The organism is Bradyrhizobium sp. USDA3010 (assembly GCF_056429065.1).
Genome location: NZ_JBWJZD010000046.1, coordinates 1 through 42,206, shown reverse-complemented (window position 1 = coordinate 42,206; position 42,206 = coordinate 1). Strand labels below are relative to the sequence as shown.

Genomic DNA, 42,206 nt, shown 5'->3' with positions numbered 1-42,206 from the left:
GGGCCCGCACCCGCTGCAGCGCGGCTTCCGCTGCAAGGCGCTCACCAGCAGTTCCGGCACCCACGAACAACGCCTCGATCTTCCGAAGCTTCTCGCGCAGCTGCGACTCGCTGGTCATTCTGATCCCCGTTGCCCGCTCCGAACCGGGATCAACCCATCACCGCGCGCCGGCGGCGTCAATCATCCCGACCGCGCTATCCAGAGCGGCCACCGTCGCCCACGTCCTGGTCTCCAAATATGCCGATCATCTGCCGCTCTACCGGCAGGCGCAGATTTACGCCCGCCAGGGCATTGAGCTCGATCGTTCGACGCTGGCGGACTGGGTAGGACAAGCTGCCTTCCACCTGCGTCCGCTGCATGACCGTCTGCTCGCCAAGCTCAGGGCAAGGGTCGGGGTCATCTTCCCTCAGCGAACGAAGCCTTTCACTCTTTGCTGGCCTTCTCAACAACTGTGAGTTCCTTGCTTTCGAAGAGCATGATCCTGCCTGCCTTGTATCCGAGGCGGTGGTTCTCGTCTAAAAGTCCGAGTGCTGAAAGCTTCTTGTCGGCCCTGTTTCGACAGAATTTGTTCAGCAACGTTGCAAGCGCTGGCATAGGGCGTTCGAGTAGTCCGAATACAAGCCGGGCGAAGCTTACCAACCCGGCGAGCATCAGGATGCTGTTCCAGATCCAATGCCCGTCGAAATAGCTGGTGAAGAAGTTGATGCCGCCCGCGGTACCAAGCACCAGCAAAACTGCGAGAAAGGCAAACTCGATCCTACTCGCTTGCTTGTTGACGTCGCCAACCACGCCTTTGAGCTGACCCTCTTTTAATGCAAGCGCCTGTGCTTCGCGCATTTGCAGCGTAGCGAGTTGCTCGCTCAATCGCGACACTTCCGAAGAGGCCCTATCCAGCGACTCGGCCGCTGCTCGCCGCTCCGTCGCAAGCTGTGCTTCATGCTTTCCGCGCAATTCCTCGGCAGTGGCTTCCCGCATCACATCGAGGAGATGCTCCGCATTTTCGGAGGTCACGATGTTTTCGTTGTTGAGCGTTTCGTCGGCGAGCTTTTGAACGCTTCGCGCGTCCAGCAGCAGCAAGTTAAGCTGCTCCAAACGCTCGGGTGTCACGAGAGCGAGTTGGTTGGCGAGGGCGTTTCTGACTTCCGGCCTGACCTGCAACACCCTGTCACAGGTCGCAATTAGGTGGCCGCGTGGAATAGTTTCGTCGGCACCAAGTCCTGTCCGCAGCCACGCAGTAGTGGCCAGGTCGCGGGCGTGAATGATTGGACCTTCCTGCAGTGGATTGATTATCCTGCTCTGCAGAGCGTAATTGCGCGCGTGTCCCACAAATCGGGTGTTGCGCGTCACCATCACGAAACGCGTTTTGAAAACGTCGCTATTTTGTTTACCCTCTCGTAGCCGGACCGTCAGCGTAAGACACGTCGCGTCGTGTTCGCGCGCGTTTACATTGTTGCCCCATATGATCGAATTTAAGAAATCGTCGTGCTGCTCTAGTGTGAAGTACCGGTGATTGTGCGGGAAGGTATCCATACCAATTTGCCGCACCGTGATGCCGATATTGTCCAGCGCGCGCTCGGGGTTATTCGCGACAGCTTGGACGAAATCGAGTCCGATCTCCCTCTTGATCATGGCGTTGTGCGTATAGCCCCGTCGCTGCTCGGGCGGCAACGACAGCATGCTCCGCAGATTATGCTGCATTTCGATGCAGCTAATTGGGAATACGATGAACGATGCTCCAATCTTCTTGAGCGCTGCGATGACCGTAGCAATGTCGTCCTTCAGCGCCTTCCCAGAACACCCGAGCAGATCCAACGCGATCGGTGCATCGAGAATGACGGTCAAATCCGTCCGGGTTTCGACGTGCGTAGGCTTGAGAAAATCTTCAACGACTTCGGCTAACAATCCGATGGACGAGAGGCGTGTCAGGTGAGGAACAAACTCCCGTCTGTTCTTCATCAAGTGCTGCACAAATCGGGCGCACATATACCGGTCATTGGGATCGAGCGGTGTACCACCTTCTTCCAGCTTCGCGATGAGCGCGCGAGCCTCCGCCCCTGGCTCCAACTCACCGAGCTGTGGCGCAAAGGCACCCTCGCCGGACGCGTCCATCATCACCAGGAAGCGGATCAGAATGTCCTTTAGCTCTTCCCGGCTTTTCTTGTACGAGAGCAGATCAGTGACCTTCGGCGGGAACTTCTCGAACTCATCAATGATTCGCTCAAATGCCGACAGGATTGCCGGCGGTGCCGCATCGCCCTGAGGGTCGGTAAAATTGACGATCCATACGGTATCCTGACCCGCCTGCGCCCTCTTCTTTAGTATTCCCTTGCGCTCGAAGCGCGGGATCAATGTGGAAGCGATGTCCCCAGTAAAGCGCCAGCGGTACAGCCTGCGTACGCCTGCCGAAAATGTATAGGGATCAAAAACCTTTCCGTTCATCAGTGCCAGAATCGGCTCGAAGAATGGGGTCAGCGCGTCCAGAACGTCGTTTTCATTGCCCTTTAGCTCGGTGAGTGCTGCGTAAACCCGCAGTGCGCGGCGCGTAACATTGCTCATACTCGCTTCCCCAGCTTATGCCCGACTCAGTACAACCGGGGAGAGTGTACCGGAACTCACTTCATACTTTGACCCGATTGAAATGCCCGAGCGGCTGGTAGTGCTCGTCTTTCAAACGCTCAAACAACCGCAAAGCGTGAAGATGCCGAGGAGGGCTTGAAATCCCCGCCGATACTCGTGCTATACCAACCGGCGAAGATCGCTGAGTACCGTGCCAAAAGCGTGCCACGCAACTTACGATCCTTCAGAATAAGGTAGCCCAATCAGCTACTTGCGGGCGTAGTTCAATGGTAGAACGGCAGCTTCCCAAGCTGCATACGAGGGTTCGATTCCCTTCGCCCGCTCCAGCCCCAAAGCTAAATTGCACTGGGCGGTCTTGTCGGCGAGACAATGTATTTCTCGGCAATAGCAGGAGACTCGACGTGAGGTTGCTTGGAGCGCTGCTGTTCGCGCTGGGCGAGCTTTGCATGACGAAGCCCGCATCGGCACAAATGTATGATCCTCGCTACCCCGTCTGCATGCGTGTTTACGGGGAACTGGTCGGCGATCGAATGGATTGTATCTTCATGTCGATGAAGGAGTGCCAGGCCAGCGCTGCCGGGAATCCGGCAACCTGCCTGGTTAATCCTTTTTATGCACCATGACCGGTGCATCGCGGCGGCCCTGAACGATGACCCTTCCGCTCGTATCCGCGAGCGTTCATTTGAGATCGATGTATGGAATGGTGGCTCTACGCGCTGTTCGCGATTGTTCCGATCGGATGCGTATTTGTCGTTCGCGCCCGTCGCGGCAGGAATTCGAGCGGGGATCAGGAACTGAACCGGCGGATTGACGAGCGTGTCGATCGCCTCGATCTCACGCGCCGCAATCGCGATCGGGATTCTTGACCTGACTCGAGGAATGATCCCGGGATATCCCGGCGGTCTGTTCACGCAACGTGCGCGCCTAACGCACTGTACTCGACCTGTTCTTCTCACAACGCGCAGTTATGTTTCCGTAGTTCTCCGCGTTTGAGAACGGAGTTCCGCCGGAACGCGAGAGCGGCCGGCAAGTGGCCGAGGGTGCATCATCGGTCGGGGGTGATCAGCGCCATCCCATGGCGGGCGCGACGTGAGTCAAGATGCTCTCGATCACATGCGCGTTGTAGGCGACGCCGAGTTGATTGGGCACGGTCAGCAGCAGGGTGTCGGTCTCCGCGATCGCCTCGTCTGTCTTGAGCTGCTCGATCAGCTTGTCCGGCTCGGCGGCGTAGCCGCGGCCGAAGATCGCGCGCGTCCGCTCGTCGATGAAGCCGATCTGGTCTTCCTCCTGCCCGTTGCCGAAATAGGCGCGGTCGCGGTCGTCGACCAGCGCGAAAATGCTGCGGCTCACCGAGACCCGCGGCTCGCGGCTGTGGCCCGCTTCCTTCCAGGCGGCGCGGTAGGCCCGGATCTGCGCGGCCTGCTGGATATGGAAGGCCTCTCCGGTCTCGTCGCTCTTCAGCGTCGAGCTCTGCAGGTTCATTCCGAGCTTCGCTGCCCAGACCGCGGTGGCGTTCGAACCGGCGCCCCACCAGATGCGCTCGCGCAAGCCTTCCGAGAGCGGTTCGAGCCGCAACAGGCCGGGCGGATTGGGGAACATCGGCCGCGGATTCGGCTGCGCAAAACCTTGTCCGCGCAGCATATCGAGGAATATCTCGGTATGGCGGCGGCCCATGTCGGCGTCGGTCTCGCCTTCGCCCGGCTGATAGCCGAAATAGCGCCAGCCATCGATCACCTGTTCGGGTGAGCCGCGGCTGATGCCGAGTTGCAAACGTCCCCTCGCGATCAGGTCGGCCGCGCCGGCGTCCTCGATCATGTAGAGCGGATTTTCGTAGCGCATGTCGATCACGGCGGTGCCGATTTCGATCCGGCTGGTCTTCGCGCCAACCGCCGCCAGCAGCGGGAAGGGCGAGGCCAACTGGCGGGCGAAGTGATGGACCCGAAAATACGCGCCGTCCGCGCCGAGCTCTTCGGCGGCGACCGCGAGGTCGATCGATTGCAGCAGCACATCCGAGGCCGAGCGGGCCTGGGATTGCGGGGAGGGCGTCCAGTGCCCGAACGAGAGGAATCCGATTTTCTTCATGTCGGCAATGTAGGCATATCAGGCGCGAATTGCGATCCGTGGCGTGACCCGGCGATGACGGAAAATGTTTACCAACCGGGAAAAATTTGTGCAGCAGGTGTTGCGGGTTTTGCGGACCGCGCCGCTGCGGATGCGCTGCATGCGCGCTGGTCTTGCCGCCTGCGCTGCGGCGCGGCTTGCGATCAGCTCGCGCGCCGCCTAGTTTTCCGCCACCATTTCTCCCGCCACCACGTTCCCGCAGGGCCCGATGTCGCAGCCGTTTCTGTTTCAGCCGATCACGCTTCGCGGCGTGACCTCCCGAAACCGCATCCTGATTTCACCGATGTGCCAGTATTCGGCAACCAACGGCCTCGCCAATGACTGGCACCTCGTGCATCTCGGCAAGTTCGCCCAGGGCGGCGCCGGGCTCGTGATGGTCGAGGCCGCGGCGGTCACCGCCGAAGGACGCATCACCCACGGCGATGTCGGCATCTGGAACGACGAGCAGATCGCGCCGCTCGAGCGCATCGCCGCCTTCCTGAAGGACAACGGCGCGGTGCCCTCGATCCAGCTCGCGCATGCCGGCCGCAAGGCCAGCATGCAGCGCCCCTGGTACGGCAATGCCGCACTCGACGAGGCCGACCGCGCCCGCGGCGATCTGCCGTGGCGCACCGTGGCGCCGAGCGCGATCCCGATGGAGGAAGGCTGGCTGATGCCGCACGCGCTCGATGCGGCCGAGCTCGCCGCATTGCGCGAGCAATGGCGGCGCGCCACCTTGCGTGCGGTGGAGGCCGGCTTCGAATTCGTCGAGGTGCATTGCGCGCATGGCTATCTCCTGCACGAATTCCTGTCGCCATTGTCGAACCGCCGCAGCGACACCTATGGCGGCGACCGCGCCGGGCGGATGCGCTATCCGCTCGAGATCATCGAGACCGTGCGCGCCGCCTGGCCCGCCGAGCGGCCGCTGGCGGTACGCATCTCCTCGGTCGATGGTGTCGATGGCGGTTTGACGCTCGAGGATCAGATCGCATTCGCGCGCGAAGCCAGGGCGCGCGGTGTCGATCTGATCGATTGTTCGTCGGGCGGCCTGCTCGGCTCGGCAACCGCGGCGCGGATTCCGCGCGGCTATGGCTTCCAGGTGACTTATGCGGAGGAAATCCGCCGTGCCGCCGAGGTCGCCACCATCGCGGTCGGCCTGATCCTGCATCCGCAGCAGGCGGAAGATATCCTGGCGGGCGGCCAGGCCGATCTGGTGGCGATTGGCCGCGAGGCGCTGTTCGATCCGAACTGGCCGCTGCATGCCGAGCTTGCGCTAGGCGGCGAGGTGTTCGCGTCCTGGCCAAAGCAGTATGGTTGGTGGCTGGAGCGGCGCGAGCCGGGCCTGCGCAGGCTCGAAGGTCCGCCGCTGCCGTTCCGCAAGGTGTGACGAATCAAGCTGCGACACATCACGAGGGAGGATTTGACATGACGATTTCGGCACAGCGTCCCTATCGCGGCGTCTTCCCGGTGGCGCCGACGATCTTCGACGCCGGCGGCAACCTCGACCTCGACGGACAGCGGCGCTGCGTCGATTTCATGATCGATGCCGGCTCGCACGGCATCTGCATCCTCGCCAACTTCTCCGAGCAGTTCGTGCTGACCGATGCCGAGCGCGAGACCGTGATGCATGCGGTGCTCGAGCACGTCGCGGGTCGCATTCCCGTGATCGTCACCACCACGCATTTCTCCTCGGCGGTGTGCGCCGCGCGCAGCCGCGAGGCGGAGGCCGCCGGCGCCGCGATGGTGATGATCATGCCGCCCTATCACGGCGCGACCTTCCGCGTTGGCGAGCCGGGCATCTACGAGTTTTATCGGGTGGTGTCGGACGCCATCAACATCCCGATCATGATCCAGGATGCGCCGGTCGCGGGCACGCCGCTCTCGGTGGACTTCCTGGCGCGGATGGCGAAAGAGCTCGCCAATGTCAGGTACTTCAAGATCGAGGTGCCGATGGCCGCGGGCAAGCTGCGCAGCCTGATCGAGAAGGGCGGCAGCGTGATCGAGGGACCGTGGGACGGCGAGGAGGCGATCACGCTGATGGCCGATCTCGATGCCGGCGCCACCGGTGCGATGACCGGCGGCGGCTATCCCGACGGCATCCGCCAGATCATGGATCCGTTCTTCGCCGGCCGCCGCGACGAGGCCGTGCAGGCCTATGCCCGCTGGTTGCCGCTGATCAACTACGAGAACCGCCAATGCGGGCTGCAGGCCTGCAAGGTGCTGATGCGCGAGGGCGGCGTCATCAAGTCGGACGCGGTGCGGCACCCGTTGCAACCGCTGCATCCCGCGACGCGCGCCGGGCTGATCGAGATCGCGCGCACGCTCGATCCGGTCGTGCTGCGCTGGGGGCGATAAGAGCGATTACGCGTCCCACGTCACCGGCAAGTCCAGCAGGCCGCGGAATGCCCAGCCGCCGATCCGGGGCGGTTTGTCCGCGATCAGGCGCAGATTGTTCAGCCTGTCGAAGATCGCCGGCAGTGCGACGTCGGCGACCATGGCGCGCGAGGCCCAGGCGCCGGCGCAGAAATGCGGACCGGCGCCGAAGGCGATGCTCTTGCTGGCGTCGCGGCGCACATCGAATGCATCAGGCTTGTCGAAATGCTTCTCGTCGCGGTTCGCCGAGCCGAACATCAGGAACACGCGCTCGTTGGTCTCGAATGCGACGTCCCTGATCGTCCAGGGCTTTGCGATCCGCCGAGGCGACATCCCGATCGGCGAGATCCAGCGCGCATACTCCTCGAACACCTGCAGCCACGGGATCGCGCCGCTGGTCGCCAGCGCCAGCTGATCCGGGTGGGTCAGCAGCGCCCACACCGTGCCGGCGATCGCGTCGCGCGGCTCGTTCTGGCCGCCTGAGATCGCGAGCTTGATGTTGGCGCGCACGCCCTCCATCGGCATGTTGGTCTGCAGCAGCACGCCGAGCAGGCTGAGGTCGGGCGTCTTGCGCAGTCTAGGGACCATGTCGTCGATGGCGGCGTCGATGCCCGAGGTCGCCGCATGGCAGCGCGCCTCGATCGCGGGATCGCCGACATAGTTTGCGATGCCGTCGATCATGCCCTGCGACCAGGCGTTCATGTCCTGGAAGCGCATATTGGTGAGGCCGGTGATCGATTTCAGGCATTCGGCCGCGAACGGCAGCGCGAAGGCCTGCACGAAATCGACGACGCCGTCCGGCGCTAGTTCATCAAGGATGCGCGTCGCGTGTCCGGCGAACTGTGCGGTCCAGTGCGATCTGACGGTCTTCGGCGAGATCGCCGGGAAGATCGCCTTGCGCTCGTTCATGTGCGCATCGCCGTCCTTGCGCATCATGTTGTGGCCCATGAGCTTGTTCATCAGCCCCTCGGGCTGGTGCGAGGAGAACACGTCGATCTGCTTCTCGGAGACGAAGATGTCGTCGCGGTTGCACAGCAGCGTGCTGCCGAGCTGCGGCACGAAGGCGATCGGCGCCTCCTTGCGCATGCGCGCCAGCGTCGGATAGGGATCCTGCCAGAAGGCCGGGACATCGATGTCGAAATGGGGAGCAGTGCTCACGACGTGATCTCAGGTTGGCCTCAGGTTTCGAACCAAGCATAGGCCGGCAGACGCGACCGGTCTGTCCCCACCGTTGGGGACAGAGGTTGCCGCGTAGGCTCCTCAGTTCAGCTGGCGCGCGGATGCCATCAGCCGTAGTGCGATCGCGAACAGCTCGTTCTGCGAGGAGATGCCGAGCTTGTCATAGGCGCGCTTGCGATAGGTGAGGGCGGAGTGCAGCCCGATGCCGAGCTCGGCGGCGATCGCTTCCGAGCTGAGACCCGAAAGGATGCCGAGGCACACCTCCTTCTCGCGGCCGGTCAGTCTGGCGAGCGGTTCGGCGGTCGCAAACAGGGTCGTCAGCCGCGCGATCGGATCGGCATCCGCTGCCGGGTCGCGCTGGAAGTGCCGCGCCACAGCTGCGGTCAACGCGGGCGCGACCGCGGCGAGGCGCGCGATCTGCTCGCGGCTGAAGCGGCCTTGCGCGGTGATCTGGTAGAAATTGACGTAGAAGCAGGTGTCGCCAGTCCAGATCGCCGAGGCGAACTTGTCGACGATGTCGGAATCGTCGAAGAAGATCTTGCGGTAGCCGTCGCTGTACATGCGGCGGGCAAAGGTCGGCAGCACGATCGGCACGGCTTGCGCCTTGCCCTCGAACACCGCGTCGCGGTTCGGGTCAGCCTGATGGAAATGTTCGGAATAGGCGATCCCGAGGTCGCGCCCGGTCGGGATGTTGCCGACGTCGAGCAGGCACGCGGCGGAGCGCGGGCCTGTGAACGAGAACACCATGCAGTGACCGACACCGGCGACGCGGCGCAACGCGCCGATCAGGGCCTGCGGAAAACTGTCGCGGCCGATCGCCAGCAGCGCCGGCGTGATGTCGCTGACGACCGAAGTCTTGAAGGCGTAGTCTGCCTTCATGGTGTCCTCCCGTGTTTCGGGAAGACTAGCAGCGACATTGCCGGCGTGGAAGCGGTGCGCCAGGCGCTAGTCATGGCGTTTCGCACCAAGGAGGCCCATTCCCTCGTCATTCCCCGGTGCGCAATTGCGCACCTGAGGGCCCGACGCTGCGCGTCGCCCCGGAATGACGACCGTGGGAAATCGCGTCAGGCGCCCGGCACCTGGTCGAGGAAGCCGGTGATGCTCCTGATCCGGCCGTCCTTCAGCATGGCGAAGTCGGTGCCCTTGATCGGGCTGTCGGCGCCGTCGGGCCCGAGGCCCCAGGAGAAGCGGACATGGTCGCCGAAGCCGTTCGGCTCGCCGATCAGCTTGAAGGTGAAGTCCGGGAACTTCTGCTGCACGCCCGCGATCAGCGCGTCGACGCCGTCATGGCCGTCGCCGCTCATCATCGGATCGACATAACGCGCATCGGCGGTCCAGTTCTCGCTCAGCATCTCGCGCCGCCGGCTCGGCGTCCGCTCGTTCCAGAGCTCGATATAGCGGCGGGCGATGGTGGTGTGGTCGGTCATGGTGCTCTCCTTCTGATGGCCGGACTGTGCGGCTGTTCCGGACTATCGAAGGTTCGCCTGCGCCGATCGATTACCTCTGACGTCATGCGGCGCGTAACGGATGCGCAAGTCACGGCCTGATGTAAGCCTCCGGATCACCGCGCGCGTGCGCCTCCATCGCATCGAGGAAGCATCGCACCTTGGCTGGGACGAATTGCCGCGCCGGCAGCAGCGCGTGCACGTTGAGCGGCTCGCAGGCATGGTCCGGCAGCAGCCGCCTCAACTCGCCGGCCGCGACCGCGGCGCGGGTGTAGCTCGCAGTGACCCGCAGCACGCCATGCCCGGCGAGCGCCGCCTGCAGGCGGACGTGGGCATTCGAGCTGGTCAGCCGCGCGCGATCCACCGCGAGATGCTCGACCACGCCGCCGGGAGCGGTGATCGCCCATGGCGGATCGCTGGGACCGGTCAACAGCGGCAGCTTTCTCAGTTCGTCCAGCGTGCGCGGCTCGCCGAACTTCTCCAGCAGCGCCGGTGCCGCGAACAGGCCGCGCTCGAGGGTGAAGACGCGGCGGATCACGATGCCGGCCGACGGCAGCGGCGCCTCCAGCATCGCGAACACGATGTCGTAATTTTCGGCGATCGGGTTGACGATGTCGTGCTCGACATCGATCCGGATCGCGAGCTCCGGATAGCGGGCCATCACGGCGCAGGCGACCGGCCCTGCGTGATGCGCGCCGAATTCGTAGGGCGCCTTGATGCGCAGGGTGCCGGCGACCGCGCTGGACATCGCCAGCGCCTCGCTGTGGGTGTCGTGCAGCGCGGCGAACAGCGGGCGGACCTTGCGATAGATGGTCTCGCCGGAGTCGGTCAGCCGCAGATGCCGCGTGGTCCGCTCGATCAGCCGCAGGCCAAGATTGGCCTCGAGACGCTGCACCGCAGCACTGAGGCTCGATTTGGGATGTCCGAGCACACGCGCGGCCGCGGTGAAGCCGCCATGCTCGACAACTTCGCAAAACAGCTCCCAGTCGCGCCACTCCATGGCCGATTGTCCATCCAGCGGTACAGTGTGTCCAGCCAAATCGGACTATCCCGATGACCGGGATCACCTAACCTCATTGCAAGCAATAGTGCATTGGGAGGCTGACATGGCTGACGACGGAATTTTCCTGCGCAACGCCTGGTACGTGGCGGCGCTGAACCACGAGCTGATCGACGGCAAGAAGCTGGCGCGCACCATCCTGGAGCGGCCGATCGTGATCTATCGCGGCGCCAGCGGGAAGGTGGTCGCGCTCGACGACCGTTGCTGCCATCGCGCCGCACCGCTCTCGATGGGGCGCGTCGAGGGTGACGACATCAGGTGCATGTATCACGGCATGAAGTTCGCGGCCGACGGCAAGTGCATCCAGATTCCGGGCCAGGACGCGATCCCGGCCAAGCTCGGCGTGCGCAGCTATCCGGTGGTCGAGCGCTACAACATGATCTTCATCTGGACCGGCGATCCCGAGAAGGCCGATCCGAAGCTGATCCTCGACTATCCGCCGCTAGAGGATCCCAAATGGCGCGGCCTGCCGGGCTACATGCACTACAAGGCCAATTGGCTCCTGATCGTCGATAACCTCAGCGATTTCGCGCATCTCGCCTTCGTGCACACCAACACGCTCGGCGGTTCCGAGGAATACGCCTACAAGACCAAGCCGGTGGCGATTGAGAAGCTGGACGACGGCTTCCGCGTCGAGCGTTGGCACATGGGCGCCGATGCGCCGCCCTACCACAAGAAGGTGATTTCCAACCGCGACGACAAAGTCGATCGTCGCAATATCGGCCGCATGATCGTGCCGGGCATCTTCACGCTCGACACGACATTTGCGCCGGCAGGGCAGGGCGTGGAGAAGGGCGTTCAGGTTCCGGGCACGCGGCAATACCGCAACGCGCAGTTCATGACGCCGGAGACGCGCTCGTCGACGCACTTCTTCTGGAACTATTTGCACGATTTCGACATCGACAATCCGAACATTTCGCTGTCGCTGCGGCATTCCCTCGAGGAGGCCTTCAACGAGGACAAGGATTTCATCGAAGCGCAGCAGAAGGTGCTCGACGTTGATCCGGATTATCAGCTGCTGGCGATCGGGGCGGACGCGCCGCTGACCTATTTCCGCTGGCTGTTTGCGCGCAGGCTCGAGGCGGAAGAGGCTACAGCACGCGCCGCGTAGTCACCGAAACGATGGCCGCCGCTCTGCAGCAAGCCGCGCCGGGATCGCGAGATCGTGACATCCCGGCGTGGCTGCTCCAGCGGGTTCGGCGTAAGCTGAACAACCTGAATTCGCCGGTTCTTGATCAGCGTCAAGGTTTCGATCCTCGCCGGCTTAAGTATCCCGATAGCGATCAACCGGTGAATGAGCTTGCCCGAAGAGGCGGATCCATCAGAGCGAAGTGCGAGCACCAGCTGGGCGGAGCACGCTTGGCTATGGCCGTTTGAAGCCACGCGCTTGGCACTCGATATCTACTCGCGCTGGTATCTCGATCGCGGGCCCGAGCCGACAGATGCGCCGGGCGAGGCGGCGCTGTCGTGGACGACAGCCAATTCGGTCGCGCTGCAATTGCCGTCGATGCGCCTGCTGGACTTCTCGAAAGCGGTCGAAGGCCGGCCGCTGCTGGTCTGCGCGCCCTACGCGCTGCATCGTGCGAAGATAGCGGATTTTGCCCCCGGCCACAGCTTGATGGAAGCGTTACAGCAGGCGGGCATTGCACGTCTCTATCTCACCGATTGGCGCTCGGCGACCCCGGAGATGCGATATTTCTCGATCGACACCTATCTGTCCGATCTCAACGTGGCCGTCGACACGATCGGGCCGCCAGTCGATCTTGCTGGCCTCTGTCAGGGCGGATGGCTGGCGCTGCTCTATGCAGCACGTTTTCCCGGCAAGGTACGGCGGCTCGTGCTTGCAGGCAGCCCGGTCGACGTCTCGGTGCCATCCGAGCTGTCCAAGATGGTCGCCTCGCTTCCGCAGCAAAGCTTCGAGGCAATGGTGCGCCAGGGAGAGGGGATCGTCAGCGGCAAGCACATGCTGCAGATCTGGAGCCTCCCGCTCAGCACGCCTGACGTGGAAGCGGCTCTGCAGCGGCAACTCGACGACAAGTCGGAGGATGCACGGGCGCTGCTCGAACGCTTCACGCGCTGGAACGACGAGACGCTTGATCTGCCGGGCACCTACTACCTGGAAGTGACCGACTGGATCTTTCGCCAGAACCGGATCGCGGCTGGAAATGTCGTCGCGCTTGGTTGCAAAATCGATCTTGATACAGTGAAATTGCCAGTATTCGTGCTCGCGGCGGAGAACGACATCGTCGTTCCACCCGATCAGGCCTTTGCGACAATCGGGCTGTTAGGCACGCCGCCGGCGTGGCTGCAACGCGGCATCGAGCCGTGTGGTCACCTCGGCCTGTTCATGGGCTGCAAGGCTCTGGCTGGTTCGTGGCGTCGGATTGCGCGTTGGCTTCAGTCCGATCTCGGTGAGGCCGCGGCCGAGCGATCGCGGATCAGCGCATGAGGTGCCAATGAAATGCCCCGAACTGCGATTTGCAATCCGGGGCATCTGTCGCGATGACCTGCGTCGCGCCTACTTCGCTGCGACAACCATGATCTCGACATTGTATTGCGGCGCCGCGAGCTTGGCCTCGACGGTGGCGCGGGCCGGGGTGTTACCCTCCGAGACCCAGCCGTCCCACACCGCGTTCATCTCGGGGAACGTCTTCATGTCGGTGATGTAGATGGTCGCGCTGAGCAGCTTCGACTTGTCGGTGCCGGCCTTGGCGAGGTGGCCGTCGATGATCGACAGGATGTCCTTGGTCTGGTCGGTGACGCTGCCGCCGGCGGCCTTGCCGGCGACGACGCCGGCGAGATAGACGGTGTTGCCGTGCACGACGGCCTGGCTCATGCGCGGGCCGGTTTCGAAACGCTGAATGCTCATTTGGGTCTCCACTTGACTGGCGGGCATGTCTATGGCGTTTCCGAGCGAAGTCGCTACCGGTTCGCGTGAAGAAAACGCGTCAAGACAAGAGATCGAGAGGTTGGTTCTGATTTTGATCAGAGCCAGACCTCTAGCGCGTCAGGGCGACCGCCGCCACTGCGCATTTTGCAACCGCGCATCTCACGGAAAGCGCGCAAAGAACGCCCAAATCGTGTCGGCGCCGTCGATGTCGCCGTTTTGGGGACCGAGCAGCGTCGCCGCCAATTTCGTAAAATGCGCGTCCGGGAAGTGGCCGGGCATGCGATGACCGCCGCCATTCACGCGGTAAAGCACGACGTCACGTCCCTGCGGGCAGGCCGAGTCGATCCGCGTGACGGTCGATTGATCGGACGGATTGCGGTCGGGCAGATCGGTGGTTGCGGCGTCCCTGGTCTCACAGCCATCGACGCGTCGCCAGAATTCCAGCGTGCGCTCGGTCGACCAGAACCCGTCGACGGCGAAGTAGCTGGTGCCGCGGCCGCCCTGATAGGGGATCAGCGGGTCGACGGTGCCGTTCATCAGAAGCATCGGGACCGGACGCGTGGGCCGGCAGGCGCGGGCGGATTCATCGGTCAGGTTCATGACGACGCTGGCCGCCGCGGCGAACAGGTCGGCGCGTTCGCAGGCCAGCGTCATGGCCATCGCGCCGCCGTTGGAGATGCCGGTGACATAGATGCGCCTGGGATCGGCGATGCCGTCGCCCACCAGCTTCGCGATCAACTGGGTGATGAAGGCAACGTCGTCGGTGCCCTCCGGCGGCGGATTGCCGGCGCGCCGCTGATCCGGCCGGGAGTCGGCCCAGGCATGGTTCAACCCATCGGGATAGACCGCCGCAAAGCCGTCGCGCCTGGCGATCAACGGCCACGACGTCCGCGTGATCATATCGGCACTGCTTTGGGTCTTGCCGTGCAGCACGATGACGAGCGGCGCCGGCTTCGCGGCCGGAGCCTGCAGCGTGAATGTTCGCGTCGTGCCGCTGATGACAAGCGAATCCGCAGCCGCCGACACACTGCTCAATGCAAGTGCGCCAGCCAAAACCAGTAAGCCGATTGGGCACCGTCGCATCGCCAAAGAAACCCGCCTTGCTGCGGCGATTGCAGCACGCCGGCGAGGCGGGTTCAACCGGTCTGTCCGGAGCCTGGCGTCACGATCAGGTTGGCGTCTTCAGCGCACCGGCCCAGCGCGCGAACAGCGCGATCTGTTCGGCCGGCCAGGCGCCGTCGCACGGCATGGTGCCGGCCTCGAGGCGGGCCAGGATCTGCCGGCAGTGTTTGGCGACATCCGCCTCCTTCCAGAGATCGAAGGCGAACAGCATCGAGTTGCGATCCATCGGCCGGAACAGCGGCCGGATATGCTGCTCGAATTGCACCGGCTCATCTGGACCGGGCAGCGCGACGCTGACCTCGCTCGCGACATGCGCATCGCCCGCGCTGGCCGACGGCCGCGCGGCCGGCGTTGCGTTGCAGACCCACCACCAGCGCGGCACCGGCATGTTCGGCGGCGGTTTTGCGCCGGTGCCGGAATTCTCCACCGCGATCCGCGAGCCCCATTCGATATAGGCGACGAATGCCGCGCGGAATTCCGGATCGGACGGCAGCCCGGCATCGTCGGCGCTCTGCACCATGTAGGTGGCCCACAGCGCGCGCTGCTCCGGCCTGATCTCCTTGCCGATGTGCTGCGACACCATCCGCCGATAGCCGCCATAGCGTTCGGTGTAGAAGCGCGGCCCGCCGAACACCTCGCTGAGCCACGCCGCCACCCGTTCGGGATGATCCGGCGACATCTCGGCGAACAACGGGGAGAGCAGCGGATCTTCCGGCACGTAGCGGCTGTAGAAGATGCGCGTCATGTCGAGTAGCGCCGGATAGCCGCCGGCCCATTCGAACAGCGTCGGCTCGCGCATCGGGTCCGGAACCGGGTCGTGAAACCCGACATTCCAGTGCATGCCGCTGCAAAACGGCTTGTTCAGCGACGAGCCGCATCGGCACAGGCTGACATGTTCCTGCGATGCACCCGCATTCCCCGTGATCGGCGCGCCGTCCTCGTCGACCAGTTCGACCTGGCCGGTGACGCGATAGGGACCATCCTTCGACACTTCGATCTGTGGCGGCCGGTCGATGTCGGACAGGTTGGCATCCCGCGCCGGGCCAATGCCGATGCCGAGCGCGCCCGATGGGCATCTGCGCACCGCATTGATGAGGTCGTCGAGGCGCGCGCCGCTCGGCGCGACGAAAGGCTCCTCGCCGAGACGGAACACCGAGTTGAGCCGGTCGGTGCAGAAGCCGGAATGCGCGCAGGTGCCGCGATTGTCCAACACGTAGGCCTGCTGCCCCGCATAGATTTCGAGCTTGTCGGGCACGCGCCGCGGATCCCTGGCGTCGGTGAAGCCGCGCGTGACGTGGCTGTCGTCACAGAACGGCTTGGTTTGCGATTGCCCGCAACGGCAGAGCCGCACCGGCGCGTCGGCTGCAACGGGCACACCGAGATGATCGACGATCGGAATACCGGGATCGGGTTCGTAAGGCCCGTTGCGCCTGATGATGATGCGCGTGGGCCCGTGATGCTTGTTGTTTGGGCCTCGGGCGGAATTGTTGTCTGTCATGCGTTGCAGTGATCCCTAAGCTCGCCCAACCCGTGCAAAGCGTGCTTAGATGGATCGACGGCGGCGCTCAACGAACCAGATGGAAAGTGCCGCGGGAGGGTTGCGATGATCCGCAAGACCAAGCGCAAATATGGCTGCCCGGTCGAGTTCTCGATCGATCAGCTCAGCGGCAAATGGAAGACTGTGATCCTGAGCCGGCTGAAGGTGCGGCCGATGCGCTATGGCGAACTGCGCCACGACATTCCGCAGCTCAGCGACAAGGTCTTGACCGAGCGCCTGCGCGATCTCTGCAATTCGGGCTTCGTCAAGCAGGAGCGCGGCGGCGGCTCCTCGCGCTATTGCCTGACCAAACGCGGCGAGATGCTGAAGCCGATGCTGCAGGCGCTCTACGATTGGGGCGAGGCCAACGCCGACACGTTCGGCGTGCGGTTTCTCGGTGCGGAGGCGGACTAGTCCCGCTGCGCAAGGGTAGCGATGTGCGGCGGGACCACTTCGTCATTGCGAGCGAAGCGACGCCTAAGTGAATGTCCGGCACGGGCCAAGTTCGGAAATGCTTCGCAGGCCCGACCGGTCAGGCTGGTAGAGCCTGTACGCGCCGCCCGCGACGGTGCGCCCGGTGCAGGGTGTCGCGCGGGATGGCGCAAGGTATCTTTTCAGATTGCGGATCGGTTCTAACCCGCCCAATGCCTCGCTAGGCAAGAATATGTTTCTGCATTCGCGGGCGATACTGCTGTGCGAATACCTGCGCGACGAGTTCGCGCCGGCTGTTGACCCCGACCTTCTCGAAGATGGCTTTGAGGTGCTGCTGGACCGTGAGGTTGGAAATTCCAAGCCTCACTCCGATCGCCGCGGTCGAGACGCCACGCAACACCAGCCCCGCCACCTCGGACTCGCGCCGCGTGAGACCGTAGGCTTGCAGGAGCAGCGGGGCGAGTTCGGCCGGGCGCGCCGGCTCTAGGATCACAGCGGCGTGTCCCGCCGGGTAGCGCCCTAGTAGCCGCGTGGCATGCACCACCAGCCACTGACCTGACGAGGTTTGCACGCGCGCTCGTGGCACGAGGTCACGCGGCGCCTCGCCGTCTCGCTCCAGCGCTGCCAGGCGGCCAACCGTTCCGTAAATGACCGGCGGAAGTTCGCGCCGGCTCGACCGATCGGCGATTTCGGCGAGCCAGCGCTCTCCGGCTGGCGTTGCCGCTACAAGCGACAGATCGTCCGCCAAGACCAGAAGCCCCGGGCCGTCACTGTCGGTCACGTCGACAGCCTGTTCGAGCAACAGCGCCGCGCGCAGCCCCGAGGCCAAATGCGGTGCGAGATCGCGGAGCAGACTTGCTTCCTCGGCCGTGAAATTCGATCCCGTGCGATCTCGGTGCAGGCACATGAAGCCCCAGCACGAGCCGCCCGAGTGTAGGGCCGCTCGCAGCTCGTCGCCAAAGCCGAAAGGTACGCAAATATTGCGATAGCGCGGACTCTGCTCCAGCCGACCGCTGGTGGCGCGGTACAAACTGTTGACCGACGGGCGCCCCGCGGCGAGTTGCGCCCACTTATTGACGTCATTCTCCAGGAACTCGTTTTGGACAAACAGCGGCGTAGCTTGTTCCGGAATCTGCTCGACCAGCGCGCTCGTGAACAGAAGAGTGGCCGGATCTGCGGTCGCAAACCAGAATGAATCGACCGGCAACACCCGGCGCATCCGTCGCATCGTCTCGGTGCGCAGCCTCACCGAATCGAGCCCGCTATGGCACAGATGAGCGACGTCCTGGCGAGCGATCGCTACGGCGTTGGGGCTCAGCATAGGCTTCTCCCGTGCTGATCGCACGAAGGTCGACGTTGCCCCGCCAATCCGCGCAGCCTACCACAATTCTGGTATGGTGCAGCCCCTTCCCTCCCGCCACTTTTGCCGTGCGATGCCGCCCACTGGGCCGACCTTCAGCCGTCGCGGCCCGCGAAGGAGGCGGTGTCAAATCTGAGGAGGTCTTAGCATGGCAGCTGTTCTCAGCGACAATGCGTCACCCCACAACCCGCCGATCACCATCCGCGCCATCCGACCGGTGGACGTCGAAGATTGCGCCCGCGCGGCCTATGCAGCGCATACCACCGTGGCGGCCGCCCACAACATTCCCTGCGAGCATCCCTCGCTCGAATTTTCGGTCGGAATGGTCACCAACAAGGTCAAAGACCCAAATGCTGTGGGCTTCGTGGCCGAGCGCGACCAGCAGATCGTCGGCAGCATCTTTCTCAATACCTTCCCCGACACACCGGTCGCGGCCATCGGGCCGCTGACAGTCGAGCCGGCGACCGAAGGCAGCACCGCCGGCCGGCGGCTGATGCAGGCGGCACTCGACGAGGCGCGTCAGCGTGGCATCGTGCAGGTGCGACTCGTGCAATCGCCGAGCCATCTACGCTCGCTCGCACTCTACATGAAGCTGGGCTTCGAGGTGCGCGAGCCGTTGGTGCTCGTCAGCGGCAAGCCATCGGGACAGGGCACCGCAGGGTGCGATGTGCGTCAGGCGACAATAGATGACATTCCCAGCTGTAACCGGCTGTGCATTGCCACGCACGGTTTCGCCCGCAGCTTCGAGCTGCGCTCGGCGATTGAGCAGAAGGCCGCGCGCGTTGCGGCGCGCGGCAATTACATCAGTGGCTATTCGACCGGCCTGGGTTTCCGCGGCCATGCCGTTGCAGACACGGTCGAGGATTTGAAAGCGCTGATCGGTGGCGCGCCCGTCATCATGGGGCCCGGATTCTTCGTTCCGACGCGAAACGGCGAGCTGCTGCGCTGGCTGCAGGCCGCCGGCTTCCGCGCGAACTGGCCGGCGACCCTCATGACGCGTGGGCCTTACCAGGAGCCTGCCGGAGCCTTCCTGCCCTCCATCGCGTTTTGAGCGGGGCTCGACCCTCGGGATAGCACTCAGGCTCACATGTCGCGTAAGGCCGACGTGGCGCACGAATAAGCGCTCGAGAGTCACGGTAGCGTGCTCTGGCTTAGAATGGCGCGCCACGGCCGATGAAGATGGGCACTACTGCTTCGCGATTCCCCTATGATGTTGCGGCCCGCGATGCGTTCCAATTGGCAAGTCTGCGATGGTCCGCCACAGCCTCCCGGATAGACGCCAAGTGCCAATTGCAGACATGCGCCAACGGCACGATCTTGAGCGGCTGCACCCTCCCGTCACTGATCCAGGCGCCCGACACACGCTGCTCCCGCCGGCAGCGCCGCCTCTGCGGGTAACACAACCTCGTTGATAAACTTCGCGGCCCCTCCGGGAAGGGAGGAGCCGGATGCCAGCGCCATCACGAGGTTACGGTCCGGAAAGTTCAAAATGAGCTGGCTCTGCGAGCCGGAAGCAAAATAGGCCGGCGACCCATCGTGTGTCGGCCTTGTCCACCATAGGTATCCGTAACCGGCGTGGACCGGCTCACCGCCGTCGCTGTGCGCGTGGAGATGAGAGTAAGCCATGGCGGGACATTTGCATTAATTCGGAATAATAGAAATATATCCCTGAGTTGCCCGACGTGTCAAGTTGCTGGTCGAACGCAGGCCACTGCCGGCTACTTTGCATGGGGTTGTTTTCGATATTTTGGCAGCGCCCTGCGACGAACGGATTTCCGGCCGGAACCATCAGCGAGGAAAATGCGTTCACGCGGGGTGTTGGGGGCAATCAACACAAGGAATGCTCATGCGCATCTTTACGGCATCCGTCATCGCTGCGGCGCTCTCGCTTGGAACACCGGCTTGGGCGCAAGTGCAGGGAACGCAACCGAAAACGCCGCCGCAGGCTCAATCTGACGAGTCCACCGTCATCCGGAGCATACAGGTCGTGGACGTCAAGGAACTGCAGCCTGAGGTCCGGTCAAAGGTCGAGGCTGTCGTCGCAAAGGCAAGCGAGGACGACCTGAAGAACCTGCGGGGTTCCATCGACGCGTCCCAGGAAGCCGTATCCGCGCTCAAGGCGAAGGGCATGAGCTCGGCACAAGTTGTCGCCGTCAATCTCAGCAACGGCGTCCTGACGCTTTTCACCAAGACGGCCTGAAGAAACTCGGACTCAACAAGAAGACCCGCCGGTTCACGCCCGGCGGGTCTCGACTAGCCCACCGCCTTCGCCGCCGCACGCCCGGCGTTGCGGCCGGAGAACAGGCAGCCGCCGAGGAATGTTCCCTCCAGCGAGCGATAGCCGTGCACGCCGCCGCCGCCGAAGCCGGCGGCTTCGCCGGCTGCATAGAGTCCGCGGATGATCTGGCGATCATTGCCGAACACGCGCGAATCGAGGTCGGTCTCGAAGCCGCCGAGCGTCTTGCGGGTGAGGATGTTGAGCTTCACCGCGATCAGCGGGCCGTGTTCGGGATCGAGGATGCGGTGCGGCTTCGCGGTGCGGATCAGCCTGTCGCCGATATAGCGCCGCGCGTTGTGCAGGTTCATCACCTGCGCGTCCTTGACGTAAGGGTTGGTGATCTCGCGGTCGCGCGCCTCGATCTGGGTCTTGATGGCGTCGAGCCGCAAGAGGTCGTTGCCGGCGAGCTTGTTCATGGCGCCGACGAGCTCAGTGAGATTGTCGCGCACGATGAAGTCGGCGCCGTGCTGCTTGAAGGCTTCCACCGGTGCCGGCGCGCCCTTGTTGGTGGCGCGCTTGATCGTCATGCGCCAGCTTTTTCCGGTGAGGTCGGGGTTCTGCTCCGAGCCCGACAGCGCGAACTCCTTCTTGATGATACTCTGGGTCAGGATGAACCACGAATAGTCGTAGCCGGTGCTCATGATGTAGTGCAGCTGCCCGAGCGTGTCGGAGCCCGGGAACAGCGGCGCCGGCAGCCGCTTGCCGGTGGCATCGAACCACAGCGACGACGGTCCCGGCAGGATCCGGATGCCGTGGCGCGGCCAGATCGGGTTCCAGTTCTGGATGCCCTCGACGTAATGCCACATCCGGTCGCGATTGATCAGCCGGCCGCCGGCTTGCTCGGTGATCCCGATCATGCGGCCGTCGACATGTTCGGGCACGCCCGAGATCATGAACTTCGGCGGCTCACCGAGCCGCTTCGGCCAATTCTGCCGCACCAGATCGTGATTGCCGCCGATGCCGCCCGAGGCGACGATCACCGCCTGCGCGCGCAGCGAAAAATCACCGACGACGTTGCGCGAGGAGCTCTTGCCGCGCTCGACATCAGATGGTTCCAGGATCGCGCCGCTCACGCCATCGACCGTGCCGTTGCTGATGCTGAGCGCATCGACGCGATGGCGGAACTTGAACACCAGTTGTCCGCTCCTGGCGGCCTCGCGCGCGCGGCGCTCGAACGGCTCGACGATGCCGGGGCCGGTGCCCCAGGTGACATGGAAGCGCGGCACCGAATTGCCGTGGCCCATGGCGTCGTAACCGCCGCGCTCGGCCCAGCCGACCACCGGGAAAATGCGGTGGCCCATCGCGCGCAGCCAGTCACGCTTCTCGCCCGCGGCGAACGCGACATAGGCTTCGGCCCATTTGCGCGGCCAATGATCCTCCTCGCGATCGAAACCGGCGGTGCCCATCCAGTCCTGCAGCGCCAGTTCGACGGAATCCTTGATGCCGAGCCGCCGCTGTTCCGGCGAACCGACCAGGAACAATCCGCCAAACGACCAGAAGGCCTGGCCGCCGATGCTCTGTTCCCCTTCCTGGTCGAGCACGATGACGCGCTTGCCTGCGTCGGCGATCTCGGTTGCGGCGACCAGACCGGCAAGTCCGGCGCCGATCACGATCACATCTGCATCGTCAGCCATTTTGATTTCCCCCGTCCCGCCGGAATTCAAGACCGCGTCGTTGTGCGCGGTCAACGTCAAATGGACCTTGCCTGTGGCGGCGAGGCACCAAATGGTTGTGGCAAGTTGTTCCAGTTTGGGACCTTTTCCACACGCCACTGCAGCGTGCGCGCAACACCCAATTTGAATTTGTTTTGACCGGCTTCCCTCGTCTGGACAAAAATCCGCGGCCGCAACACGCTCACGATTGTCTTGCATCACAGACCAAACAGATTCGGTTTCGACTGGGGCTGGCCAAAATGAAGTTGATGACGGGGTTGCTCGCTGCGGTTCTCCTGCTGGCGGGAATGGGGGCGTCTCAGGCAGTGGTCAGGATCGCCGACGATCGCGGCGGCAAGATCGGCATCTATGTCGACAAGTATCAGGACCTGCGCACATCGGGCGAAACCGTGATCATCGACGGGCTGTGCGCCTCGGCCTGCACCATCGTGCTCGGCAAGGTCCCGCATGACCGGATCTGTGTGACCTCACACGCCAGTCTCGGTTTCCATGCCGCCTGGGATTACGGCGACAACGGCCGTCCGGTCCCCAATCCCGAAGCCACCCATATGCTGTATCTGATGTACCCGCCGGCGGTACGCAGATGGATCGCGGACCGCGGTGGCCTGACCCGGCACATGATCTTCCTGCGCGGCAAGCAACTGCAGGCGCTGTACAAGCCGTGTTACCTCAACGCCCAGGCCTCGGCGCCCAAACCCGCCGAGCCCGCGCGCTGAGCCCGATCTCGGCGAGCGTCCTCTCTCGTCAAAGCCGGCAGACCGGCATCATGAGGTTAGGGCCCAGAATCGCCTCGCTATCATTTGACGGCCTGCGATGGCCATTGCGCTTGCTGCCTGCCGGAACCCGGCTTATCTCAACCGCATGGTTCAGCCGATCTCCACCCGATCCGAGCTTGTGACGGCTCCGCAGGGCCGGGTGGCATCTGCGATCCTGTGGGGCGCTGCTGGGATCGGTGGATTGGCCTTGCTCGCCGCCGCCGCGCTCTGGTTCCACTACGGTACCGCGGTGTTTTTCGAAATGATCACGGGCGGCATCGCCGCCTGCTTCTGACAAGGACGCTCTCGCATCATGCCCCGGACCACGCGCCCATTGGTGATCTTCGCTGCCTTCGCGGGCAGTCTGGCGGTCGGCCTGTTCCTCATGTTGTGGGCGGTCGGCGGCTTGCGCACGGTTGCCGCGCCCGCCGCGATCGGCGGGCCGTTCCAGCTCACCGACCAGTCCGGCCAGACCGTCACCGACAAGAACCTGCAGGGCAAGCCGACGCTGATCTTCTTCGGCTTCACCCATTGCCCGGACATCTGCCCGACCTCGCTGTTCGAGATATCCGAGGTCCTGAAGGCGATGGGCAAGGACGCCGACCGCGTGAATGCCTATTTCGTCTCGGTCGACCCGGAACGCGACACCGCTACGGCGATGAAGGACTACCTTTCGAGCTTCGATCCGCACCTCAAGGGCCTGACCGGCGATCCCGCCGCGATCGCCAAGGTGCTGTCGAGCTACCGGGTCTACGCCAAGAAGGTGCCGCTGAAGGATGGCGACTACACGATGGATCACACCGCGCTGATCTATCTGATGGACCGCGACGGCCATTTCGTCGCGCCGTTCAATCTGAAACGGACGCCGGACGAGGCGGCGACCGATCTCAAACGGTATATCTGATCGCTTTTTCCGGTTCAGAATTAGCCCAATCGGCGCTCGCATCACGCGCCGGATGGTCTATAAGCCGTTCAATTCCCTAAAATTGCCGGTTATGCCAGATTTGTCCGCCCAGCCCTTTGTCGTCCGCTTACGCCAGCTTCGCCTGGCCGTAGGGATGATGGCGGCCGCCCTGCTGGCCTCGGCGGAGCCTGCGCTCGGGCAGACGCCCTCGGCGCCGCAGACACCGCCGGCCAAGCCGGCGCCTGCGCCGGCCCAGCCCGCCAAGCCTGCCCCCGCACAAGCGGCACCAGCGACGCCCCCGGTAGCAACGCCCCCGGCTGCTGCCGCCCCGTCTCCTCCGAACCAGCCGCCCAAGGCCGCCGAAGCCGCGCCGCAGGCGGTGCCGGGCTTCTGGGACCCGCGACGACGGCCGGATCGGCCCGACCTGTCGCGCCTCACCGTGATCCGCTTCCTGACCGAGACCGACTATCCGCCGTTCAACTTCACCGGTCCGGACGGCAATCCCGCCGGCTTCAATGTCGACCTGGCGCGTGCGCTCTGCGACGAGATCAAGGTCACTTGCACCATCCAGATGCGCCGCTTCGAGACCCTGATCGATGCGCTGGCGACCAACCGGGGCGATGCCATCATCGCGTCGATGGCGGTGACGCCGCAGCTGCGCGCCAAGGTCGATTTCACCGATCCCTATTACCGCGCGCCGGCGCGCTTCGTGTCGCGCCGCGACAATGTGATGCCGGAGATCCGCCCGGAATATCTCGAGGGCAAGAAGGTCGGCGTCATCGCCGGCACCTCGCACGAGGCCTACCTCAAGGCGATGTTCACCGACGCCGAGATCCATTCCTATCCGGATAACGACGCGCTGCGCGCGGCGCTGCGCCGCGGCGAGGTCGACTTCATCTTCGGCGATGCGATCTCGCTCGCGTTCTGGATCAACGGCACCGATTCCGCCGAATGCTGCGCCTTCTCCGGCGGCCCCTTTGTCGAAAGCCGCTATTTCGGCGAGGGCGTCGGCATCGCCGTGCGCAAGGGCAACGATCTGCTCCGGCAGTCGCTGAACTGGGCGCTGTTCCGGATCTGGGAAAAAGGCCGCTTCACCGATCTGTGGCTGCGCTATTTCTCGATCAGCCCGTTCTGAATTCGTCATTCCGGGTTCGATGCCCGCATCGCCCCGGACTGACGAAAAACTTTCCGCCGTTTTTGCATTTTGCCGCGAAAGCGTTAGTTTTCGCGGCCTTTTTGGAGAAAGCCTGAAGAATGTCCGTGATTGATCTTGCTGCCAGCCCGAGCGACCTGCGGGCGCTCGCCGAACAATCCAACGCCTGGCCGTTCGAGCAGGCGAAAGCGATTGTGGCGCGGCTGAAGAAAAATCCGAAGGACGAGGTGCTGTTCGAGACCGGCTACGGCCCCTCCGGCTTGCCGCATATCGGCACCTTCGGCGAGGTCGCGCGCACCACGATGGTGCGCCATGCCTTCCGCGTGCTCACCGAGGACAAGATCAAGACGCGCCTGCTCGCCTTCTCCGACGACATGGACGGGCTGCGCAAGGTGCCGGACAACGTGCCGAACAAGGAGCTGCTGGCGCAGCATCTCGGCAAGCCGCTGACCAAGGTGCCCGATCCGTTCGGCACCCATCCGAGCTTCGGCCAGCACAACAATGCGCGGCTGCGCGCCTTCCTCGACCAGTTCGGCTTCGACTACGAGTTCGCGAGCTCGACCGAGTATTACACCTCCGGCCGGTTCGATGCCGCGTTGCTGCGCATGCTGGAGCGGATCGAGAAGGTGATGGCGATCATGCTGCCGTCGCTGCGCGAGGAGCGCGCCGCGAGTTACTCGCCGTTCCTGCCGATCTGTCCGCGCACCGGCCTCGTGCTTTACGTGCCGGTGACGGCGCACGACGCCAAGGCCGGCACCATCTCCTATGAAGATCCCGAGACCAAGGAGAGCGTCACCGTTCCGGTCACCGGCGGCCGCTGCAAGCTGCAATGGAAGCCGGATTGGGCGATGCGCTGGTACGCGCTCGGCGTCGACTATGAAATGGCCGGCAAGGACCTGATCGATTCCGTGAAGCTGTCCGCCAAGATCTGCGCGGCGCTCGGCGGCACGCCGCCCGAAGGCTTCAACTACGAGCTGTTCCTCGACGAGAAGGGCCAGAAGATCTCGAAGTCGAAGGGCAACGGCCTGACGATCGACGAATGGCTGCGCTACGCCTCGCCGGAATCGCTGTCGCTGTTCATGTATCGCGAGCCCAAGGCGGCGAAGCGGCTCTATTTCGACGTCATCCCGCGCAATGTCGACGACTACCAGCAGTTCCTCGACGGCTTCACGCGGCAGGAGGCGCGGCAGCAGCTGCAAAATCCGGTCTGGCACATCCATTCCGGCAAGCCGCCGCAGGCCGACATGCCCGTCACCTTCCAGCTCTTGCTGACGCTGGTGTCGTCGTCGAATGCGGAGAACGCCGAGACGCTGTGGGGCTTCATCGGCCGCTATCGTCCGGGCGTGACGCCGCAGAGCCATCCGAAGCTCGATGCGATGGTCGGCTATGCCATCAACTATTATCGCGACTTCGTGGCGCCGACCAAGCAGTTCCGCGAGCCCACTGAAACTGAGCGCGCCGCGCTGCAGGACCTGCGCGATGCGCTTGCCAACATGCCGGCGGACGCGACCGCGGAAGACATCCAGAACGTGGTCTATGAGATCGGCCGCCGCGAGCCGTTCCTCGACATGGTCAAGAAGGGCAAGGATGGCCGTCCCGGCGTCTCGCTCGACTGGTTTAACATGCTCTACCAGGTGCTGCTCGGCCAGGAGAAGGGCCCGCGGTTCGGGTCCTTCGTCGCGGTCTACGGCGTGCAGAACGCAGTCAACATGATCGACGGCGCGCTGGCGCGGTCGTCGTAGTTTGAGGAACGTGTAGCCCGGATGGAGCGCAGCGAAATCCGGGAAGCGTTCCCAGCGGCCCCAGGTGTCCCGGATTGCGCTGCGCTCCATCTACGGCACCACGGCTGCGGCGTAGCGCCGCAAAATCCGGATGGCTGATCCCCGGCAATTTCAGCCGGGGTTGCGGCCGGCTTGCGCTACACTCCGTCCGACAAAATCAGCACGGCCTCCGCCAAGAGGCCGGCACAGATGGGAGCATGCGCATGCAGTTCAGGGTTTCGCCGACATCGCTGCAGGACAGTTCAAGCGCCGAGGAATGGCAGGCGCGGGTCGACCTCGCGGCCGCGCATCGGCTCGCCTATATCCATGGCTTTTCGGAAGGCATCTTCAACCATCTCACCTTCGTGGTGCCAGGCCGCACCGACCGCTACTACCAGATTCCGTTCGGCATGCATTGGTCGGAAGTCACCGCGTCGTCCTTCATGGAGGTCGGCATCGACGATGCCGAGGTGAAGCGAGGCGAGGGTGAGGTCGAGCGCTCCTGCTATTGCATCCATGCACCGATCCACAAGGCGCTGCCGCAGGCCAAGGCGGTGTTCCACACCCATATGCCGTATGCGAGCGCGCTGACCCGGCTCGAGGATCCGCGCATCAAGGAGATCGGTCAGACCGAGGTCGGGCTGTCGGAAGCGATCGCCTATGACGATCTCTACACCGGCCCTGCGCTGGATCCCGAGGAGGGCGCGCGGCTCGCCAAGGTGATCGGCAACAAGACCATCCTGTTCATGGCCAACCATGGCATCTCGACCGTCGGCGAGACCGTCGCCGATGCCTATGACCGGCTCTATTACATCGAGCGTGCCGCGCAGGTGCAGATCTATGCGATGTGGACCCAGCAGCCGCTCAAGCAATTGCCGCAGCATGTGGTCGAGAAGACCAAGCGCGATTTCCGCGACGACCATCTCTACAACGGCCCGAGCCCGGCGCAGCGGCATTTCGATGCGCTGAAGCGGGTGCTGGACCGCAAGGAGCCGGACTACGCGACGTAGGCGGAGGCAGCGAGGCGCAACCGCAATCTCCGCTGTCGTCCCTGCGAAAGCAGGGACCCCCATAGCCACAGGGTTGGGTTGTTAGAGCAGGCTGCGGCCCAGCCTTCTCCAGCAGGACGTGCGGTGGTTATGGATCCCGGGTTGCGCTTCGCTTGCCCGGGACGACACCGTTGTTGTGGCGTCTTGCGATGCCAATTACTGGCTCGCCCACACCACGCGCGCGATCCACGCGACTTCCTCGGCATCGAGCATGCGGTCGGGATGTTCCGGATTGAGCGATGCGAGTTCCAGTACCTTGCCGGTGCGTCGCTTCAGTTCCTTCACCATCACCTCGCCGCCGGTGGTGCGCACCACGACGCGGTCGCCGCGGCGGATCGCGGTCGCGGGTGACACCACGATGATGTCACCTTCGCGATAGGCCGGCTTCATCGAGTCGCCCTCAATCTCCAGCGCATAGGCGTGCTCGTCGGTGGTCGCCGGCAGCGCCACTTCATCCCAGCCCTTCCCGGCGGGAAAGCCGGAGTCGTCGAAATAGCCGCCGGCGCCGGCCTGCGCGAAGCCGAGCAACGGCACCGACTGGCCGCCGCGCGGGCCATCACCGAGCAACTGTACGAAGGTCTCCATGCTGGCATTGCTCGCGGCCAGCGCCTTGGAGAGCGATTCGGTCGATGGCCAGCGCTCGCGCCCGTCGCCGGTCACGCGCTTGGACTTGTTGAAGGTGGTGGGGTCGAGACCGGACTGCTTGGCAAGGCCGGACGGCGACAGGCCGGCGCGTTCCGCGAGCCGGTCGAGCGCGGCCCAGACCTGCGCGTGGGTCAGCGGTCGGGCGGCTTTGGACTGTTTGGCCATCGAGGACACCCCGGATGGTAGGAATTATTACCTGAAACCTGGCGTTTCCGCAAATCTGCCGTCGGATGTGTCCCCCCACCGCTTGAGTTGCGCCGCTGCCGCCGATACGGTCCCTCGCTCGCCATATGGCGTCTGGGGCATTTCCCCTCAAATCCGGATAAAACCCCAAGAGACTCAAGGACAAAAGGGAAGGCCGGCCCGTGCCCATGATCTACAAAATCACCCCCGCTTCGGCCTGGCGCGAGGCCGAGCGACAGGGCGTCTACCGGGGCAGTGCGGACGACAATCGCGACGGCTTCATCCATTTTTCCACCGCCTCCCAGGTGGCCGAGACCGCGCGCAAGCACTATCGCGGGCAGACCGGCCTGTTCCTGGTCGCGGTCGATGCCGATGCGCTCGGCGACGCCTTGCGCTGGGAGCGCTCGCGCAATGACGAACTGTTCCCGCATCTCTATGGCGAACTCGACCTCGGCGCGGTCACCGAAATCCTCAGCCTGCGCGCGCGCTCCGACGGCGGCCACGACGTTCCGGAGCTGAAGCCGTGATCCGCGCCTTCGACGCCTTCTCGCTGCCGCTGCTGCGCTGGTTCGATCCCGAAGATGCCCATCGCATGGCGATCCAGGGCCTGAAGCTGCTGCCGCCGATCCGGCAGCGGCCGGATGATCCCAAGCTCGCGGTGCGCGCCTTCGGGCTGAACTTTCCGAACCCGATCGGCATGGCGGCGGGCTTCGACAAGAGCGCCGAGGTGCCCGACGCGCTGCTGCGGCTTGGTTTCGGCTTTGTCGAGATCGGCTCGGTGACGCCGAAGCCGCAAGCCGGCAACCCGCGGCCGCGGCTGTTTCGCCTGGAGCGCGACGAGGCCGTCATCAACCGCATGGGCTTCAACAATGACGGCGCGGAAGCCGTGCTGCGCCGGCTCGCCGCGCGCGCCAGCGGCGGCGGCATCATCGGGGTCAATGTCGGGGCCAACAAGGATTCGACCGACCGCGTCGCCGACTATGTGAAGCTGATCGAGACGTTTGCCCCGGTCGCGAGCTATTTCACCGTCAATGTCTCGTCGCCGAATACGCCGGGCCTGCGCAATCTGCAGCAATCGGCGGCGCTCGACGATCTGCTGGCGCGGGTGATCGATACCCGCGAGCGGGTGCGCAAGAATGCCGGCGATTCGCCGGTGCTGCTGAAGATCGCGCCGGATCTCAGCCTCGCCGAACTTGACGATGTCGTTCATATCGCCCGCTCGCGGCGCGTCGACGGCATGATCGTCGCCAACACCACGCTGGCGCGTCCCTCGACCTTGCGCGAGGAGAACCGGGCCAGGGAGCAGGGTGGCCTGTCGGGCCGTCCGCTGTTCCGCCTCTCGACCCGGATGGTCGCGGAGACCTATGTCCGCGTCGAAGGGGCATTTCCGTTGATCGGCGTCGGCGGCATCGACAGCGGCGGCGCCGCGCTGACCAAGATCCGCGCCGGGGCCAGCCTGATCCAGCTCTATTCCTCGCTGGTCTACAAGGGCATCGGCCTGGTCGACGACATCAAGCGCGACCTGTCCTCGACCTTGCTGCGCACCGGCCGCGACTCGCTGTCGGAAATCGTCGGTGCCGATGCCGCGACCATCACCGCCGAGGATTGGCCGGTCAGGTAATTGCCCGTAGCCCGGATGGAGCGAAGCGCAATCCGGGACAGTCTCGCTGCGGCATAGGTCCCCGGATTTCGCTTCGCTCCATCCGGGCTACGCAGCTACGATTTGAACGACTTCCTCAGCAGCGCCGGATAGCGCAGGCCCTGCAGGCCGCCGCGCGCGACGTAGAAGCCGAGCAGCGCGATCCACAGCCCGGTGTTGCCGAATCCGCTGAGCGCCCACCAGGCGGCGAGGAAGATCGCGAGCGAGGCCAGCATCAAATTGCGCATCTCGCGTGCCCAGGTTGCCCCGACATAGATGCCGTCGAAGCCGAAGGCGAACACACCGGGCAGAGGTGCCAGGATCACGAACACCAGAAACTCGCGCGCATAGCGGCGCACGTCCTCGCTGGTCGTCATCAGATTGATCAGCGCCGGTCCGAACAGCGCGAACAGCGCCGACACCACCAGCGCAAAGCCGACACCCCACAGCAGCACCAGCCGGGTCGAATCGGCAAAGCCGCGTGCGTCACGCGCGCCGAAGGCGCGGCCGCACAGCTGCTGGGCGGCGTTGGCGAGGCCGTCGAGGAAGAAGGCGCTCACCAGCAGGAAATTGTTCAGCACCGAATTCGCCGCTAGCGTGACGTCGCCTTCGCGCGCGCCCTTGGCGGTGAAGAACAGGAACACGACGATCAGCGCCGCGGTGCGGACCATGATGTCGCGGTTGACGGACAGCATGCGCATGAGCTTGGCGCGGTCGAAAAGCGTGGCCGCAGGAACCGCAAAGCCTGCTTGCGAGATCCGCCACGCCACGACGATGCCGACGGCGAAACCGGTCGTCTCGGCAAGCACGGCGGCGATCGCGGCACCGGCGATGCCGGCGCCGTAGACCTGCACCAGCAGCACGGTTGCCGCCATGTTGATCAGGTTGATCACGATCTGCAGCGCCAGCGCCAGGTTGGCGCGTGCCTGCCCGACCAGCCAGCCCAGGATGACATAATTGGCGAGCGCCAGCGGCGCCGACCAGATCCGGATCATGAAATAGCTCTTGGCCGCGCGCGTGACGCCGTCGCTGCCGCCCATCAGCTGGAATGTGACCGCGGCCAGCGGCACCTGCAGCGCGATCAGCGCGGCGCCGATCAGGCCGGCGACGATGAAGCCGCGCACCAGGATCGCGGCATATTCCTGCGGCTCGCCCGCGCCCTGCGCCTGCGCGGTGAAGGCCAGCGTGCTCATGCGCAGAAAGGCGAACAGCCAGAACAGGCAGTCGAAGATCACCGAGGCCATCGCCACCCCGCCGAGCAGCGCGGCATCGTCGAGGCGGCCGATCGCCGTGGTCGAGACGATGCCGATCAGCGGCGTGGTCAGGTTGGCGACCATCGCGGGACCGGCGATGGCGAACACCTGGCGGGTCGTGATCTTCGGATGGATGGGTGCGTGCATGGCTACAGTTGCAAGGAATATGCGCTTCTATCGCGACAGCCGTCGCGCGACCATGCCGGAATTGTACTCAGAGCAATGCGGTGGCGGAGGGGCGGGCGACAGGGCATGGGATGGTCAGAACACCACGACCATGCCGTCACTCGCCGCCGTGTAGGGCAGGTCGTCGACGCGGCCGAGCATGTCGTCGCTCATATGGGTCAGCACCACACGCCTGGCGTTGATGGCCGGCAGATGCGCTTCCAGCGTCTTCAGGCTGAGATGGTTTTTGACCATTTTGTCGTAGGTATAGGCCTCAGTGATGAAGAGGTCGGCGTTCTGCGCGGCCGGGATCAGCGCGTCGGTCCACTCGGTGTCGGCGCTGTAGCTGACGACGCGGCCTTCGGCCTCGATGCGATAGGCGAGAAATGGCCCGCCGGATTCGCCATGCACCACAGGATAGGGCGTCACGCTCACCTCGCCGAAGCTGCGCCGCTCCTGCGGTGCGAGCGTGACGACGGACAGATCGAAGCGCTGTGTGGTCTTGGAGGAATGCTCGAACATCACCTCCATCACCTCTGGCAATTTCGTTTCGATTCCTTCGGGTCCGGCGATCACCAGCGGCCGGGTGCGGCGGGAGAATTGCGCGTCGAGCAGCAAGAACGGCAGGCCGGCAAAATGATCGCCGTGGAAATGCGTGATCAGGATCAGGTTGATTGCGTCGCGGTCGATCTCGAGCCGCTTCAGCGCCGGCAGCGAGGAGGCGCCGCAGTCGATCAGGAAATTGACGCGCTCGCCAGTGACATGGAAGCAGGTGTTGAAGCGGCCCCCGGAGCCGAATGCATCGCCGCAGCCGACAAATCGCAATTGCATCGGCTGCGAGCTTTCCCTTGGAGTTTCCCCTGGGATCAGCGGCCGCGCGGCGCGCCGAACAGCCGCGACAACAGCCAGATCGGGATCACGATCACGGCGCCGAGCAGGAAGTAGCGCCAGGCCCAGTTGATCGCGTCGAAGCCGAAATCCCAAATGGTCTGGAACAGCCTGCGGACGCTGTTGAGGATATTCCACGGGTCGAGGCCGATCGCGGCAAGCACGACGCCGACCAGGATCGAGAGCAGGATCAGCCGGAACGCCACCGAGAGCGGCGATCCGCCGAGAAAGCGGTACAGGCCGTCACTCTGGCTCTGGCCGGCCGGCAAGTCCCGGATGTTGTCTGGCATTGCTATCTCCCGCGGAATCGCCCGCATTATAGGTCACGGCGCAGCACATGGGAAACCCGCGAGCCGCGATCAATGGCTGCCATGCCCGTTTCGGGTTTAACTTCCTGTCATGGAGATTAACATCCGTTCAAGCATCTCCAGTCGGTCGGCTTCGCGCGGCGGCTTGTCCCAGCGCAGGCGGCTGATCCGGGGGAAGCGCATCGCGACGCCGGATTTGTGACGTGGCGAGCGTTGCAAGCCCTCGAAGGCGACTTCCAGCACCAGCCCCTGATCCGGCTCGTGCACGACATGCCGCACCGGGCCGAACTTCTCGGTGGTGTTGCGGCGGACGAAGCGATCGATCTGCAACAGTTCCTCGTCGGTGAAGCCGAAATAGGCCTTGCCGACCGGCACCAGCTCGTCGCCGGCATCGCCACGGGTCCAGACCCCGAATGTGTAGTCGGAATAATAGGACGAGCGCTTGCCGTGGCCGCGCTGGGCATACATCAGCACCGCGTCGATGATGTGCGGATCGCGCTTCCACTTCCACCACGGGCCCTTCGGGCGTCCGGGCAGATAGGGCGCGTCGCGCCGCTTCAGCATCACGCCCTCGACTGCGTCGGCATCGTCGCCGGCGCCGGCGCTCTTGGGATCGGCGCGCGCTGCGGCCAGTTCTTCCCAGCTCGCGAACGGAACCGTCGGTGACAGATCGATGCGCGGATCGTTCAGCCTGGCGACGAAAGCTTCGAGATGCGCGCGGCGTTCGATGAAGGGCAGCTCGCGCAGATCGTTTTCGCCGTCGCCGAGCAGGTCGTAGGCGCGCAAGTGAATCGGAAACTCCTTGATCAGCTTCGGCGAAACCACCTTGCGGTTCAGCCGCTGCTGCAACACGTTGAAGGTCTGCACGCGGCCGTTGCGCAGCACCAGCAATTCGCCGTCGATCGCGAATGAAGCATGATGTGGAAAAGTGTGAAGCGGTTTTCGGGAGTCATCAGGCTTCAAATCTAGAGTATCTTGCAGATGCAGCGACGGCACGAGGTCGGGGAAGCTGCCGGTGATATCCTCGCCGGTGCGCGAATAGAGCCGCGCCTGGATGTGGCCGCGCGCGTCGCGGCCGGCGACAGCCTGCACGCGGATGCCGTCCCACTTCCATTCCGCGCTGAAATCAGCGGCGTCGAGATTGGCGAAGTCGCCATCCTCGATCGCATGCGCCAGCATCACCGGGCGGAACGGCGCAGGGTCCCGGTTGAGCGGCTTGTCGCCGCGGCCCTCGAGCCAGGCGAACAATTCGAGATAAGGCGGCGACAGGCCCGGCCACATCAACTCGATCTCGTGCGGGTCCTTCTCGCCGAGCGCCGCCGCCGCGGTCTTCGCCAGCCGCGCCGAGATCCCGATCCGCATCGCGCCGGTGACGAGCTTCAGCAGCGCCCAGCGTCCGGTCTCGTCGAGCTCGTCCAGCCACTGCGCCAGCTGCGCCGGCAAATCGGCCTTGCCGAGCGTGCGTAGCGTGGTGACGACGTCGGTGAGGGTGGGAGGAGGCGGGTTGTTGTGCGTTCGCGGGGTCTCACCAACATCTCGCCCGCGGTACCCCTCTCCCTGCCCCTCCCCCGCAAGGGGGGAGGGAACCCATCGACTGGTGCGTCCCTCACCCACGTCAATCACCTCAATATCGCTGTGAGGTGAGCTCGACGGTTGGGCTCCCTCCCCCCTTGCGGGGGAGGGCTGGGGAGAGGGGTGGCCCAGGAAAGACTCGACGTAATTTGCTCCAGCCTTCGGCCACATCAGCGCGACGGTTTCCGAGAGATCGCCGACGTAATCATAGGAGTAGCCGAACAGCACCGGGTCGGCGCGTTCGGTGATCAGGTCGCGGATCAAGCCCGGCTTGGCGTGCTTGAACGACAGTGCGCCGGTCAGTGCGGCGAGCGCGTAGCCGCGGTCGGGATCCTCGGTCTCGCGGAAATAGGCAACCAGCAGCTTGATCTTGTTGTTGCGGCCCGGCTCGTAGGCGAGCCGGTCGAGCAGCTCGGCAAAGCGGTTCATGCTCTTGCCCCGCCGGTGGGCTCTGCCTCGCCGGTGATCGGTGCCATCTCGCCCTCATCCTCGTCGCCATAACCGACCAGATCGAGCGGCCGCGCGGCAAGGCCCTTGCTCTTGCACCAGTGCACCAGCGCGTCTTCCTGGCCGTGGGTGACCCAGATCTCGCCGGCGCCGGTGGCGGCGATCGTCGCCGTCAGCCCGTCCCAGTCGGCATGATCCGAGATCACCAGCGGCAGCTCGACGCCGCCCTGCCGCGCCCGGGCGCGGACGCGCATCCAGCCCGACGCGAAGGCCGTGACCGGATCGGGGAAACGCCGGGTCCAGACGTCGGAGGTCGCGCTCGGCGGCGCCAGCGTGATGGTGCCGGCCAGCTCGGTCTTCTTCATGCCGCGCGCGGGCTTGAGCTCGCCGAGCGGGATGCCGCGCTCTTGGTAATAATAGGTGATCTTCTCCATCGCGCCGTGCAGGTAGATCGGCGCGTCGTAGCCGGCCTCGCGCAGCAGTGCGATCACGCGCTGCGCCTTGCCGAGCGAATAGGCGCCGACCAGGTGCGCGCGCTCCGGAAATAGCTTGACGGACGCCAGGAGCTTCTTCACCTCATCGGCGGCATCGCCATGGCGAAACACCGGCAGGCCAAAGGTCGCCTCCGTGATGAAGACATCGCAGGGCACGAGCTCGAACGGCGCGCAGGTCGGGTCGCGCGCGTCCTTGTAGTCGCCGGAGGCGACGATCCTTGTATCCTTGCAGGTGACCGATATCTGTGCGGAGCCCAACACGTGCCCGGCAGGATGAAACGTCACCGTGACGTCGCCGAGCCTGATCTCCTCGCCGTAAGCGACCGCCTGCGTCATGCCGGCAAAGTTCTCGCCGTAGCGCAGCCGCATCATGTCGAGCGTTTCCTGGGTCGCGAGCACAGCGCCATGACCTGCCCGCGCATGGTCGGAATGGCCGTGCGTGATCAGCGCCCGTTCGACCGGCCTGACAGGATCGATGTGGAAGCCGCCGGGCTTGCAGCAAAGCCCGGCCGGGACGGGCATCAGGATGTCTTGCGGGCGCATTGTCCCTATATAGGCGATCGATCCGCGATGTTTAGCCGTCATCCGCGGGCTTGACCCGCGCTTCCATCTCCGGAAAAAGTCCGTGCTTTAATGGACGGCCAGACTTGGCCAAGATCGGTTCCCTAAGAGAAAATGGCCCCCCGCCTGTTTCTGTCCTCCGGCGACCTCGTTGCCGACCGCCGCTACGAGTTCGCGCGCGACCTGCAATTGAAGGGCGATCTGCCGGCTGCCGCCGAGCTGCTCGAACAGGCGATCGAGCTGGTACCGAAATTCCCGTCGGCCTGGTACACGCTGGGCAAGATCCGCCTCGAGCTCGGCCAGCGCGATGCGGCGATCGCAGCCTTCCGCGCCGCGCGCGACGCCGATCCCGAAGACCGTCATGGCGCCGGCCTGCATCTGATGCAGCTCGGCGTCGAGGCCATCAGCGCGATGCCGCCGGGCTATTTGCAGACGTTGTTCGATCAATATGCGCCGCGCTTCGAGGCCGCGCTGGTCGGCGATCTCGGCTATCGCGGCCCCGCGCTGTTGTTCAAGGCGGTGCTGTCGGTGCGCGCCTCAGCGAGGAAGCCGGCATTCTTCAAGCGCGCGATCGATCTCGGCTGCGGCACCGGACTGGCGGCCGCAGCATTCGCGCGGCACGTCGATCGATTCATCGGCATCGACCTGTCGCCGCGCATGATCGACAAGTCGCGCGCCACCGGGCTCTATGCCGAGCTCGAGGTCGACGACATGCTGAAGGGCATCTCGGGCAAGCCGGACGCCAGCGCCGAATTGATTCTTGCTGCCGACGCGATGGTCTATGTCGCCGATCTCGCGCCGGTGCTTGCCGAGGCCGCGCGCGTGCTGGTGGCGGGCGGCGTGCTCGCCTTCACCACCGAGACCCATGACGGCGAAGGCGTCATCCTCGGCGAGGGGCTGCGCTACGCCCACAGTGCAGCTTACGTGCGCGCCGCGGTCGCCGCCGCGGGGCTGACGCTGGCTCTGCTCGACGATCTCTCGGCGCGGAATGAGGACAACATTCCGGCGCCCGGGCTTGTCGCCGTCGCCGTCAAGCCGTGACGCACCCGTCTCTTCAAGGCGAAAACTTGAGTCTACACGCTACGCATTTGCCGTGACGCGGCATTGCGCCGCAAAGCGGCGACTTCGCGCTTGCCCGGCGAAGGACGGAATGCGAGAGCTTTTCGCCTCAGGGAGAGAAACAATGAAAAAACATACGCGGCGCGAGTTCGGCGCCACCGCATTGTCCGTGATCGCAGCGTCCGTGCTGCCCGCGCCGTTCGTCCGGGCTGCCGACAAGAAGTACGATCCGGGTGCGAGCGACAGCGAGATCAAGCTCGGCCAGACCGTGCCGCATTCCGGCCCGGGCTCGCTCTATGGCGTGCTGGGCCGCGTCGGCGAGGCCTATTTCCAGATGCTGAACGACAAGGGCGGCATCAACGGCCGCAAGGTGAAATTCCTCACCATGGACGACGCCTACAGCGCGCCGAAATGCGTCGAGGCGACGCGCCGCCTGGTCGAGCAGGAAGAGGTGCTGGCGCTCTACGGCTCGCTCGGCACCGCGCCGCAGACCTCCGTGCACAAGTACCTCAATTCCAAGGGCGTTCCCCAATTGCTGTTGAACACCGGCGCCTCGAAGTGGAACGACCCGAAGAATTTCAAATGGACCATGGCGGGCCTGCCGCTCTATCCGACCGAAGCCCGCATTCTCGCCAAGCACGTCGTCAGCGTAAAGCCGAACGCCAAGGTCGGCATCCTCTACCAGAACGATGATTTCGGCCGCGACTTCCTCGGCACGTTCAAGAAGGTGCTGGCCGATGCCGGCGGCAAGGCACAGGTGATCATGGAGCAGACCTACGATCTCACCGATCCGACGGTCGATTCCCAGCTCATCAATCTCTCGAAGTCAGGCGCCGACGTGTTCTACAACATCACGACAGGCAAGGCGACGTCGCAGTCGATCCGCAAGGTGGCCGAGCTCGGCTGGAAGCCGTTGCAATTGTTGTCGGCGGGCTCGACCGGCCGCTCGATCCTGAGCGCCGCGGGCCTCGAGAACGCCAAGGATATCGTCGCGATCCGCTACAACAAGGAAGTCGGTGTCCCCCGCTACGCGAAGGACGCCGATGTGGTCGCGTTCGAGGAGCTGCGCAAGAAGTATCTACCGAACATCGACCCTGATAACACCATCGCCTTCGCCGGTTACGGCCAGGCGGCCACGATGGGCGAAATCCTGCGCCGCTGCGGCGACGATCTGACCCGCGCCAACGTGCTGAAGCACGCCACCACGCTGGCCGGCTTCCACTCGCCCTATTTCCTCGACGGCATCAATTACAGCTATACGCCCGACGACTATACGCCGATGAAGACGCTCTATATCTCGATCTTCAACGGCAAGGACTGGGACCTCTTGGGCGAGCCGATGACGGAGTAGGGGAGAAGCTCTCTCTTCTCCCTCTCCCCGTTCTTACGGGGAGAGGGTTGGGGTGAGGGGCTCTCTCCACCACGCAGTGTGAGCTGAGACACCTGTACCCCCTCACCCGGATCGCATCTGACGATGCGATCCGACCTCTCCCCGCAGGCGGGGCGAGGTGACTTCCAGGCGATTCGCGGCCCACAGAGCGAGCTGGCGGTACCTGCCACCTGCCGCCATTTTCGTCCGCCCTCGACGAAACCCGCTGAACCACCTACCTCTTGGGCGTGTCGACGCTCGATCTCTTTTCCGTCACGCCGTCGGAAACGGCCGATCTCTTGCCGCGCCGGTTTCGCGACTGGTTCGCGTCGCGCGGCTGGTCGCCGCGCGAGCATCAGCTCGCGCTGCTGGCGAAGGCGCACGAGGCACGCTCCGCGCTGCTGATTGCGCCCACCGGTGCGGGCAAGACGCTGGCGGGGTTCTTGCCGACGCTGGTGGAGTTGAGCGGGGAGGGAAGTGCTGCGAATCCGCAGACCCGCACACGATCGCCACCTCCCCCCTTGCGGGGGAGGTCGACGCCCTCTGACGCGCAATCGCGCGTCGGGGGGCGGCGGGAGAGGGGTATGCCGCTTGCTCCGGACGATCCGGCTTACCCCTCTCCCCAGCCCTCCCCCGCAAGGGGGGAGGGAGCCCTCGCAGCGGGGGCCTCCCAACGTCTCATCTCCACCGGCCGCGGCGTTCGCCGCAGCGGCGGGCTGCATACGCTCTACATCTCGCCACTGAAAGCGCTCGCGGTCGACATCGCGCGCAATCTGGAGACGCCGGTTGCCGAGATGGGGCTGCCGATCAAGATCGAGACCCGTACCGGCGACACGCCGGTGTCGCGGCGGCAGCGGCAGCGGCGCTATCCGCCGGATATTCTGCTCACCACACCGGAACAGCTGGCGCTGCTGCTCGCCTCCGACGACGCGCCTTTCCTGTTCTCCTCGCTAAAACGCATCGTGCTCGACGAGCTGCATGCCCTGGTCACCTCCAAGCGCGGCGATCTGCTGTCGCTCGGGCTTGCGCGGCTCTGGACCATCGCGCCGCAGGCGCGCGCCATCGGCCTCTCGGCGACGGTGGCCGAGCCGGAACAGCTCGCGCGTTTCCTGGTGCCGCAGCCGGGCGGTGAGAGCGTGTCTGCCGACGTCGTGATCGCTGGTGGCGCCGCGCCGCCGGTGGTCGAGATGCTCGACACCCGCGAGCGGCTGCCGTGGTCCGGCCACAGCGCGCGCCATGCGCTGCCCGAGGTGTATGAGCTGATCAAGCGCAACAAGACCACGCTGGTGTTCGTCAACACCCGCAGCCAGGCCGAGATGCTGTTCCAGGATCTCTGGCGCATGAACGACGACGGGCTTGCGATCGCGCTGCATCACGGCTCGCTCGACGTCGCGCAGCGCCGCAAGGTCGAGGATGCGATGGCAGCGGGCCGACTGCGCGGGGTGGTCTGCACCTCATCGCTCGATCTCGGCGTCGACTGGGGCGATGTCGACCTCGTCATCAATATCGGGGCACCAAAAGGCTCATCGCGGCTGATGCAGCGGATCGGCCGTGCCAACCACCGCTTCGACGAGGCCTCGCGCGCCGTGCTGGTGCCGGCCAACCGCTTCGAGGTGCTGGAATGCGCCGTCGCGATCGACGCCATCGCCGAGAATGCGCAGGACACGCCGCCGCTGCGCCTAGGTGCGCTCGACGTGCTGGCCCAGCACGTGCTCGGCTGCGCCTGCGGCAAGCCGTTCCTGTCCGACGAACTTTATGACGAAGTCAGGACCGCAGCGCCCTATGCGTCGCTGGCGCGAACGGATTTCGACGACGTCGTCGACTTCGTCGCGACCGGCGGCTACGCGCTGAAGACGTATGAGCGTTTCGCGCGCATCAAGCAGGACAAGCAGGGCCGCTGGCGCGTCACCAATCCCAAGGTGCGGCAGAGCTACCGCCTCAATGTCGGCACCATCGTCGAGGAGACCATGCTGAAGGTGCGGCTGGTGCGCTCACGCGCCGGCGGAAGCGGGTCGACCGGCGCGATCGCGCGCGGCGGCCGGATGCTCGGCGAGATCGAGGAGGTCTTCATCGAAGGTCTCGTGCCCGCCGACACCTTCGTGTTCGGCGGCGAGGTGGTGCGCTACGAGGCCTTGGTTGAAGACCAGGTCTATGTCTCCCGCGCCAATGATAAGGATGCAAAAGTGCCGTCCTATATGGGCGGCAAGTTTCCGCTGTCGACCTATCTCGCCGAACGCGTGCGGAAACTGCTCGACAACAGCCGGGCCTGGAACGGTTTGCCGGACCAGGTGCACGACTGGCTGTCGCTGCAGCGAAAATTCTCGCGGGTGCCTGCGGTGCGCGAGCTGCTGGTGGAAACCTTTCCGCGCGGCGGCAGCCATTACCTGGTCTGCTATCCCTTTGAGGGCCGGCTCGCGCATCAGACGCTCGGCATGCTGCTGACGCGCCGGCTGGAGCGCGCCCGCGCCCGTCCGCTCGGCTTCGTCGCCAATGAATATGCGCTCGCGGTCTGGGGCGTCGGAGATCTGTCCTTCATGATCCGGCATGGCAGACTCGATCTCAACGCGTTGTTCGACCCCGACATGCTCGGCGACGATCTCGAAGCGTGGCTCGCGGAATCCGCGCTGATGAAGCGGACCTTCCGCAACTGCGCCATCATCTCCGGCCTGATCGCGCGCCGCTTCACCGACGAGGAGAAGTCGCGCCGCCAGGTGCTGTTCTCGACCGATTTGATCTATGACGTGCTGCGCAAGCATCAGGCCGACCACGTGCTGCTGCGCGCCGCGCGCGGCGATGCCGCCACGGGATTGCTCGATCTCCGCCGTCTCAGCGACATGCTTTCGCGCATCCACGGCCGAATCACCCACAAGGATCTCGACCACGTTTCTCCGCTTGCCGTCCCTGCGCTGCTGGAAATTGGCCGCGAGTCAGTTTATGGCGAAGCATCCGACGAGCTTCTGGCCGAGGCGGCCGAGGAACTCGTGCGGGAGGCGACGACATAACGCTGGTATTTTGGGGAACGGCACGTGGCGGCAAGCGCGCTAGCTTTGCGAGACGGTGACGACATGCGCGTTTCGAGGGTCACGGTGGCGGATGTCGGCTTCGTGGCGGATTTCTCCGGCGCGCTGTTCTGGGAAGAGCGGAGCCTACTCGTGGTGTCCGACCTGCATCTGGAAAAAGGCTCGAGCTTTGCCAGCCGTGGCGTGCTGCTGCCGCCTTACGACACGGTCGCCACGTTGAGCCGGCTCGCCGCCGTCATCGCGCGGCACGATCCGCGGCAGGTGATCGCGCTCGGTGACAGCTTTCACGATCGCGATGCGCATGCGCGCTTGTCGGAGCCGGATCGCGAGGCGCTCGCGGCGCTGCAAATGCGGCGCAACTGGATCTGGATCTCGGGCAATCACGATCCGGCGCTGCCGCCCAGTCTCGGCGGCGTGGTCGCGACCGAGGTCGCGATCGGCCCGATCGTGTTCCGCCATGAACCGACCGGCGCTGCCGGCGAGATCGCCGGCCACCTTCACCCCAAGGCACGGGTGCCGACCCGCGGCCGTTCGATCGAGCGCCGTTGCTTTGCGAGCGACGGCGAGCGCGCGGTGATGCCGGCGTTCGGCGCCTACACCGGGGGCCTCAGCATCCGCGACGCGGCGTTCGCACGGATTTTCGGATCGCCCGGCTTCATGGCCCACGTGCTCGGCGACAACCGCGTCCACGCGTTCGTGGCGTCGCGGTGTTATTGAGACATCCAGGCATTTCTATCACCGTCATCCTGAGGTGCGAGCAGAGCGAGCCTCGAAGGATGCACGGCCACCGTCCGGGCCGTTCATCCTTCGAGGCTCGCCGAAGAGGCGAGCACCTCAGCGACTGTGTTCTTGGTCAAGCGGGTTGCCATGGTTTTTGGTCCCTGAGCATGGCGTTGAGGGTTGTAAGGACTTTGCGCGCAACGGCGATGAGGGCGACCATCTTGGGCTTTCCAGCG

Annotated in this window: 38 protein-coding genes, 1 tRNA gene and 2 pseudogenes; 23 read left to right on the top strand and 18 right to left on the bottom strand. The window is 64.7% G+C overall.

Going from position 1 to position 42,206, the window contains the following annotated elements; genetic code table 11:
- Positions 1 to 161 precede the first annotated feature (161 nt).
- A pseudogene (locus tag AC066Y_RS38205) lies at positions 162 to 419 on the top strand (IS66 family transposase); the annotation flags it as partial.
- Positions 420 to 423: 4 nt separating this feature from the next.
- On the opposite strand, the gene AC066Y_RS38200 reads toward AC066Y_RS38205, so the two are convergent.
- A complete protein-coding gene (locus AC066Y_RS38200; protein ID WP_478278364.1) occupies positions 424 to 2,556 on the bottom strand; it encodes a hypothetical protein in 2,133 nt (710 codons plus the stop codon).
- Positions 2,557 to 2,829: 273 nt separating this feature from the next.
- On the opposite strand from AC066Y_RS38200, the gene AC066Y_RS38195 reads away from it, so the two are divergent.
- The 3 genes from AC066Y_RS38195 to AC066Y_RS38185 all read left to right on the top strand — a co-directional run bounded on the left by AC066Y_RS38195 (position 2,830) and on the right by AC066Y_RS38185 (position 3,443).
- Positions 2,830 to 2,903, top strand: a tRNA-Gly gene (locus AC066Y_RS38195).
- Positions 2,904 to 2,978: 75 nt separating this feature from the next.
- The gene (locus AC066Y_RS38190) at positions 2,979 to 3,200 is read left to right on the top strand and encodes a DUF3551 domain-containing protein (protein WP_478278363.1); all 222 of its coding nucleotides are present in this window, start codon (positions 2,979 to 2,981) and stop codon (positions 3,198 to 3,200) included.
- A gap of 72 nt (positions 3,201 to 3,272) precedes the next feature.
- Positions 3,273 to 3,443 (top strand): hypothetical protein, encoded by a 171-nt coding sequence (locus AC066Y_RS38185; protein ID WP_478278362.1) that lies wholly within the window; start codon positions 3,273 to 3,275, stop codon positions 3,441 to 3,443.
- Positions 3,444 to 3,639: 196 nt separating this feature from the next.
- Here the strand turns inward: AC066Y_RS38185 and AC066Y_RS38180 are convergent, their stop codons facing one another.
- Positions 3,640 to 4,659, bottom strand: a complete 1,020-nt coding sequence (locus tag AC066Y_RS38180) for an LLM class flavin-dependent oxidoreductase (protein WP_478278361.1) — start codon at positions 4,657 to 4,659, stop codon at positions 3,640 to 3,642.
- 247 nt (positions 4,660 to 4,906) lie between these two features.
- Here AC066Y_RS38180 and AC066Y_RS38175 point away from each other — a divergent pair, with 247 nt between their 5' ends.
- Together AC066Y_RS38175 and AC066Y_RS38170 are read left to right on the top strand one after the other, a co-directional pair.
- Entirely contained in the window at positions 4,907 to 6,064 is a 1,158-nt protein-coding gene (locus AC066Y_RS38175; RefSeq protein WP_478278360.1) for an NADH:flavin oxidoreductase/NADH oxidase, read from the top strand.
- A 38-nt stretch (positions 6,065 to 6,102) separates the two neighbouring features.
- Positions 6,103 to 7,032: a dihydrodipicolinate synthase family protein gene (locus AC066Y_RS38170; protein WP_478278359.1), complete on the top strand. Its 930-nt coding sequence runs from the start codon at positions 6,103 to 6,105 to the stop codon at positions 7,030 to 7,032.
- 6 nt (positions 7,033 to 7,038) lie between these two features.
- Here the strand turns inward: AC066Y_RS38170 and AC066Y_RS38165 are convergent, their stop codons facing one another.
- From AC066Y_RS38165 to AC066Y_RS38150, 4 genes are all read right to left on the bottom strand, one after another.
- Positions 7,039 to 8,208, bottom strand: coding sequence for a cytochrome P450 (locus AC066Y_RS38165; protein ID WP_478278358.1), 1,170 nt, complete (start codon positions 8,206 to 8,208; stop codon positions 7,039 to 7,041).
- 102 nt (positions 8,209 to 8,310) lie between these two features.
- Entirely contained in the window at positions 8,311 to 9,108 is a 798-nt protein-coding gene (locus AC066Y_RS38160) for a helix-turn-helix transcriptional regulator (RefSeq protein ID WP_478278357.1), read from the bottom strand.
- 185 nt (positions 9,109 to 9,293) lie between these two features.
- Positions 9,294 to 9,656, bottom strand: a complete 363-nt coding sequence (locus AC066Y_RS38155; protein WP_478278356.1) for a nuclear transport factor 2 family protein — start codon at positions 9,654 to 9,656, stop codon at positions 9,294 to 9,296.
- A gap of 109 nt (positions 9,657 to 9,765) precedes the next feature.
- Positions 9,766 to 10,674 carry a LysR family transcriptional regulator gene (locus AC066Y_RS38150; RefSeq protein ID WP_478278355.1) on the bottom strand — a complete coding sequence of 303 codons (909 nt, stop codon included), beginning with the start codon at positions 10,672 to 10,674 and terminating at the stop codon, positions 9,766 to 9,768.
- Between the two features lie 106 nt (positions 10,675 to 10,780).
- Here AC066Y_RS38150 and AC066Y_RS38145 point away from each other — a divergent pair, with 106 nt between their 5' ends.
- On the top strand, positions 10,781 to 11,845 hold the full coding sequence (locus tag AC066Y_RS38145) for an aromatic ring-hydroxylating dioxygenase subunit alpha (RefSeq protein ID WP_478278354.1): 1,065 nt from the start codon (positions 10,781 to 10,783) through the stop codon (positions 11,843 to 11,845).
- A 396-nt stretch (positions 11,846 to 12,241) separates the two neighbouring features.
- The gene (locus AC066Y_RS38140) at positions 12,242 to 13,183 is read left to right on the top strand and encodes an alpha/beta fold hydrolase (RefSeq protein WP_478278353.1); all 942 of its coding nucleotides are present in this window, start codon (positions 12,242 to 12,244) and stop codon (positions 13,181 to 13,183) included.
- A 69-nt stretch (positions 13,184 to 13,252) separates the two neighbouring features.
- On the opposite strand, the gene AC066Y_RS38135 is transcribed toward AC066Y_RS38140, so the two are convergent.
- The 3 genes from AC066Y_RS38135 to AC066Y_RS38125 all read right to left on the bottom strand — a co-directional run bounded on the left by AC066Y_RS38135 (position 13,253) and on the right by AC066Y_RS38125 (position 16,244).
- Entirely contained in the window at positions 13,253 to 13,603 is a 351-nt protein-coding gene (locus AC066Y_RS38135; RefSeq protein WP_028339041.1) for a RidA family protein, read from the bottom strand.
- 180 nt (positions 13,604 to 13,783) lie between these two features.
- A complete protein-coding gene (locus tag AC066Y_RS38130) occupies positions 13,784 to 14,707 on the bottom strand; it encodes a CE1 family esterase (RefSeq protein WP_478278352.1) in 924 nt (307 codons plus the stop codon).
- 85 nt (positions 14,708 to 14,792) lie between these two features.
- Positions 14,793 to 16,244 (bottom strand): CDGSH iron-sulfur domain-containing protein, encoded by a 1,452-nt coding sequence (locus AC066Y_RS38125; RefSeq protein WP_478278351.1) that lies wholly within the window; start codon positions 16,242 to 16,244, stop codon positions 14,793 to 14,795.
- Between the two features lie 105 nt (positions 16,245 to 16,349).
- Between AC066Y_RS38125 and AC066Y_RS38120 the strand changes: the two genes are divergently transcribed.
- Complete coding sequence (locus AC066Y_RS38120) at positions 16,350 to 16,697, top strand: winged helix-turn-helix transcriptional regulator (RefSeq protein ID WP_478278350.1); 348 nt, start codon at positions 16,350 to 16,352, stop codon at positions 16,695 to 16,697.
- A gap of 238 nt (positions 16,698 to 16,935) precedes the next feature.
- Here the strand turns inward: AC066Y_RS38120 and AC066Y_RS38115 are convergent, their stop codons facing one another.
- Positions 16,936 to 18,036, bottom strand: coding sequence for a LuxR C-terminal-related transcriptional regulator (locus tag AC066Y_RS38115; RefSeq protein WP_478278349.1), 1,101 nt, complete (start codon positions 18,034 to 18,036; stop codon positions 16,936 to 16,938).
- A 187-nt stretch (positions 18,037 to 18,223) separates the two neighbouring features.
- Here AC066Y_RS38115 and AC066Y_RS38110 point away from each other — a divergent pair, with 187 nt between their 5' ends.
- Both AC066Y_RS38110 and AC066Y_RS38105 read left to right on the top strand, forming a co-directional pair.
- Entirely contained in the window at positions 18,224 to 19,126 is a 903-nt protein-coding gene (locus AC066Y_RS38110; protein WP_478278348.1) for a GNAT family N-acetyltransferase, read from the top strand.
- A gap of 795 nt (positions 19,127 to 19,921) precedes the next feature.
- Positions 19,922 to 20,275 (top strand): hypothetical protein, encoded by a 354-nt coding sequence (locus tag AC066Y_RS38105; RefSeq protein ID WP_478278347.1) that lies wholly within the window; start codon positions 19,922 to 19,924, stop codon positions 20,273 to 20,275.
- Between the two features lie 53 nt (positions 20,276 to 20,328).
- Here AC066Y_RS38105 and AC066Y_RS38100 read toward each other — a convergent pair whose 3' ends face one another.
- Positions 20,329 to 21,987, bottom strand: coding sequence for an FAD-binding dehydrogenase (locus AC066Y_RS38100; RefSeq protein ID WP_478278346.1), 1,659 nt, complete (start codon positions 21,985 to 21,987; stop codon positions 20,329 to 20,331).
- A 278-nt stretch (positions 21,988 to 22,265) separates the two neighbouring features.
- Here AC066Y_RS38100 and AC066Y_RS38095 point away from each other — a divergent pair, with 278 nt between their 5' ends.
- From AC066Y_RS38095 to AC066Y_RS38070, 6 genes are all read left to right on the top strand, one after another.
- Positions 22,266 to 22,742 carry a hypothetical protein gene (locus tag AC066Y_RS38095; protein WP_212319829.1) on the top strand — a complete coding sequence of 159 codons (477 nt, stop codon included), beginning with the start codon at positions 22,266 to 22,268 and terminating at the stop codon, positions 22,740 to 22,742.
- A gap of 97 nt (positions 22,743 to 22,839) precedes the next feature.
- The gene (locus tag AC066Y_RS38090; protein WP_478278345.1) at positions 22,840 to 23,076 is read left to right on the top strand and encodes a hypothetical protein; all 237 of its coding nucleotides are present in this window, start codon (positions 22,840 to 22,842) and stop codon (positions 23,074 to 23,076) included.
- Between the two features lie 18 nt (positions 23,077 to 23,094).
- The gene (locus tag AC066Y_RS38085; protein ID WP_478278344.1) at positions 23,095 to 23,685 is read left to right on the top strand and encodes an SCO family protein; all 591 of its coding nucleotides are present in this window, start codon (positions 23,095 to 23,097) and stop codon (positions 23,683 to 23,685) included.
- Positions 23,686 to 23,776: 91 nt separating this feature from the next.
- Entirely contained in the window at positions 23,777 to 24,820 is a 1,044-nt protein-coding gene (locus AC066Y_RS38080) for a transporter substrate-binding domain-containing protein (protein WP_478278343.1), read from the top strand.
- Between the two features lie 119 nt (positions 24,821 to 24,939).
- Positions 24,940 to 26,580 (top strand): lysine--tRNA ligase, encoded by a 1,641-nt coding sequence (locus AC066Y_RS38075; protein ID WP_478278342.1) that lies wholly within the window; start codon positions 24,940 to 24,942, stop codon positions 26,578 to 26,580.
- 242 nt (positions 26,581 to 26,822) lie between these two features.
- Positions 26,823 to 27,608: a class II aldolase/adducin family protein gene (locus tag AC066Y_RS38070; RefSeq protein ID WP_478278341.1), complete on the top strand. Its 786-nt coding sequence runs from the start codon at positions 26,823 to 26,825 to the stop codon at positions 27,606 to 27,608.
- Between the two features lie 195 nt (positions 27,609 to 27,803).
- Here the strand turns inward: AC066Y_RS38070 and AC066Y_RS38065 are convergent, their stop codons facing one another.
- Positions 27,804 to 28,457 (bottom strand): S24 family peptidase, encoded by a 654-nt coding sequence (locus AC066Y_RS38065; RefSeq protein ID WP_478278340.1) that lies wholly within the window; start codon positions 28,455 to 28,457, stop codon positions 27,804 to 27,806.
- 200 nt (positions 28,458 to 28,657) lie between these two features.
- Between AC066Y_RS38065 and AC066Y_RS38060 the strand changes: the two genes are divergently transcribed.
- Together AC066Y_RS38060 and AC066Y_RS38055 are read left to right on the top strand one after the other, a co-directional pair.
- Positions 28,658 to 29,002: a DUF952 domain-containing protein gene (locus AC066Y_RS38060; RefSeq protein WP_478278339.1), complete on the top strand. Its 345-nt coding sequence runs from the start codon at positions 28,658 to 28,660 to the stop codon at positions 29,000 to 29,002.
- Positions 28,999 to 30,096, top strand: coding sequence for a quinone-dependent dihydroorotate dehydrogenase (locus AC066Y_RS38055; protein ID WP_478278338.1), 1,098 nt, complete (start codon positions 28,999 to 29,001; stop codon positions 30,094 to 30,096). Before AC066Y_RS38060 ends, AC066Y_RS38055 begins: the two co-directional genes overlap by 4 nt.
- Positions 30,097 to 30,191: 95 nt before the next feature.
- Here the strand turns inward: AC066Y_RS38055 and AC066Y_RS38050 are convergent, their stop codons facing one another.
- The 5 genes from AC066Y_RS38050 to AC066Y_RS38030 all read right to left on the bottom strand — a co-directional run bounded on the left by AC066Y_RS38050 (position 30,192) and on the right by AC066Y_RS38030 (position 35,784).
- On the bottom strand, positions 30,192 to 31,514 hold the full coding sequence (locus tag AC066Y_RS38050; RefSeq protein WP_478278337.1) for an MATE family efflux transporter: 1,323 nt from the start codon (positions 31,512 to 31,514) through the stop codon (positions 30,192 to 30,194).
- A gap of 114 nt (positions 31,515 to 31,628) precedes the next feature.
- On the bottom strand, positions 31,629 to 32,363 hold the full coding sequence (locus AC066Y_RS38045; RefSeq protein WP_478278336.1) for an MBL fold metallo-hydrolase: 735 nt from the start codon (positions 32,361 to 32,363) through the stop codon (positions 31,629 to 31,631).
- Between the two features lie 35 nt (positions 32,364 to 32,398).
- Positions 32,399 to 32,710 (bottom strand): DUF6460 domain-containing protein, encoded by a 312-nt coding sequence (locus tag AC066Y_RS38040; RefSeq protein ID WP_229170652.1) that lies wholly within the window; start codon positions 32,708 to 32,710, stop codon positions 32,399 to 32,401.
- Between the two features lie 96 nt (positions 32,711 to 32,806).
- Positions 32,807 to 34,729, bottom strand: a complete 1,923-nt coding sequence (locus AC066Y_RS38035) for an ATP-dependent DNA ligase (protein ID WP_478278335.1) — start codon at positions 34,727 to 34,729, stop codon at positions 32,807 to 32,809.
- Positions 34,726 to 35,784, bottom strand: a complete 1,059-nt coding sequence (locus AC066Y_RS38030) for a ligase-associated DNA damage response exonuclease (RefSeq protein WP_478278334.1) — start codon at positions 35,782 to 35,784, stop codon at positions 34,726 to 34,728. Before AC066Y_RS38030 ends, AC066Y_RS38035 begins: the two co-directional genes overlap by 4 nt.
- A 132-nt stretch (positions 35,785 to 35,916) precedes the next feature.
- On the opposite strand from AC066Y_RS38030, the gene AC066Y_RS38025 reads away from it, so the two are divergent.
- The 4 genes from AC066Y_RS38025 to pdeM all read left to right on the top strand — a co-directional run bounded on the left by AC066Y_RS38025 (position 35,917) and on the right by pdeM (position 41,967).
- Positions 35,917 to 36,843, top strand: a complete 927-nt coding sequence (locus tag AC066Y_RS38025) for a methyltransferase domain-containing protein (protein ID WP_478278333.1) — start codon at positions 35,917 to 35,919, stop codon at positions 36,841 to 36,843.
- A gap of 142 nt (positions 36,844 to 36,985) precedes the next feature.
- The gene (locus tag AC066Y_RS38020; RefSeq protein WP_478278332.1) at positions 36,986 to 38,212 is read left to right on the top strand and encodes an ABC transporter substrate-binding protein; all 1,227 of its coding nucleotides are present in this window, start codon (positions 36,986 to 36,988) and stop codon (positions 38,210 to 38,212) included.
- 266 nt (positions 38,213 to 38,478) lie between these two features.
- Entirely contained in the window at positions 38,479 to 41,232 is a 2,754-nt protein-coding gene (locus AC066Y_RS38015) for a ligase-associated DNA damage response DEXH box helicase (RefSeq protein WP_478278365.1), read from the top strand.
- A 63-nt stretch (positions 41,233 to 41,295) separates the two neighbouring features.
- Positions 41,296 to 41,967, top strand: a complete 672-nt coding sequence (gene pdeM / locus AC066Y_RS38010; protein ID WP_478278331.1) for a ligase-associated DNA damage response endonuclease PdeM — start codon at positions 41,296 to 41,298, stop codon at positions 41,965 to 41,967.
- A 136-nt stretch (positions 41,968 to 42,103) separates the two neighbouring features.
- Here the strand turns inward: pdeM and AC066Y_RS38005 are convergent.
- Positions 42,104 to 42,206: pseudogene (locus tag AC066Y_RS38005) on the bottom strand (IS110 family transposase); the annotation flags it as partial.

What these genes read in the sequence shown, in the direction of transcription:
- AC066Y_RS38200 (WP_478278364.1), bottom strand. Translation starts at nt 2,556, where the DNA reads ATGAGCAATGTTACGCGCCGCGCACTGCGGGTTTACGCAGCACTCACC.
- AC066Y_RS38185 (WP_478278362.1), top strand. Translation starts at nt 3,273, where the DNA reads ATGGAATGGTGGCTCTACGCGCTGTTCGCGATTGTTCCGATCGGATGC.
- AC066Y_RS38180 (WP_478278361.1), bottom strand. Translation starts at nt 4,659, where the DNA reads ATGAAGAAAATCGGATTCCTCTCGTTCGGGCACTGGACGCCCTCCCCG.
- AC066Y_RS38175 (WP_478278360.1), top strand. Translation starts at nt 4,907, where the DNA reads ATGTCGCAGCCGTTTCTGTTTCAGCCGATCACGCTTCGCGGCGTGACC.
- AC066Y_RS38170 (WP_478278359.1), top strand. Translation starts at nt 6,103, where the DNA reads ATGACGATTTCGGCACAGCGTCCCTATCGCGGCGTCTTCCCGGTGGCG.
- AC066Y_RS38160 (WP_478278357.1), bottom strand. Translation starts at nt 9,108, where the DNA reads ATGAAGGCAGACTACGCCTTCAAGACTTCGGTCGTCAGCGACATCACG.
- AC066Y_RS38155 (WP_478278356.1), bottom strand. Translation starts at nt 9,656, where the DNA reads ATGACCGACCACACCACCATCGCCCGCCGCTATATCGAGCTCTGGAAC.
- AC066Y_RS38150 (WP_478278355.1), bottom strand. Translation starts at nt 10,674, where the DNA reads ATGGAGTGGCGCGACTGGGAGCTGTTTTGCGAAGTTGTCGAGCATGGC.
- AC066Y_RS38145 (WP_478278354.1), top strand. Translation starts at nt 10,781, where the DNA reads ATGGCTGACGACGGAATTTTCCTGCGCAACGCCTGGTACGTGGCGGCG.
- AC066Y_RS38140 (WP_478278353.1), top strand. Translation starts at nt 12,242, where the DNA reads ATGCGCCTGCTGGACTTCTCGAAAGCGGTCGAAGGCCGGCCGCTGCTG.
- AC066Y_RS38135 (WP_028339041.1), bottom strand. Translation starts at nt 13,603, where the DNA reads ATGAGCATTCAGCGTTTCGAAACCGGCCCGCGCATGAGCCAGGCCGTC.
- AC066Y_RS38130 (WP_478278352.1), bottom strand. Translation starts at nt 14,707, where the DNA reads ATGCGACGGTGCCCAATCGGCTTACTGGTTTTGGCTGGCGCACTTGCA.
- AC066Y_RS38125 (WP_478278351.1), bottom strand. Translation starts at nt 16,244, where the DNA reads ATGACAGACAACAATTCCGCCCGAGGCCCAAACAACAAGCATCACGGG.
- AC066Y_RS38120 (WP_478278350.1), top strand. Translation starts at nt 16,350, where the DNA reads ATGATCCGCAAGACCAAGCGCAAATATGGCTGCCCGGTCGAGTTCTCG.
- AC066Y_RS38115 (WP_478278349.1), bottom strand. Translation starts at nt 18,036, where the DNA reads ATGCTGAGCCCCAACGCCGTAGCGATCGCTCGCCAGGACGTCGCTCAT.
- AC066Y_RS38110 (WP_478278348.1), top strand. Translation starts at nt 18,224, where the DNA reads ATGGCAGCTGTTCTCAGCGACAATGCGTCACCCCACAACCCGCCGATC.
- AC066Y_RS38105 (WP_478278347.1), top strand. Translation starts at nt 19,922, where the DNA reads ATGCGCATCTTTACGGCATCCGTCATCGCTGCGGCGCTCTCGCTTGGA.
- AC066Y_RS38100 (WP_478278346.1), bottom strand. Translation starts at nt 21,987, where the DNA reads ATGGCTGACGATGCAGATGTGATCGTGATCGGCGCCGGACTTGCCGGT.
- AC066Y_RS38095 (WP_212319829.1), top strand. Translation starts at nt 22,266, where the DNA reads ATGAAGTTGATGACGGGGTTGCTCGCTGCGGTTCTCCTGCTGGCGGGA.
- AC066Y_RS38090 (WP_478278345.1), top strand. Translation starts at nt 22,840, where the DNA reads ATGGCCATTGCGCTTGCTGCCTGCCGGAACCCGGCTTATCTCAACCGC.
- AC066Y_RS38085 (WP_478278344.1), top strand. Translation starts at nt 23,095, where the DNA reads ATGCCCCGGACCACGCGCCCATTGGTGATCTTCGCTGCCTTCGCGGGC.
- AC066Y_RS38080 (WP_478278343.1), top strand. Translation starts at nt 23,777, where the DNA reads ATGCCAGATTTGTCCGCCCAGCCCTTTGTCGTCCGCTTACGCCAGCTT.
- AC066Y_RS38075 (WP_478278342.1), top strand. Translation starts at nt 24,940, where the DNA reads ATGTCCGTGATTGATCTTGCTGCCAGCCCGAGCGACCTGCGGGCGCTC.
- AC066Y_RS38070 (WP_478278341.1), top strand. Translation starts at nt 26,823, where the DNA reads ATGCAGTTCAGGGTTTCGCCGACATCGCTGCAGGACAGTTCAAGCGCC.
- AC066Y_RS38065 (WP_478278340.1), bottom strand. Translation starts at nt 28,457, where the DNA reads ATGGCCAAACAGTCCAAAGCCGCCCGACCGCTGACCCACGCGCAGGTC.
- AC066Y_RS38050 (WP_478278337.1), bottom strand. Translation starts at nt 31,514, where the DNA reads ATGCACGCACCCATCCATCCGAAGATCACGACCCGCCAGGTGTTCGCC.
- AC066Y_RS38045 (WP_478278336.1), bottom strand. Translation starts at nt 32,363, where the DNA reads ATGCAATTGCGATTTGTCGGCTGCGGCGATGCATTCGGCTCCGGGGGC.
- AC066Y_RS38040 (WP_229170652.1), bottom strand. Translation starts at nt 32,710, where the DNA reads ATGCCAGACAACATCCGGGACTTGCCGGCCGGCCAGAGCCAGAGTGAC.
- AC066Y_RS38035 (WP_478278335.1), bottom strand. Translation starts at nt 34,729, where the DNA reads ATGAACCGCTTTGCCGAGCTGCTCGACCGGCTCGCCTACGAGCCGGGC.
- AC066Y_RS38030 (WP_478278334.1), bottom strand. Translation starts at nt 35,784, where the DNA reads ATGCGCCCGCAAGACATCCTGATGCCCGTCCCGGCCGGGCTTTGCTGC.
- AC066Y_RS38025 (WP_478278333.1), top strand. Translation starts at nt 35,917, where the DNA reads ATGGCCCCCCGCCTGTTTCTGTCCTCCGGCGACCTCGTTGCCGACCGC.
- AC066Y_RS38020 (WP_478278332.1), top strand. Translation starts at nt 36,986, where the DNA reads ATGAAAAAACATACGCGGCGCGAGTTCGGCGCCACCGCATTGTCCGTG.
- pdeM (WP_478278331.1), top strand. Translation starts at nt 41,296, where the DNA reads ATGCGCGTTTCGAGGGTCACGGTGGCGGATGTCGGCTTCGTGGCGGAT.